This is a genomic window from Sorangium sp. So ce836, from assembly GCF_028553905.1.
Classification (GTDB): Bacteria; Myxococcota_A; Polyangia; order Polyangiales; family Polyangiaceae; genus Sorangium; species Sorangium cellulosum_D.
This window is the reverse complement of record NZ_CP102233.1, coordinates 1-57,671: the sequence shown is the minus strand read 5'-3', so window position 1 is coordinate 57,671 and position 57,671 is coordinate 1. Positions and strand designations below refer to the sequence as shown.

Annotated in this window: 40 protein-coding genes and 1 tRNA gene (1 of these 41 running past the window's edge); 23 read left to right on the top strand and 18 right to left on the bottom strand. The window is 72.7% G+C overall.

What is annotated here, in order from left to right; translation table 11 throughout:
- Positions 1–930, top strand: partial view of an alkaline phosphatase PhoX gene (locus tag NQZ70_RS00205; protein ID WP_129572402.1) — the 3' portion only. The gene continues 393 nt to the left of window position 1, outside the view; the window shows 930 of its 1,323 coding nt (coding positions 394–1,323); its start codon lies off the left edge, out of view; it ends in the stop codon at positions 928–930.
- A 25-nt stretch (positions 931–955) separates the two neighbouring features.
- Here the strand turns inward: NQZ70_RS00205 and NQZ70_RS00200 are convergent, their stop codons facing one another.
- Complete coding sequence (locus NQZ70_RS00200) at positions 956–3,592, bottom strand: penicillin-binding protein 1A (RefSeq protein ID WP_237244888.1); 2,637 nt, start codon at positions 3,590–3,592, stop codon at positions 956–958.
- A 357-nt stretch (positions 3,593–3,949) separates the two neighbouring features.
- Complete coding sequence (locus NQZ70_RS00195; RefSeq protein WP_129572400.1) at positions 3,950–5,143, bottom strand: serine/threonine-protein kinase; 1,194 nt, start codon at positions 5,141–5,143, stop codon at positions 3,950–3,952.
- Positions 5,144–5,217: 74 nt separating this feature from the next.
- Here NQZ70_RS00195 and pgeF point away from each other — a divergent pair, with 74 nt between their 5' ends.
- Both pgeF and NQZ70_RS00185 read left to right on the top strand, forming a co-directional pair.
- The gene (pgeF, locus tag NQZ70_RS00190; RefSeq protein WP_237244887.1) at positions 5,218–6,042 is read left to right on the top strand and encodes a peptidoglycan editing factor PgeF; all 825 of its coding nucleotides are present in this window, start codon (positions 5,218–5,220) and stop codon (positions 6,040–6,042) included.
- 9 nt (positions 6,043–6,051) lie between these two features.
- A complete protein-coding gene (locus NQZ70_RS00185) occupies positions 6,052–7,314 on the top strand; it encodes a 6-phosphofructo-2-kinase/fructose-2,6-bisphosphatase (protein ID WP_129572399.1) in 1,263 nt (420 codons plus the stop codon).
- Between the two features lie 38 nt (positions 7,315–7,352).
- Here NQZ70_RS00185 and NQZ70_RS00180 read toward each other — a convergent pair whose 3' ends face one another.
- From NQZ70_RS00180 to rpoN, 3 genes are all read right to left on the bottom strand, one after another.
- Positions 7,353–8,351 (bottom strand): hypothetical protein, encoded by a 999-nt coding sequence (locus NQZ70_RS00180; protein ID WP_129572398.1) that lies wholly within the window; start codon positions 8,349–8,351, stop codon positions 7,353–7,355.
- Between the two features lie 134 nt (positions 8,352–8,485).
- Complete coding sequence (locus tag NQZ70_RS00175) at positions 8,486–9,469, bottom strand: hypothetical protein (RefSeq protein ID WP_129572397.1); 984 nt, start codon at positions 9,467–9,469, stop codon at positions 8,486–8,488.
- Positions 9,470–9,527: 58 nt separating this feature from the next.
- Positions 9,528–11,048, bottom strand: a complete 1,521-nt coding sequence (gene rpoN / locus NQZ70_RS00170; protein WP_129572396.1) for an RNA polymerase factor sigma-54 — start codon at positions 11,046–11,048, stop codon at positions 9,528–9,530.
- A 345-nt stretch (positions 11,049–11,393) separates the two neighbouring features.
- On the opposite strand from rpoN, the gene NQZ70_RS00165 reads away from it, so the two are divergent.
- Positions 11,394–12,143 (top strand): Crp/Fnr family transcriptional regulator, encoded by a 750-nt coding sequence (locus NQZ70_RS00165; RefSeq protein ID WP_129572395.1) that lies wholly within the window; start codon positions 11,394–11,396, stop codon positions 12,141–12,143.
- Here the strand turns inward: NQZ70_RS00165 and NQZ70_RS00160 are convergent.
- A complete protein-coding gene (locus NQZ70_RS00160; protein ID WP_237244886.1) occupies positions 12,097–12,735 on the bottom strand; it encodes a response regulator in 639 nt (212 codons plus the stop codon). The genes NQZ70_RS00165 and NQZ70_RS00160 overlap by 47 nt on opposite strands.
- A gap of 547 nt (positions 12,736–13,282) precedes the next feature.
- On the opposite strand from NQZ70_RS00160, the gene NQZ70_RS00155 reads away from it, so the two are divergent.
- The 5 genes from NQZ70_RS00155 (at position 13,283) to NQZ70_RS00135 (ending at position 18,524) form a co-directional block, all read left to right on the top strand.
- Positions 13,283–13,367 (top strand) — tRNA-Leu (locus tag NQZ70_RS00155).
- Between the two features lie 328 nt (positions 13,368–13,695).
- Positions 13,696–16,731, top strand: coding sequence for a preprotein translocase subunit SecA (gene secA / locus NQZ70_RS00150; protein WP_129572393.1), 3,036 nt, complete (start codon positions 13,696–13,698; stop codon positions 16,729–16,731).
- Positions 16,732–16,883: 152 nt separating this feature from the next.
- Positions 16,884–17,534: a fructose-6-phosphate aldolase gene (fsa, locus tag NQZ70_RS00145; RefSeq protein ID WP_129572392.1), complete on the top strand. Its 651-nt coding sequence runs from the start codon at positions 16,884–16,886 to the stop codon at positions 17,532–17,534.
- 77 nt (positions 17,535–17,611) lie between these two features.
- Entirely contained in the window at positions 17,612–18,151 is a 540-nt protein-coding gene (gene ybeY, locus NQZ70_RS00140) for an rRNA maturation RNase YbeY (protein ID WP_237244885.1), read from the top strand.
- A 64-nt stretch (positions 18,152–18,215) separates the two neighbouring features.
- Entirely contained in the window at positions 18,216–18,524 is a 309-nt protein-coding gene (locus NQZ70_RS00135) for an HU family DNA-binding protein (RefSeq protein WP_020464737.1), read from the top strand.
- On the opposite strand, the gene lnt is transcribed toward NQZ70_RS00135, so the two are convergent.
- Positions 18,511–20,280, bottom strand: coding sequence for an apolipoprotein N-acyltransferase (lnt, locus tag NQZ70_RS00130; protein WP_129572390.1), 1,770 nt, complete (start codon positions 20,278–20,280; stop codon positions 18,511–18,513). The two genes, NQZ70_RS00135 and lnt, sit on opposite strands and share 14 nt — an antisense overlap.
- Before the next feature lie 238 nt (positions 20,281–20,518).
- Entirely contained in the window at positions 20,519–21,106 is a 588-nt protein-coding gene (locus NQZ70_RS00125; RefSeq protein WP_129572389.1) for an outer membrane beta-barrel protein, read from the bottom strand.
- A gap of 578 nt (positions 21,107–21,684) precedes the next feature.
- On the opposite strand from NQZ70_RS00125, the gene NQZ70_RS00120 reads away from it, so the two are divergent.
- The 3 genes from NQZ70_RS00120 (at position 21,685) to NQZ70_RS00110 (ending at position 25,814) form a co-directional block, all read left to right on the top strand.
- The gene (locus NQZ70_RS00120) at positions 21,685–22,884 is read left to right on the top strand and encodes a class I SAM-dependent rRNA methyltransferase (RefSeq protein ID WP_165373718.1); all 1,200 of its coding nucleotides are present in this window, start codon (positions 21,685–21,687) and stop codon (positions 22,882–22,884) included.
- A 10-nt stretch (positions 22,885–22,894) separates the two neighbouring features.
- The gene (locus NQZ70_RS00115; RefSeq protein ID WP_129572388.1) at positions 22,895–23,737 is read left to right on the top strand and encodes an HAD hydrolase family protein; all 843 of its coding nucleotides are present in this window, start codon (positions 22,895–22,897) and stop codon (positions 23,735–23,737) included.
- 181 nt (positions 23,738–23,918) lie between these two features.
- On the top strand, positions 23,919–25,814 hold the full coding sequence (locus tag NQZ70_RS00110; RefSeq protein WP_129572387.1) for a serine/threonine-protein kinase: 1,896 nt from the start codon (positions 23,919–23,921) through the stop codon (positions 25,812–25,814).
- Between the two features lie 70 nt (positions 25,815–25,884).
- Here the strand turns inward: NQZ70_RS00110 and NQZ70_RS00105 are convergent, their stop codons facing one another.
- Positions 25,885–26,496 (bottom strand): zinc-ribbon domain containing protein, encoded by a 612-nt coding sequence (locus NQZ70_RS00105; protein WP_129572386.1) that lies wholly within the window; start codon positions 26,494–26,496, stop codon positions 25,885–25,887.
- 369 nt (positions 26,497–26,865) lie between these two features.
- On the opposite strand from NQZ70_RS00105, the gene NQZ70_RS00100 reads away from it, so the two are divergent.
- Genes NQZ70_RS00100 through NQZ70_RS00090 form a run of 3 tightly spaced genes read left to right on the top strand, consistent with a single transcriptional unit; the run spans position 26,866 to position 32,053 of the window.
- Positions 26,866–28,281 carry a hypothetical protein gene (locus tag NQZ70_RS00100; protein WP_129572385.1) on the top strand — a complete coding sequence of 472 codons (1,416 nt, stop codon included), beginning with the start codon at positions 26,866–26,868 and terminating at the stop codon, positions 28,279–28,281.
- A gap of 26 nt (positions 28,282–28,307) precedes the next feature.
- The gene (locus NQZ70_RS00095; RefSeq protein WP_129572384.1) at positions 28,308–30,104 is read left to right on the top strand and encodes an ABC transporter ATP-binding protein; all 1,797 of its coding nucleotides are present in this window, start codon (positions 28,308–28,310) and stop codon (positions 30,102–30,104) included.
- 29 nt (positions 30,105–30,133) lie between these two features.
- A complete protein-coding gene (locus tag NQZ70_RS00090) occupies positions 30,134–32,053 on the top strand; it encodes an ABC transporter ATP-binding protein (RefSeq protein WP_129572383.1) in 1,920 nt (639 codons plus the stop codon).
- On the opposite strand, the gene NQZ70_RS00085 is transcribed toward NQZ70_RS00090, so the two are convergent.
- From NQZ70_RS00085 to NQZ70_RS00075, 3 genes are all read right to left on the bottom strand, one after another.
- A complete protein-coding gene (locus NQZ70_RS00085) occupies positions 32,050–32,556 on the bottom strand; it encodes a hypothetical protein (RefSeq protein ID WP_237244884.1) in 507 nt (168 codons plus the stop codon). The two genes, NQZ70_RS00090 and NQZ70_RS00085, sit on opposite strands and share 4 nt — an antisense overlap.
- A gap of 3 nt (positions 32,557–32,559) precedes the next feature.
- Positions 32,560–33,543 (bottom strand): porphobilinogen synthase, encoded by a 984-nt coding sequence (gene hemB / locus NQZ70_RS00080; protein ID WP_129572382.1) that lies wholly within the window; start codon positions 33,541–33,543, stop codon positions 32,560–32,562.
- A 207-nt stretch (positions 33,544–33,750) separates the two neighbouring features.
- Positions 33,751–34,134 carry a DUF4339 domain-containing protein gene (locus tag NQZ70_RS00075; protein WP_129572381.1) on the bottom strand — a complete coding sequence of 128 codons (384 nt, stop codon included), beginning with the start codon at positions 34,132–34,134 and terminating at the stop codon, positions 33,751–33,753.
- Positions 34,135–34,244: 110 nt separating this feature from the next.
- Between NQZ70_RS00075 and cobA the strand changes: the two genes are divergently transcribed.
- The gene (gene cobA, locus NQZ70_RS00070; protein WP_237244883.1) at positions 34,245–35,936 is read left to right on the top strand and encodes a uroporphyrinogen-III C-methyltransferase; all 1,692 of its coding nucleotides are present in this window, start codon (positions 34,245–34,247) and stop codon (positions 35,934–35,936) included.
- A gap of 335 nt (positions 35,937–36,271) precedes the next feature.
- Here the strand turns inward: cobA and NQZ70_RS00065 are convergent, their stop codons facing one another.
- Positions 36,272–39,175 (bottom strand): glycosyltransferase family 39 protein, encoded by a 2,904-nt coding sequence (locus NQZ70_RS00065; protein WP_129572380.1) that lies wholly within the window; start codon positions 39,173–39,175, stop codon positions 36,272–36,274.
- 251 nt (positions 39,176–39,426) lie between these two features.
- Positions 39,427–40,296 carry a response regulator transcription factor gene (locus NQZ70_RS00060; RefSeq protein ID WP_129572379.1) on the bottom strand — a complete coding sequence of 290 codons (870 nt, stop codon included), beginning with the start codon at positions 40,294–40,296 and terminating at the stop codon, positions 39,427–39,429.
- 188 nt (positions 40,297–40,484) lie between these two features.
- On the opposite strand from NQZ70_RS00060, the gene NQZ70_RS00055 reads away from it, so the two are divergent.
- Positions 40,485–41,558, top strand: a complete 1,074-nt coding sequence (locus NQZ70_RS00055; protein ID WP_272827438.1) for an RluA family pseudouridine synthase — start codon at positions 40,485–40,487, stop codon at positions 41,556–41,558.
- Here the strand turns inward: NQZ70_RS00055 and hrcA are convergent.
- Positions 41,551–42,594 (bottom strand): heat-inducible transcriptional repressor HrcA, encoded by a 1,044-nt coding sequence (gene hrcA / locus NQZ70_RS00050; protein WP_129572378.1) that lies wholly within the window; start codon positions 42,592–42,594, stop codon positions 41,551–41,553. The two genes, NQZ70_RS00055 and hrcA, sit on opposite strands and share 8 nt — an antisense overlap.
- Before the next feature lie 305 nt (positions 42,595–42,899).
- On the opposite strand from hrcA, the gene NQZ70_RS00045 reads away from it, so the two are divergent.
- The 3 genes from NQZ70_RS00045 to NQZ70_RS00035 all read left to right on the top strand — a co-directional run bounded on the left by NQZ70_RS00045 (position 42,900) and on the right by NQZ70_RS00035 (position 45,486).
- On the top strand, positions 42,900–43,694 hold the full coding sequence (locus NQZ70_RS00045; protein ID WP_129572377.1) for an extensin family protein: 795 nt from the start codon (positions 42,900–42,902) through the stop codon (positions 43,692–43,694).
- Positions 43,695–43,764: 70 nt separating this feature from the next.
- A complete protein-coding gene (locus NQZ70_RS00040) occupies positions 43,765–44,835 on the top strand; it encodes a hypothetical protein (RefSeq protein ID WP_237244881.1) in 1,071 nt (356 codons plus the stop codon).
- A gap of 138 nt (positions 44,836–44,973) precedes the next feature.
- Entirely contained in the window at positions 44,974–45,486 is a 513-nt protein-coding gene (locus NQZ70_RS00035; protein ID WP_020464720.1) for a Fur family transcriptional regulator, read from the top strand.
- Between the two features lie 32 nt (positions 45,487–45,518).
- Here the strand turns inward: NQZ70_RS00035 and NQZ70_RS00030 are convergent, their stop codons facing one another.
- A complete protein-coding gene (locus NQZ70_RS00030; RefSeq protein WP_129572375.1) occupies positions 45,519–47,945 on the bottom strand; it encodes an HAD-IC family P-type ATPase in 2,427 nt (808 codons plus the stop codon).
- 1 nt (position 47,946) lies between these two features.
- Positions 47,947–49,209: an aspartate aminotransferase family protein gene (locus NQZ70_RS00025; RefSeq protein ID WP_129572374.1), complete on the bottom strand. Its 1,263-nt coding sequence runs from the start codon at positions 49,207–49,209 to the stop codon at positions 47,947–47,949.
- 298 nt (positions 49,210–49,507) lie between these two features.
- Here NQZ70_RS00025 and grpE point away from each other — a divergent pair, with 298 nt between their 5' ends.
- The 3 genes from grpE (at position 49,508) to NQZ70_RS00010 (ending at position 56,188) form a co-directional block, all read left to right on the top strand.
- Positions 49,508–50,092 carry a nucleotide exchange factor GrpE gene (gene grpE / locus NQZ70_RS00020; RefSeq protein ID WP_129572373.1) on the top strand — a complete coding sequence of 195 codons (585 nt, stop codon included), beginning with the start codon at positions 49,508–49,510 and terminating at the stop codon, positions 50,090–50,092.
- 189 nt (positions 50,093–50,281) lie between these two features.
- Complete coding sequence (dnaK, locus tag NQZ70_RS00015; RefSeq protein ID WP_129572372.1) at positions 50,282–52,144, top strand: molecular chaperone DnaK; 1,863 nt, start codon at positions 50,282–50,284, stop codon at positions 52,142–52,144.
- 120 nt (positions 52,145–52,264) lie between these two features.
- Positions 52,265–56,188 (top strand): serine/threonine-protein kinase PknK, encoded by a 3,924-nt coding sequence (locus tag NQZ70_RS00010; RefSeq protein WP_129572371.1) that lies wholly within the window; start codon positions 52,265–52,267, stop codon positions 56,186–56,188.
- A 67-nt stretch (positions 56,189–56,255) separates the two neighbouring features.
- Here the strand turns inward: NQZ70_RS00010 and dnaA are convergent, their stop codons facing one another.
- The gene (dnaA, locus tag NQZ70_RS00005) at positions 56,256–57,671 is read right to left on the bottom strand and encodes a chromosomal replication initiator protein DnaA (protein WP_020464715.1); all 1,416 of its coding nucleotides are present in this window, start codon (positions 57,669–57,671) and stop codon (positions 56,256–56,258) included.

Sequence of the window (57,671 nt, the reverse complement as noted above, 5' to 3'; positions counted from 1 at the left end):
ACGAGGCTCGTGATCGACGCGGCGACGCTCGAGCGCCGGTCGAGCAACCTCGTGCTCGCCGGAACGAACCGGAACTGCGCCGGCGGCGTGAGCCCCTGGGGCTGGCTCACCTGCGAGGAGAACGTCGACCCGCGCCACGGCTATGTCTTCGTGTGCGCGGCGGACGCCTCCAGGGTGGCGCCGCCGCAGCGCCTCACCGGCTACGGCCGCTTCTTCCACGAAGCGGCGGTCGTCGACCCCGCGACGAACATCGCTTACCTGACCGAGGATCGGGCGGATGGCTGCTTCTACCGCTTCAAGCCCGCGGATCGTGCTGCGCCGTTCGAGGGCAGGCTGCAGGCGCTCGCCGTCGTCGGGGCCCGCAAGGCCGACACGTCGGGCTGGGCGCTGCAGGAGCCGCGCGAGATCGCGTGGGTGGACATCGACGATCCCGATCCGCGGGACGACACGGTCCGGAAGCAGGCCCAGGCCAAGGGGGCCGCGCTGTTCCGGCGCGGGGAGGGCGTCTGCCTCGCGCAGGGCGTGGTGTACGTCTGCGCGACGATCGGCGGCCCGGCCGGCGCCGGGCAGATCTTCCGGCTGGCCCCTGCCGGAGACGGCGGCGCGCTCGAGGTCCTCGCCCACGCGACGAGCACGGACGAGCTGGACGCGCCCGACAACATCACCGTCGCTCCCTGGGGAGAGCTCTTCATGGCGGAGGACGGCAGCCGGGGGAACTACCTGCGAGGCGTGACGAAGGACGGGCAGATCTTCGACTTCGCGCGCAACGCGCGGAGCCCGAGCGAGCTCGCCGGCGTGTGCTTCTCGCCCGACGGCAAGGCGCTCTTCGTGAACATGCAGGAAGACGGCCTCACGCTGGCCGTCACGGGCCCGTTCCCCGAGATCGCCGCGGGCGCCGGGAGCCCGAGCCGGGCGGGGGCGCCGGGGTAGAGCGCCGACCGGCCCGAGCGGCCGCTCAGAACGGCGGCGGCGCCGTCTCGCCGATCGGCAGCGGACCCGGCTCCGGCGCGTGCTCCGACTCGCCCGGCGCCGGCCCTGGCTCCGCCGTCCCCGGCTCCGCCGGCCGCGGCCCCTCGCCCGGCGCCGGCACGACCCCCTGCAGCTCCTCCGGCGCTCCGACGTCGGCCGCCTCCGCGCCCGCGTCCGCCTCGGGGACCGGCGCCTCCTCGGCCGGCTCCGTTCCGGCGACGAACACCTCCTCGACGGCGTCCTCCTGCCCCTCGCGCGCGAGGAGGCCCGTCTGCGGATCGATCTTCACGCGCACCACGCCGCTCGGCACCGGGAAATCGGCCACCGGGCGCTTCGCGTGCGCCTGCTTCATGAAATCGACGAACGCCGGCAGCGCCGCCGTGGCGCCCGCCTCGCCCTTGCCGAGCGGCGCCGCGTCGTCGTAGCCGGTCCACACCGCGCACGCGATGTCGGTCGAGTAGCCGACGAACCAGGCGTCCTTCGACTGGTTCGTCGTCCCCGTCTTGCCGGCGATCGGCCGCCCCAGCGAGCGCGCCTGCTTGGCGGTCCCGGTCTGCACGACGGACGTCAGCAGGCTCGTGAGCACGTACGCCTCCGGCTCCTCCATCACGCGGCGCGCCGGGGGGCGCGGCGGCAGCGGGATCTCCGCCCCGCCCGGCCCGACGATCTTCGTGATCAAGACCGGCTGCTCGTAGACGCCGCCCGCGGCGATGCTCGCGTACGCGGCCGCCATCTCGCGCGGCGTGACCTCGTAGGCGCCGAGCGCGAGCGACAGGTCCGCGCCGAGCTTCGACTGGATGCCGAGCGCGCCGGCGAAGGCGACCACGTTCGAGGGGCCGACGCGCGACATCGCCGACACCGCGGCCACGTTCACGCTGTGCGCCAGCGCCTCGCGCAGCCGCGCGGGCGACTGCCCCTCGCTCTCGTCGTGGTTCTGCGGCTTGTACCCCGCGACGGCCTGCGGGTTCGTCTCGAGGATCGTCGACGGCGTCAGCGTGCGCGCGTGGAGCCCGTAGCCGTAGACGAACGCCTTGAACGTCGACCCCGGCTGCCGCCGCGCGAACGTCGCGCGGTCGAGCCCGCCGCGCACCGCCTCGTAGCCGCCGACCAGGGCGACGACCTCGCGCGTCCGCACGTCGATCGCGACGAGCGCGCCCTCGGGTCCGAGCTCGAGCCGCAGCGGCACCGGGGCCGCGGGCTTCGCCGGGCTCCCTGCGGGCGCGGCGCGCCTCGCCTCTCCGGCGGCGGCGTCCTCGTCCTCGTCCTGCCCCGTCGCGGCCGCCTCGACGACCGGCTCCGGCGCGGGGCCGATCAGGCTGACGCGCACCACCTTGTCGACGTCGGCGAACTTGCTCGGCGCGAGCCCGTTCGGGTTGTACCGCTGCGCGCCGCGGAGCGCGACCGTGCCTTCCAGCGTGCCCACGCGCACCGCGAGCGTGCCTCGGGCGTCGTCGGCGCCGGTCACGACCCCCCGGAAGACCTTGTGGCCGGCCGGCGTCCCCTCGAAGGGCGGCGGCTCCTTCTTGGCCCGTGCGAGCGGGCCGAACAGCTTGTGCCGCTTCGCGTACGCGTCGAGGTTCTTGCGGACGGCCGCGCGCGCCGCCGCCTGCAGCGCCGGATCGATCGTGGTCGTGATCGTGTACCCGCCCTGCTGCGCGGCGGGCCCGACGACCTCGCGCAGCACGCGCTGCGCCTCGCTGACGACCTCGGGCGCGAGCTCGGCGAGCGACTCGGTCTCGATGGCGAGCACCACCGGCTCCCGCTTCGCCAGCTCGACCTGGCCCTCGTCCGCGAAGCCCTTCCTGTGCATCTGGTCGAGCACGAAGTCGCGCCGCGCCACGGCGCGCTCGAGGTTCGCGCGGGGCGAGTACACCGACGGCCCCTTCACGACGGCGACGAGCAGCGCCGCCTCGGCGAGCGTCACGTCGCGCACGCTCTTGCCGAAGTAGTAGCGGCTCGCCTCCTCGACCCCGTAGCGGCCGTGGCCGAAGTAGATCTTGTTGAGGTAGAGCTCCAGGATCTCGTCCTTCGTGAGCTCCTGCTCGATCCTGCGGGCCAGGATGATCTCGCGCGCCTTGCGCTTGTAGGTCCGGTCCGGCGTGAGCAGGACGTTCTTCACGACCTGCTGCGTGATCGTGCTCGCCCCCTGCCTGGTCTGGGTCGAGCGGAGGTTCACCGCGAGGGCGCGGAGCATGCCGAGGTAGTTCAGCCCCGCGTGCTCGTAGAAGCCCGCGTCCTCGGCGGCGAGCGTGGCCAGCTTCACCTGGTTCGGGATCTCGCCGATGCGCACGACGGTGCGCCGCTCGGTGAAGAGCTCGCCGAGGCGCGTCCCGTCGCGCGCGAGGATGCGCGTCACCTGCGGGGGCCGGTAATCCTTGAGCTCGCGGGTCGAGGGGAGATCCGCCTCGTAGTGCCGGACGACGAGCACGACGCTCGCGGCGGCGAGGACGAGCAGCGCCGCGAGCGCGATCCCGATGCGCTTCGCCCAGGTGGCGATCCTGGCGCCCCGGTCCTGTCCGGCCGCCGCGTCGTCGGGAAGCGCCAGCGGCGGGCCCTCGAGGCGCGGCGCGCTCGCCGTCCGCGCCGCCGTGCTGATCCGTTGCGGCGGCTCGCTCCCTCGCACCGGCGGGCTGGATCTCCGCGCGGGGGGCTCCGACGCCCGCCACTGCGGCTCCGACGCACGCAACTGCGGCTCCGACGCACGCCGCGGCGGCTCCGACGCACGCAACTGCGGCTCCGACGCACGCCGCGGCGGCTCCGACGCACGCCGCGGCGGCTCCGACGCATGCCGCGGCGGATCGGCGCTCCTGGCCGGATCGTTGTCGTTTCCCCCTGGGTTCCCTGATTGCTCCGAGGCCATGACGTCGTCCCCGTGAACGCTGGCGCCTGCGATGCGCATCCAGAGCGCCCGGCGCGCCGGAGCGGCGACGCTAGCACGCCCGCGGTGGCTCGCCTCGTTTCAGGCCTCGGCCGCGGGAGCTCAGCCCTGGAACAGCCGCATCGCCACGATGGTGATCAGGACGCCGGCGATCAGGCACCCCGCAGCGATGCCGACGAGGAGCAGCGGCTTGGTCTCCGCCTTGGCCGGCGCCTTGGCGAGCGGAGCAGGCGCGGGCGCGGGCCTGATGGCGGGCGCCGGCGGCTGCTGGACCATCTTCACCGTCTTCGCCGGCGACTTGAACGGCGACGACGCGGGCGCCTTGCTCGCCTGGAGCGCAGCGGCGTGCTGTTTCGCCGCCTGCTCGAGCACCGCGTTCGCGTTCTTCGGCATCATCGCCGTGTAGCCCTTGCCCGCGCCGCCCGCGAACGGCTTGAGCGCGTCGGCGAACTCCGCGGCCGAGTCGAACCGATCCTCGGGGCGCTTCTCGAGCGCCTTGGCGAGCACCACCCCGAGCCCCGGCGGGAACTGCTTCCCGGGCACGCGCTCGTCGAGCGGGATCGGGTTCCGGGTCACGTGGTGCTGGATGTACTCCATCGGCGTCCGCGCCTCGAACGGCAGCTTGCCCGTGAGCACCTCGTACAGGATGGTCGCGAGCGAGTAGATGTCGCTGCGCGCGTCGAGCACCTTGCCCTGCGCCTGCTCGGGCGACATGAACTCCGGCGTCCCGAAGACCATGCCCTCCTGCGTGAGCATCACCGACCCCGGCCGGAGCTCGCGCTCCGTCACCTTCGCGAGGCCGAAGTCGAGCACCTTCGGGTAGTCCTTCAGCCCGCCGTTGGTCGACAGGAAGATGTTCTCGGGCTTGAGATCGCGGTGCACGATCCCCTGCATGTGCGCCTCCTGCAGGGCGCCGCAGACCTGGATCAGGATCGGGATCGCGCGCTCGACCGGCAGCGGCCCTTCCTTGCGGACCACCTGGTTCAGGTTCTTGCCCTCCAGGTACTCCATCACGATGTACAGCGAGCCGTCCTCGAGCTCGCCGTAGAGCAGCACCTTCACCGTGTTCGGGTGGGTGAGGTGGCTCATCGCCCGCGCCTCGCGGCGGAAGCGAGAGACGAGATCCTTTCGGTTCGCGAGCTTGGGGTGGAGGATCTTCACCGCCACCATCCGGTTCATCGCCGGCTGGGCGGCCTTGTAGACCGACCCCATGCCGCCGGAGCCGATCTTCTGAAGGATCTGGAACTGCCCCCCGAGCAGATCTCGACCGATGTTCGGGTCCGGACCGGCGGCCATGCGTGGAGCCGGAAAATACCACGCAACCCACCCGTATCGTCTATGACCGAAGCAGCGGACCCATCGGATCCGTCGTGGCACTGAAAATGACCGTAAAAATTGAAGCCCCCGGGGCGGCCGAGGCGCTCGAGAGCCCGCTCCTCGCCGCCGCCGGCTTCTCGCACGCCTTCTTCACCCGGCGCGGCGGCGTCAGCGCCCCCCCGTGGGACACGCTGAGCTTCGCCATCGCGCTCGGCGACGACCCCGCCGCCGTCCGCGAGAACCTGGAGCGCGCCGCGCGGCGCCTCGGCATCCCGGCGGCGCGGCTCTATTACCTGAGCCAGGTCCACGGCGTGACGGCGCGCATCCTCACCGGCGACGAGGATCGCGACGAGGTCGTCCGCCAGGTCGGCGACGTGACCCTCTCGCGCGTGCCCGGGGTCGGCTGCGGCGTCCGCAGCGCCGACTGCGCCCCGATCCTCCTCGCCGATCGCCGGAGCGGCGCCGTCGCCGCGGTCCACAGCGGCTGGCGCGGCACCGCGCGCCGGGTCGTGGTCGAGGCGGCCCGCGCGCTCAGGTCGCTCGCCGGCCCCGGCGCCGATCTCGTCGCGGCGATCGGCCCGCACATCGAGGCCTGCTGCTTCGAGATCGGCGACGACGTCGCCGCCGAACTCGCCGCCTGCTCCAGCGCCGGCGACGCCGCCATCGTCCGCGGCGCCCCCGGCGCGCGCCCGCACGCCGACGTCCGCCGCATCCTCAAGGCCCAGCTCGCCGAGTCCGGCCTCGACGCAACGTCGGTCGATGACGTCCGGGGGTGCACCGCGTGTGACCCCGCCCGCTTCTTCTCGTACCGGCGCGACGGACAGCGGAGCGGCCGGCTGCTCTCCGTCATCGTCGCCGGCGGTACCGTCATCGGCTAAAACGCTCCCATGGTCTCGCTCGCGCGCGACTCGTCGCCGATCGTCCTCGCCATGGTGGGCCTGCCCGCGCGGGGGAAGACATCCATCGCCCGCAAGATCGCGCGGTACCTCTCGTGGCTCGGCCACCCCACGCGGCTCTTCAACGTCGGCAACTACCGCCGCGCGCACCTCGGCACCGCGCAGCCGCACCAGTTCTTCGACCCCGACAACACCCAGGGCCGCCAGGCGCTGCTCGGCATGGCGATGACGGCGCTCGACGACCTCATCGGCTGGCTCAGCTCCGGCGGCGAGGTGGCGATCTACGACGCCACGAACAGCACCCGCGCCCGCCGGAACCTCGTCACCGAGCGCTGCCAGGCGCACGGCTTCCCGGTCGTCTTCATCGAGTCGATCTGCAACGACGAGTCGATCATCGAGACGAACGTCCGCGAGACAAAGCTCCGCTCGCCCGACTACCAGGGCGTCGATCCCGAGGAGGCGCTGCGCGATTTCCGCGCGCGCATCGCGCACTACGCCCGCGCGTACGAGCCGCTCGGCGAGCCCGAGAAGAGCTACATCAAGATCATCGACGTCGGCCGCCAGGTCGTGCTGAACCGCATCCACGGCTACCTGCCGGCGCGCCTCGTCCCGCTCTTGATGAACATGCACCTCACGCCGCACCCGATCTGGCTGACCCGCCACGGCGAGAGCGTGTTCAACGAGAAGGGGCTGCTCGGCGGCGACTCGGACCTCAGCGCGCGCGGCGACGACTACGCGAAGAACCTCGCCGTCTTCATCCGCGAGCGGGCCGGCGACGAGCACGTCAACGTCTGGACGAGCACCCTGCGCCGCACCATCCAGACCGCGCGCCCGATCACGCAGAACCACGTCGCGTGGCGCGCCCTCGACGAGATCGACGCGGGCGTCTGCGAGGGCATGACGTACGAGGAGATCCGCCAGCAGATGCCCGAGGTCTTCAACGCGCGCGCGGCCGACAAGTTCCGCTACCGCTACCCGCGCGGCGAGTCGTACGAGGACGTCATCCAGCGCCTCGACCCGCTGATCATCCAGCTCGAGCGCCAGCGCTCGCCCGTGCTCGTGATCGGCCACCAGGCGGTGCTGCGCGCGCTCTACGCCTACCTCGTGGATCGCCCCGCGCCCTCGTGCCCGACGCTGCCGATCCCGCTGCACACCGTCATCGAGCTGACCCCCACCGCGTACGCGTGCGAGGAGCGCCGCTTCCAGCTCGCGCCCGCGGTCCAGGGCGGCGACTCGAGCACCGCGCACCCCTGATCCTCCCGGCGCGACGGCGCCGCGCGCGCCGCGCCGGGTCAGCGATCCCGGCTGATGAGCTTGCGGAGCAGCTCCAGCGGGTGGAACGGCAGCATCGCGGCCATCTCGCTGTCGGTGCCGGCCCGCTCGAGCACCGCCCGCATCGCGGGCGCCACGATCCCCATCGGATCGATCCGCTCCGCGATCGCGCGGAGGGCGCTGAGCGCCGCGCGCCCCGCGTCGATGCCGAGCGGGATGGCGAGCGCCGCCGGCACCGGCGCGAGGATCACGTCGCGCACCGCGACCGCCCGCGCCCAGGCGCCCGGGCTCGGGTCGACCTCGAGCTTCCGGATCGTCTCCGCCTCGGCGAAGCAGCCGAGCGACAGCTCCCCTGCCCGCTCCTCGATGGCGCGCGAGAGGTGCCGGTAGTCGCGCCGCCAGTCGCCGGCGAGCAGCCCCATGTCCTCCCGCACCTCGTCCGGCCCGAGGATCAGGTTGATGCCGCGCGCGTCGCGGCGGAGCGCGACGCTCGTCCAGAGCTCCCCGCCCTCGAACAGGCCGATCACCATCGTCTTGCCGACCCCGGCGAGCGACTCCAGCGTGCCCCGCACGACGCCCGGCGACGGCATCGGCACGCCGCGCAGCCGCGCCGGCCAGAGGTCGATCCTCCCGGCGAGGAGCTCCTCGCGCGCGAGCTGCAGCAGCAGGAGCGTCTGCGCGACGAGGTCGTCGCCGCGCCGCACCCGCGCCCCGAACCGCTCCACGATGGCCTCGAGGGCGCCGGCCTCGATCACCGCGGCCCAGCTCGCGTGGTGGCCCGCGGCGAGCTCCTCGGCGGAGAGCCGGGCGGCGCGCTGCGCGTCGTCGAGCCGGAGCCGGCCGGCGTCCGTGTGCATGAGCTTCCTGAGCCTGCCGCCCGCGCGGACCGCGACGACGCCGCCGCGCGGCCGGTCGACCTCGCGCTCGTCGATGCCCGCGCGTCTGGGCCGGAACAACGACAGCACGCGGACCCAGTCGGTCGCGGTGAACCCCTCGAAGCGGACGTCGGGCGAGAGCACGGGGCGAGCCTACTCCTGGCGCGCTCGGTGCGCGAGCGCCGGGCCGGAGCGCGCCTGTCAGCCCGGCGCGCCCGCCGGTCGGCGCGCCGTCAGCCCCGGCGCGCCCGCCGGCCGCTCGGCGCGGGCAAGGCCGGCTACGCCCCCCACCAGAGCATCTCGTGTGCCTGCGTCTCGCCGCGGATCGGCACGATCACCCGGATCTTCTGGCCCTCGATCTGGACCACGTGGGCGGGGAAGCCGTCGGCCGGGTAGTACACGGATTTCACGAAGCCGTTCGCGTCGAGCCAGAACAGGTGCACCCCCTCCGCGGTCGCCCCGTGCATGAGGAGCATCCGCCCGCCCCCGAGCAGCGCGAACTCCATGCTCTTGAAGGCCATCTCCTCGAAGCGCTCCGGGGACGGGAAATCCTCCCCCACCGACCTGAGCTCCGGCAGGTGCGCGCGCAGGTGCTTGTAGAGCGTGTCGTAACGCACCTTCGCGAGCCTCGGGATCCGCCGGTCGCCCGCCGCGATCACGGGCAGCCGCTCCGCGTCGAAGGTCGGCACCTCCACGTGGGTGCGGTAGCGGTCCGCGAGCCTGCCGCGGCCGATCTCCTCGTCGCTGAGCGCCTTGAGCCACCACTGGAAGATCGCGAGATCGCCGGTCCCCGCGCTCGACTCGAGCCGGACCAGCGACTCCCACAGCGGCCTCCGGACCTGCCATTTTCCCCCGTGGTTCCTGGCGACGCACGCGCCGACGTAGAGCGCCCCGTGCGTCACGAGGGTGACCAGCATGGGCGGCGCCCCGGCCCCGCTCTCGGCCGACGTACCTCGCGTACCGGCGGCGCCCTCGGCCGGCGAGAGCCAGGCGTCGCGCCGCTCGCGCGTCAGCGCCGCGCCCAGCCGGTGGACCGACGCGTCGGAGAAATCGAGCCCGAGGTCGGGCGCGCCGAACGCCCCGGGCGCGAGCCGGGCGAACACCTCCGCCGCGTGGTCGATCTGGGCCAGGATCGACGGGTTTCCGGCCGGGTTCGCGTCCGTGGAGCGCGCGGCCGCGAGGTCGGCGAGCGCGTCGGGCGGGTAGTGCGGCGCGAAGATGCGCTCGAAGAGCTGGGCGGCCGTGATCGGTTCGGCGGGCATGGCGTTGGGCCGGGAAAGAGGCCGGGGACGGGGATCGGGCGGGCGCGTCCGGCGCCGCTCAGAACATCTTCTTGCGCTTCGACGAGCTCAGGATGCCGAGCATCTCGCGGTACTTGGCCACGGTGCGGCGGGCGATCTTGATGCCGTCCGTCTCCTCGAGGATCTTGACGATCGCCTGGTCGCTGTAGGGGTTCGACTTGTCCTCGGCCAGGATGATCTTCTTGATCGCCTGCTTGACGCTCTCCGAGGCGATGTCCTCGTCAGCCACCCTGTGGATCGACGAGTTGAAGAAGTACTTGAGCTCGAAGAGCCCCTGGGGCGTGTGCACGTACTTGTTCGACGTCACGCGCGAGATGGTCGACTCGTGCATGCCCACCGACTCGGCGACGTCCCGCAGGATCATGGGCTTCAGGTAGCCCACGCCGCGCTCCAGGAACTCGCGCTGCTTCTCGACGATGCACTCGGTCACCTTGATGATCGTGCGCCGCCGCTGCTCGATGGCCCGGATCAGCCACTGCGCGCTCCGGAGCTTCTCGCTGATGAACTCCTTCGCCTTCGGATCCTTGAGCATCCGCTGGGCGAGGTTCTCGTTGATGTACAGCCGCTGGAGCCCCTTGTCGTTGTCGGTCACGACGAACTGGCTGCCGTCCTTGATGACGTACACGTCCGGGGTGATGGCGATGGTCTTCTCGTCGACCTCGGCGAAATTGCGCGCCGGCACGCTCTCCAGCTTCTGGATCTCCTGGACCGCGTCGTAGACGTCCTCCAGCGAGATCTTCAGCGCCTTCGCGATCGCGGGGAAGTTGCGCCGCTCCACGTTGTGGAGGTGGTCCTTGATGATCGCCATCTCGATCTCGTCGAAGCCGAGCACCTCGGCCTGGACCCGCAGGCACTCCGACAGGTCGCGCGCCGCGACGCCGACCGGGTCGAAGCGCTGGATCATCGCCAGCACCTCCTCGGCGTCCTCGGGGTGCAGCTCCGCCTCCCGCGCCAGGTCGGCGAGGCTCAGATCCGGCCCCTTCGTGCCGTCCGGACGTTCTCCCCCCTTGAGGTCGAGGTACCCCTTCTCGTCGAGGTTGCCGATGACGAGCAGGGCGAACTGCCGCTCGTTCTCGACGAAATCGCTCATCTGGAGCTGCCAGAGCAGGTGGTCGCGCAGGTTCGACGGCTTCGTCAGGTTCTGGTCGATCGGCGGCAGCTCCTCGAAGCCGCCCCGGTGCGCGGGCATCGCCTGCTGCAGCTGGCGGTTTTCCAGGAATTGCTCCCAGTCCACCTCCTTGACCCGCTTTTCCGTCTCGCGCGCCGCGATGTCGGTGTCTCGGTCGAACCGCTCGCCGTTCTCCAGCCGCTGCTCCGTCGGCAGATCGGCGTTCCTCCCCCTCTGATCCCCCTTCTCCCCGTCCCGCGCCTTCGGGTCGGTCATGTCGTCCGCGAGGACCGGGTTGCCGTCCAGCTCCTTCCTGATCTCGTCGACCAGCTCGAGCCGCGAGAGCTGCAGCAGCCGGATGGCCTGCACCAGCTGCGGGGTCATCACAAGCTGCTGGGACAGCTTGAACTGGAGCTTCATCTCCATGCCCATGAGGAGCTCCTTCTCTCAGTTCGCCGCCTGCGCCACCCGCCGAACGGGGGCCGGGGCATTGCGCGAGGTTCGTGCCATCGAGTGTTTCATTGGTGGCCTCACCCCCAACGTAGCATCGAACGGGGCAGCGGCCCGGGTCTTGCTTTCACGTCTGTACCAAAAAATCGCGCATGACCTGCGTCCTGCACCGCTGAACGCGTTATCAGGCTCCACCATGGCAGAATTTCTCCGCCCTGTGCGGAGCGCTGTCCTCGGCCTGTTCGGCGTGGCCCCCGTCGACGGATCGTTGCACCATCGGCGCCCGATCGGGAGGCTTGAAATCCCGAAAGATTGGGCGATGCCGCGATGGGACAGCCGAAGGTGCGCGGACCTGCGCTGGGGAACGAGGGCGTGCGCGACGACGCCTCGCAGGATCTCGAGAAGGAGCGGATCCTGTCTTGCTCGCCCCTGGCCCAGCTGACCTCACCGAGCCGGCGCGCGCTGCTCGATCTCGGCACGCTCGAGCGGCTTCCGCGCCGGCAGTGCCTCTGCCAGCAGGGCGCGCCGCCGAGGCACCTGATCCTGCTCGGGGCCGGCCGCGTGAAGGTCGAGCGCGTGGCCGAGGGGCGGGTCGTTCCGCTGGGTCACCGCGGGCCCGGCGACCTCGTGGGCGAGAGCGCGCTCGCGGGCGCGCCGGTCGCGTCCGAGAGCGCGATCGTGCTCGACGAGGGGAGCGGGCTCGTGGTGCCGCTCGCCGGGCTCACGCGGCAGCTCGCCGCCGACGCCGCGCTCCGCGAGGCGCTCGCCGCGGCGCTCGTCTCGCGCAAGCTCGAGACCGAGGCGCGCCTCGGCTCCCTGCTCCTCTGCACGGTGGAGGTGCGCCTGCTCGATTTCCTCCGCGCCGCTGCCCGGCGGTGGGGCCGGCCGCACGCGTCGGGTCAGCTGGTATCGGCCCCGTTCACGCACGCCGACATCGCGCTGCTGATCGGGTCCACCCGCGAGACGGTCACGCTGCTGCTCGGCAAGCTGAAGCGCGCCGGCCTGATCGCGTTCGACCGGCGGCGGATCGTCATCCGGGATGGCGCGCACCTCGCGGCACGCGCCGCGTCGACCTGATCGTCCGCCCGGAGGGGCCGCTGCGGGCCCTGCGCTGCAGCCGGACGACGGCGGCGCCGCTCGCCCCCGCGACGGCGTCCTCGCGCGGCTCCGCCGGCCGGGCCGCCGTATCGAGCTGCGCGGCTCCGCCGGGGACGCGCGCGCCTCGATCGCCCGGCGCGCCGCGCTCCGGGCTGGCGAGGCCGCCGCGGACCAGCCGGAGGCGAGGGAAGACCCCGGACCTCGTCGACGGCCGGGGGCTCTGCTCGACGAAGATCGTGCTGAGCAGCCGGCCGAAGGCGTACGGCTTGAGCAGGACCTCGCTCACGTCGTCCGCGCCGCCGCACGAGACCGGCTCCTCGGCGCAGAAGACGATCCGCCGCGGCATCGCGCCCTCGCGCCGCAGGCGGCCCAGGATCTCGCGGGCGCCTTTCGTCCCGGGGGCGAGATCGATCAGCGCGACGTCGTAGACGCGCTCGCGCGAGAGGGAGATCGCTTCCTCCAGCGTCGCGGCCGGGCTGACGAGGGCGCCGCGGTTGCCGAGGAGGAGCGCCGTGGCCCTCCGGAGGACAGGGTCCTGATCGAAGAGGAGAACGTTCGGTTGGTACGTCATCGGGGTTCCCTGCGGCTTGCAGTCGAATTGCGCCGCATCGACGGGGACGGCGACGCGCGCGCGTCCCACCGCTCGGCGGCAGCATCCGCGTCCGCGGACGGCCCCCCTCTTCGCAACGCACGTGCCGACGGCGCGGCGGCGGCGCCGCCCGGCCCCCGCCGGCCGCGGTTCTCGGCGTCAACGCGGCCCTTTCGCGCATCGCCGCCGGTGAGGTCGCCTCGCCGAAGCCCCGGCCGCCGCTGTGCCCATTTCGCGCTCCCTCCGCGGCGCCCCTCCGCCCCGACGACGAGCGCGCCCCCATGCTGTCGGCTCGCCTACCCCGCCCACGCCCGCCGGTGCGCGGTTCGTGCGCACGGGCCAGCCCAGGTTTGCGACCCCTCCAGGGCGGCGCGGTCCGCCGATCCGCCGGCTGCTCCAGGCTCCGCGTCCAGTGCGGGTGCCAACGTCCGGGCCGCTCGCGCACCCCGCGCTGACGCGATCGGCGCACCGCGGCAAACTGAATTTCCCGCTTGATGAGGCTGGCGTAGGGTGCCACAAGCGTCCGCGCGCACGAGTGGCGGAATTGGTATACGCACCGGTTTTAGGTTCCGGCGCCGCGAGGCTTGGGGGTTCGAGTCCCCCCTCGTGCACCATGGCTTAAATCCTGGAGGACTCGACCGCCCAGCGGCGCGATGCGCCCCGTCGTTTCGGGGGGACGGCTCTCCGGGGCGGCTCGGTCCGGGCGTGGTCGCCGGTGCGCGGGCGTGGTCCGCGGGGCGCGCGGGGGCGAGCGCGCGCCGGCGCGCGTCGACGGAGGAGGAGGCCGGCGCCATCCGGGCCGCGGGGGGGATCGCCTCGGCGGCGTCGTCGACGGAGCGCGCGGTCCCGGAATTGCGCGACGCCCGCGGCGCGACTACGTTCGCGTTCCTCGGCCGGACCCTTTCCTCCCACCTGACCGCCGCGGAGCCAAGGCACGTAAAGATGTTCACTTGGGCGATGAAGAAGATTTTCGGCACCTCGCACGAGCGTGCCATCCGCCGCATGCGACCGCGGGTCGAGGCGATCGGCAGGATGGAGCCGGAGCTGCAGAAGCTCTCGGACGCCGAGCTTCGGGCGAAGACCGCGGAGTTCAAGGAGAAGCTCTCCAACGGGGCGACGCTGGACGACATCCTGATCCCGGCGTTCGCGGTCTGCCGCGAGGCCTCGAAGCGCGCGCTCAAGATGCGCCATTACGACGTGCAGCTCATCGGCGGCATGGTGCTGCACAACGGCTGCATCGCCGAGATGCGCACCGGCGAGGGCAAGACCCTGGTCGCGACGCTCCCCTGCTATCTGAACGCCCTCGAGGGCAAGGGCGTCCACGTCGTCACGGTGAACGACTACCTGGCGCGGCGCGACGCCGAGTGGATGGGCAAGCTCTATGGCTTCCTCGGCCTGTCGACCGGCGTGGTCGTCAACCAGCAGGGCGACGCGGAGAAGCGCGAGGCGTACCGCTGCGACATCACGTACGGCCAGAACAACGAGTTCGGCTTCGATTACCTGCGCGACAACATGAAGTTCTCGGCGCTCGAGTACGCGCAGCGCCCGCTGCATTACGCGATCGTCGACGAGGTCGACTCCATCCTCATCGACGAGGCGCGGACTCCGCTCATCATCAGCGGCCAGGGCGAGCGATCGAGCGACAAGTACCGCACGATCAACGAGGTCATCCCCCAGCTCCGGAACGAGGAGCACTTCGCCGTCGACGAGAAGGGTCACTCGGTGACGCTGACCGACGAGGGCGTGGAGACGGCGGAGCGGCTGCTCGCGGCGCTCAAGGTGCTCAAGGGCACGAACCTCTATGACCCGGTGAACCTCGAGACGCTGCACATCCTGAACCAGTGTCTGCGCGCGCACACGCTCTACAAGCGCGACGTCAACTACATGGTGCGCGACGGCAAGGTGCTCATCATCGATGAGTTCACCGGCCGCGTCCTCGCGGGCCGGAGGTGGTCGGACGGCCTGCACCAGGCCGTCGAGGCGAAGGAGAACGTCCGGATCCAGGAGGAGAGCCGGACGATGGCGACGATCACCTTCCAGAACCTCTTCCGGCTGTACAAGAAGCTCTCCGGGATGACCGGCACCGCGGACACCGAAGCGGCGGAGTTCCACAGCACGTACAAGCTCGACGTCGTCATCATCCCCACGAACAAGCCGGTGATCCGCGTCGACTACGAGGATCTCGTCTACAAGACCGAGAAGGAGAAATTCACGGCGGTCATCAACGAGATCCTCGAGAAGCACGAGCTCGGCCAGCCGATCCTGGTGGGCACGACGAGCGTCGAGAAGAGCACCGCGATCAGCCGGATCCTGACCAAGCGCGGCGTGAAGCACAACGTGCTGAACGCGAAGCACCACGAGAACGAGGCGTACGTGGTCGCGCAGGCGGGCCGCAAGGGGGCCATCACGGTGTCGACCAACATGGCCGGGCGCGGGACGGACATCATCCTGGGCGGCAACGCGGAGATGCTCGCGAAGCTCAAGTTCAAGGAGCAGAACCGCCAGCCCGAGGCGGAGCCCGAGGCGTTCGAGGCCCTCGTCGAGGAGCTCAAGAAGGAGTGCACCGCGGAGGGCAACGAGATCCGCGAGCTCGGCGGGCTGTACATCCTGGGCACCGAGCGGCACGAGTCGCGCCGCATCGACAACCAGCTGCGCGGCCGCGCCGGCCGCCAGGGCGACCCCGGGACGTCGAAGTTCTACCTGTCCCTCGAGGACGACCTCATGCGCATCTTCGCCGGCGATCGGGTGAAGAACCTGATGGAGCGGATGGGCATGCCCGACGACGAGCCCATCGAGCACCCGTGGGTGACGAAGAGCGTCGAGAACGCGCAGAAGAAGGTCGAGGAGCGCAACTTCGACATCCGCAAGAACCTGCTCGAGTACGACGACGTGATGAGCGCGCAGCGCAAGACGATCTACGACATGCGCCAGTCGCTGCTCCTCGGCCGCTACTCCCCCGAGATCCTCGACGAGGAGGGGAAGCCGACGGGCGAGAAGCGGACTATCAAGCCGCTCGCGTCGATCGTGGAGCTCGTCCGGCCGGACGTCGGCTACCTGCTCGGGATGTTCGCGAACGATCCGGTGATGCCGCTCGACGAGGACGGCAACCGCCGCGAGATCGTGCGGAAGGACTTCGAGAAGACGGATCGGTTCGTCGAGCTCGAGAACCTGCAGCGCGAGCTCTACACGCGCTGGGGCGTGAAGGTCGAGCTCGAGTCGCGCGCCGACAAGGTCCTCGAGATCTACGACGAGTGCGCCGAGCTCGTGCCCCAGGCGCTCACGGAGCAGCGGGAGCGGCTGCTCGATCTGATGGACCGGCTCATCGGCGCGATGGTCGAGGAGTCGTGCCCGGCGCGCAAGCCGCCCGAGGACTGGGACTGGGGCGGCATCTTCCAGGGCTTCCGCGAGCACTTCGGCGTCGAGCTGCCGGACGACGTCGCGCATATCGGCGACCAGGAGGCGCTGGCGCACGAGCTCTACGACCGCGCCGAAAAGGCGTACGAGAAGCGCGAGGAGGAGATCGGGGTCGAGCTGTCGCTGCGCATCTTCCGGCACCTCTACCTGGAGGAGCTCGACAAGGCCTGGGTCGACCACCTGACCGACATGGACCACCTCCGCGACGGCATCGGCCTTCGCGGCTACGGGCAGAAGGACCCGAAGCAGGAGTACAAGAAGGAGGGCTACAACATGTTCGTCAACATGGTGGCCCGCGTCTCCTCGAACGTGGTCACGAAGCTCTTCAGCGTGAACGTCAGGCGCGCCGAGCAGGAAGAGGCGCAGATCGAGGCGGCGGATCGCCAGCGCCACGCGGCGGCGCTGCTCGACGCGGTCGCGCAGCACGACGAGTCGCTCCCGATCGGCGCGAACCCGGCGGCGGCGCTGCCGCAGCCCGCCGTCACGCAGGAGCAGGAGTGCCCCTGCGGCAGCGGCAAGCCGTTCAACAAGTGCCACGGCGCCGAGGACGAGGCGACGGTCTGAGCCGGCGCGCCTTGCCCGCTCGCCCCGCTCGCCCCGCTCGCAAGGCGCCTGCGACGCGCCGGAAAGGGCCCGCGCCGGGCCCTTGCTCCGGCGCCTGATCCCCGCATGGACACCGCCTGAGGGCCGACGCGTCGGCTCGGGGAGGCAGGACCATGAAGGTGTTCATCGACTCAGGGGATATCGCGGAAATCAGGGAGGCGCAGTCGATGGGGGTCATCGACGGCGTGACCACGAACCCGTCGCTCCTCGCCAAGGGCGGCAGGCCGACCAGGCAGGTGATCGCCGAGATCTGCGAGGTGGTCGACGGCCCCGTCTCGGCCGAGGTGGTGGCGGTCGAGCGGGACGCGATCCTCCGGGAGGGCCGCGAGCTCGCCAGGATCCACCCGAACGTGGTGGTCAAGGTCCCGCTCATCGACGATGGGCTCAAGGCGGTCCGGATCTTCGCCGCCGAGGGCGTCCGGACGAACGTCACCCTCTGCTTCTCGGCTGCCCAGGCACTGCTCGCGGCCAAGGCCGGGGCCACGTACATCTCGCCGTTCGTCGGCCGGGTCGACGACGCCGCGGGGGACGGGATGGACCTGGTCCTGCAGATCGTGACGATCTACAGGAACTACGGCTTCGCGACGCAGGTGCTCACCGCGAGCGTGCGGCACCCCGTCCACGTCGTGCAGGCCGCCATGATCGGCTCGCACGCCGCCACGATGCCGCTCAAGGTCATCAAGCAGCTGACCAAGCACCCGCTGACCGACGTCGGCCTCGCGCAGTTCTTGGCGGATGCGAAGAAGATCCCGGAGCTGGTATAGCGAACCTCGTGGCCGAGAAGGACAAGGGAAGCCCGGGAACGAAGCGACGCGGGAGCCGCCCGGCGGCCCCCGCGGTCGTGTCCATCACGACGCAGGGCGGGCCCTTCAAGGGGGTGTCGACGGCGGTCGTGCGCCGGCGCGCGAGCAAGATGCTCGCCCACCTCGCCCTGCAGGGCGTGGAGCTCTCCGTGGCCCTGGTGAACGACGAGGCCATCCACGAGCTGAACCGCACGTACCGGCGCAAGGACAAGCCGACCGACGTCCTCGCCTTCCCCATGCTGGAGCAGAACGGCGCCATGTCGCGCAAGCGCGGCCGGCGAGGTCCCGTGGATCCGTCGGCGTGGCACGGCCTGCTCGGCGACGTGATCGTCTCGATCGACACGGCCGCCCGGCAAGCAGCCGAGCGCGGACGTCCTCTGCTCGACGAGATCACGATGCTGCTCGGGCACGGCTTGCTCCACCTGCTCGGTTACGACCACAAAACCGACGCGGAGGAGCGAGAGATGACGGCGTTGACCCAGGAGCTCGAGGCCGCCGCGGCGTCACGGGGCAGCAGTCTCACTGGAATCCGGCCTCGCAGCGGCGTCGCGAGACCGAATAAGACGGGGGCGCAATGACTTATCCCTTGCGATGCGAAACCTCGCTTGTTAAACGGACGCCCCCTTTCGACTTGGAGGAAACATGCCCGGTTCGAACAAGCTGACCAAGGCGCAGATGATCGTCGGTCTTGCCGAGGCCACCAACCTCGACAAGAAGTCCGTGGCCAGCGTGCTCGATGCGCTCAGCGAGCTGGTGAAGAAGGAGCTCGGTCCGGAGGGGCCTGGCGAGGTCACGGTCCCGGGCCTCGTGAAGATCAAGGCGAAGGAGATCCCGGCGACGCAGGACCGGGAAGGCATCAATCCGTTCACGAAGCAGCCGATGACCATCAAGGGCAAGCCCGCGAGCCGCAAGCTCCGCGCGGCGCCCGTCAAGGCGCTCAAGGACGGCTGAGCGGCGCGTCGGTGGCCGCGGCTTGCGCGGCCGCATCCGGCGACGCGAGCTCCGGAGGTCCAGGGACTGGGCCCGCCCCCGCGGCGGCGCCCCGAGCTTCGGGCGATGCTTTCGCCGTGGAGCGCCGTGCCCTGAGCGCGCACGCGACGATCGCGAGGGCGAGCAGCGCCGCCAGCGGGGCGTCGCCCAGGCGGGTGTAGAGCGTCAGCGGAGTATCCCTGACGGCCGGGGTCGCGAAGGTCACCCCCGGCGCAGCGCTCTCGTCCCGGCCGCGCACCACGCCGCGGGCGTCGATCCACGACACGACACCGAGGTTCACGGCGCGCACGAGATCGCGGCGCAGCTCGACGGCGCGCATGACCGCGAGCCGCGCGTGCAGCTCGGGCTCGGCGCTTCCGGTGAACCATGCGTCGTTCGTGATGTTGACGAGGAGGTTCGGGGCGAGCGCTCCGGTGATCCGCCGCCCCACCCCGGTGAGCGTGTCCTCGTAGCAGTTGAGCACCCCGATACGGAGCGCGGGCCCCTGCTCCCGGGGAAGCGTGAGCGCGCGCGGCTCCGCCCCCGGGACGAGCCCGCCGCTCTTCTGGAAGATGCGCCGCAGCCAGGGCAGGTAGGCGCCGCCCGGGACCGTCTCGCCGAACCAGAGCAGCTGCAGCTTGTCCTGGGTCGGCTGCATGCTCCCGTCGGGGAGCACGAGGGTCGCGGAGTTGTAGCTGTTCCGTTCCTCCACGCCGTCGTCGGCCTTCACGGGCGTCGCCTGGGTGATGAGCCCGGCGAGGACCGGACCGCGGACGCCGGGCCCGAGGATCGCTCGGCCGCCGCGCGGCGCCTGCCGGGCGCTGTGCGGGAGGGGGTACGGATACGCCGCCTCGGGCCAGAGCGTGAGCTCGGCGCCGCCGGCCTCGGCCTTCCGGGTGAGCTCGTGCAACGTGCGCAGGATCCGCGGGTGGTTCTTCGTCTGCCAGCGCTCGTGAGGCCCCACGGCCTGGTTGACGAGCGCCACGCGCGCCGTCGGCAGGCCCGCGCTGGCGCGCTCCACCGCGGCCATCCGGAGCGCGCCGTGGGCTGCGAGCCCGCCGAACAGCGCGGCGCTCGCGAGCGCCGGGTAGAGGATCGCGCGGCGCTGTCGACGGCGGGCGGACCGCGGCTCCGGCGCGGGCGCCAGCGGATGCCCGCCGGGCGCAACCCCGACGGCCGCCAGCCCCGCGCGGGCGAGCAGGGCGGCCCCCACGGCGAACAGGGCCGACACGCCGCGCTCGCCGATGAGGTCGGCGAGCTGCACGAGCGCCGGCCACGGGCTCATGAGGCCCGCCGGCGTCCAGCCGAAGACCGTCGGGAGGGCCACGGCGGCGAACACGCCCGTCGCGAAGGCGAGCTCGATCGGGGCGCGCAGGCGCCGGAGGAGCACGCTCGTGATGCCGCCGCAGACCGCCCAGACCAGCGACTGGGCGGCCGCGAGCAGGACGAGCGCGAGATAGGAGGCCGGCGCGCCGAGCGACGTGAAGCGCTGGATCACCTCCGGCACGAAGCGCAGGCCCACGATGCCCGCCGCGGTCCCCCAGGCAGCGCCGCGCCCGAACGCGCGCCAGAACGTCGGGGCGTCGTGCACGGCGGCCGCCAGCAGGGCGAGGCCGGCGATGACGGCGGGATAGAGATCCGTGGGCGGGGCCGTGAGGGCGAACGTCGCGCCGCCGATGACGGAGAGGAGCAGCGGGGCGCGGCCGCGAAGCGCGCGTCGGGTCGAGGCCTGGGGCACGATGCGGCGTTATACCGCGTAGGAGCCGCCGGGATCCCGGCGGCCGCCCGAGGAGATCGAAGCCGGCGCGAGCCCCGCACGGTCAGGGCGGACAGGAGGCGAGGCCTTGTCTGACGAGCTGCTGCACGGCGCGAGCCGTCCGTAGAGCTCGCTCGCGAGCCCGCAGCAGTCGTCGTTCGCTCTGCCCAGGCTCCGGCCCGTTCGCGACGTTCGCCGGTGAGGGCCTAGAGCGATACGCTCACCAGTAGACGGTGAGCCCACCGCGGAAGAGTCCCCCGCCCGACGTGTCGGTCGTGCGTCCGGTGTCGGGATCCCTGAACTCGGGGACGACGCCGTCGTCCGTGCGGCTGCGCACGAACCCGAGCGCATCGATGTTCAGGGCGAGGCGGGGGGAGAGCCGGAACTCGAGGCCGATGCCGCCGTGCACGCCGAAGTAGTCGTACTCGGTGTTCGGAACGAACTCCTCGCCGCTGGCCGCGGCCTCGCCCCAGGGTCGCTCGACCTCGGCGTGCGACATGTTCAGGCCGCCCGTGAAGTAGAACTGCGTGCGGCTGCGCGGGTTGACGAACAGCATCCCGCTCAGCGAGAGCGGCACTTCCGTCCGCTCGTGACCGTTGTAGTCGGTGCCCGCGAGGAGGTCGGCGCCGAGGTCGAGCGCGAACGCGGGGACGGGCCGGTAACGCAGGCTGATCCCGACGCCGCCCATGCCGGCCTCCTCCGCGCCGCCGTGCTCGCGGCCCATCATGAGGCCCTGGAGGCGGAAGTTGACGCCCCACTGGCGGCGCCAGCGCAGCTTCGGCGGCGGCGGCGGAGCGGGCGGGGTCATGCGGCGCACGACCACGCGCGGCGGGGGAGCGGACCCGGGCGTCACGACGATGACCTGCGGCGGCGGGCCGGAAGGCGAGGTCTGGTAGACGACGACCGGGGGCGGGGCCGGACGGGTCCCGCGCCTGCCCCGCGGCGGGGGTGGGGCCGGCGGTGGGGGGGCAGCGCCTCGTCCGGGGGGGGCTCGGCAGCGGCGGCGGGCGGCGGCTCAGCGGGATCGCTGGGCGGCTCCACTTCCTCACAGAACCACGCGCCGGGAGGACAGTTGTTGTTCTCCTGCGCAAGCGCGCTCATCGGCGCGGTCATCGCCACGGCAACAAGGGCATGGGTCAAGCAACGGCGCATCGGGCGACTCCTCTTCGGTGCAGGGAAGTTAGCAACCGGGATGCCATCGACCATCTCGCGGGATTGGCGTCACCATGGCCATGAAGCACGCCGGCGTGCATCGGCCGCCACGGCGCGCTGTGGCGGAAGGTTCACACGCGCGCCGTCCCGCAGGGTACTAGCTCCCACGGCAAACGTCACGGCGCGGCCGCCCCGTCGGCAGCCCCGCCACCATCGAGAGCAATCGGGTTCATCATGCCTACGGTTACGTTGAAGCAGGGTCATGTTCGGCCGGTGTGGTCGGGGCATCCCTGGGTGTTCGCTCAGGCGATCGCGCGCATCGAGGGCGGCGCCGTGGCCGGCGATGAGGTCGTGGTCACCGACCCGTACGGCAGCGTGCTCGGCCGCGGGCTCTACACCCCCCGCTCGGCCATCCCGGTGCGCATGTACACGCGCGAGGACAGGCCGATCGACGCGGCCCTGTTCCGGCACCGGATCGAGCGCGCCATCGCGCACCGCCGCGAGCTCGGCCTGCCCGCCCGGGCGCCCGGCCACGAGACCGACGCCTTCCGGCTGATCCACGCGGAGGGGGACGGGCTGCCCGGGCTCATCGTCGACCTGTTCGGCGACACGGCGGTCGTGCAGCTCGGGACGATCGGGATCAAGCGCCGCGAGGGCGTGATCTTCGACGCCCTCCAGGCCGCGCTCTCGCCGCGCGCGATCGTGGACAGGACGCCGGAGTCGCTCGCGAAGCTCGAGGGGTTCACCGCCGACGCCGGCGTGGTGCGCGGCGACTTCGGGCTCGATCAGCTGCGGTTCGTCGAGCGAGGGCTGCGGTACACGATCCCGCTCGCGCTCGGCCACAAGACCGGGTTCTACCTGGACCAGCGTACGCTGCGGACCCGCGTGGAGCAGCTCGCCCACAACCGGCGCGTGCTCGACGCGTTCTGCTTCGTCGGCACCTTCGCCATGGCGGCGGCCCGCGGCGGGGCGAGCGAGGTCCTCGCGATCGACGAGAGCGCGACGGCGCTCGAGGTCGGGGCGGAGTGCGCGCGGGAGAACGGGCTGCTCGACCGGATCAAGTTCACGCGCGACGACGCCCGCAAGGCGCTGCAGAACGCGTCGAGGCAGGGGGGCTTCGACCTCGTCATCTGCGACCCGCCGAAGCTCGCGGGCACGCGCGCCTCCAAGGACGCCGCGCTCACCGCCTACCGGCGCCTCGCGTCCGGGGCGTGCCGCGCCACGCGGCCGGGCGGCATCCTCGTGCTCTGCTCCTGCTCCAGCGCCGTGAGCCTCGACGACCTGACCCGGGTGCTCGCCCTCGGCGCGCGCGACGCCCGCATGCAGGCGGCGGTGTTCGACCGGCACTTCCAGGGGGGCGACCACCCCGTCCCCGCGGCCTTCCCCGAAGGGCTCTACCTGAAGAGCCTCATCGCGCGCGTCGACGCGCTCTGACGATCGACCGATGGACCCGCTCTCCCTCTTGACCCCCGACGCCGCGCGCGGCCTCGCCGGGGTGATCTTCGACCTCGACGACACCGTGCTGGATCACGGCGCCCTGACCGAATCCGCCTACGGAGCGATCTTCCGTCTGCGCGAGACGGGCCTCGCGTTGATCGCCTGCACCGGCAGGCCCGCCGGATGGGGCGAGGTGATCCAGCGGCAATGGCCGATCGACGCGACGATCGTCGAGAACGGCGCCGTCGCGCTGGTCCGCGAGCGGGCCGGCCCCGGAGAAGCGCTCGCCCCGACCGCCGGCGCGAGCCGCGTCGTCACGCTCGACGCGCTCGACCGCGGCGCGCGGCGGGCCCGTCGGGCCGAGCTCGTCGCGCTCGCCGATGACATGGTGCGTCGTTTTCCCGCGGCGGCGCTCGCAGACGACAACGACCAGAGGGTGACCGATGTCACCATCGACATCGGCGAGCACCGGCGCGTCCCGCCGGAGGACGTGCAGAGGATGCGCGCCGAGCTGCGCGAGCGGGGGGTGAGGACGCTCGTCTCGAGCGTCCACCTCCACCTCACCCGCGACCCGTCCGACAAGGCGACGGGCGCCGTGCGCCTGCTCTCGAGCCGGTTCGGCGAGGATCCGACCCGCGCGCGGCACCGCTACGCCTTCGTGGGCGACAGCGGCAACGACGGCGTCGCCTTCGCTGCATTTGCGTTGACCTTCGGCGTAGCCAACGTGCGCGCCCACCTCGGCAAGCTGTCGGTGCCGCCGCGGTTCGTGGCCTCCCAGCCCATGGGCCGCGGGTTCGCGGAGATCGCCGGCCGGATCGCCGAACTGCGGAAGAATGCACCTGAACCGTGATCTGCCCGCGCGCAAGGGCCTCGCGTGCGATCCGCCCCACACCTGGAGCAGGTAGCCTAGCCGCGACGCAACCCAAAGGAATAGGATCGAGCTTTCGGGAGGGGCGTGCCTCCCAACCCTTTACAGGGGCGCGTGTTCTCGGGGACCATGACCTTGGTCCCTCGCCCGCCAGCGGCAGCAGATGGCGTTTCGACCCCCGACCCCCGGCCTCCTCGTCGACAACAAGTACCGCCTCGCGGAGCGCATCGGCGGGGGCGGCATGGGCGACGTGTTCCGGGCGGAGCACGTGCTCGCAGGTCGCGCCGTTGCGATCAAATTCCTCCACCCCGAGCTGGCGGACAACTCGGAGCTCTCCCACCGGTTCTTCCAGGAAGCGCAGGCGGTCAACCGGATCCGCCACCCGAACATCGTCGACGTGATCGACGCGGGCGTCGGCGAGCTCGGTCCGTACATCGTGATGGAGCACCTCGACGGCGAGTCGCTGGGCATGGCGCTCGCGCGCTTCGGCCGCCTCGACATGGAGGCCGCCGTCGGGGTCGCGATCCCGGTGCTGGAGGCGCTCGACGCCGCGCACCGCGCCGGGATCATCCACCGCGATCTCAAGCCCGAGAACATCTTCATCGCCTTCGATCCGAGCCGCGGATCGGCCGTCGTCCGGCTGCTCGATTTCGGCATCGCCAAGGTGCTCGACTCCGACGGCCCCTCGCCGCGGACGCGCACGGGCGTCGTCTTCGGGACGCCGGACTACCTGTCGCCGGAGCAGGCCACGGGGGAGTCGCCGCTCGACGGGCGCAGCGATCTCTTCTCGGTGGGCGTCCTGCTGTACGAGGTGCTCACGGGCACGCGGCCGTTCCGCGCGCCGACCGCCGTGGCGACGGCGTTCCGCGTCGTGCACGCGGAGGTGCCGACGCTCGCCTCGGCGGGCGTGACCGTCGACCCGCGGCTCGAGGCGATCGTGCAGCGGCTCTTGCAGAAGGATCCCGCGAAGCGCTTCCAGACAGCCGGCGACGTCGTCCGCGAGCTCGAGCGCGTCGCGCCCGAGCCGCCGCGGCGGACGGCGGCGCTCGGCCGGCTCATCAACGTGCAGCGGCGGATGGCCCTGAGCCTCGGGAACGCGTCGGACAACGAGCGCGATCGGCTCTCGTCCTCGCGCGACCGCTCGCGCGCGGGCACGTCGTTCGACGTGAGCCCCGCGCCGCCGATGCGCATCTCGCCGCCGCTCGTGTCGGGCAGCCGCGTCACCGAGCCGCCGCCCGTCATGCGGCCGTCGTCCGAGCCGGCGAAGCCCGCGCCCGGCGCGACGCTCTCGAACGCGCTGCGGAGCCGCGGCTCGGAGCCCACCCTGCTCTCGCAGCGCGGCGAGTCGCTCCCCACGGTGCGCAGCGCCGACCTCGGCCTCCGGGCCGAGCCGACCGTGCGCAGCGCCGACTTCGGCGCCCTCATCAACCGGCAGCGCGACACGCGGCGGCCCAACGTCACCCCGGTCCGGCCGCTGCCGGCGCGCTTCGCGGGGGGGCAGTACCAGGTGCGCGGCCCCGTCCTGCGGAGCGTCGACCGCACCATCGTCGACGAGTACGGGAGGAGCGCGCGCGACGAGGTCGTCGCGCAGATGCCGCTCCGCTACGCCGACGACTTCAAGCACGACTCGATCAACGCGCTCGTCGGATACGACCTCGAGGCGCTCGACGCGTACATGGAGCTCGCGACGTCGCTGGTCCTGCGCGATCTCGAGCGCTGGCGCGACATCGGGAGGCTCGGCGTCGGCGGCGAGCTGCACAGCCTCGTGCGCACGTTGTTCGCCCGCCCGCTGACCGACATCGCGTCGCTCATGCGCCGCGGGACCTCGATCTGGTCGCGGCTCTTCACGTTCGGCTCGTGGCGCGTGGCCACCGGGCCGACCGGGCGGGTGACGCTCCACATCGGCGACTTCGACCCCGCCTCGCTGCCGCTCCGGCTGTGGGTCGTGGGGATGGTCGAGGAGACGGCGCGGCGCGCGTCCGGCGGGGGCGTGAAGGTCACGATCACGCTCGGCGAGCTCGGCTTCACCTCCGAGCTCGCCTGCGAGATCAGCCTCTAGCTCCGTCCGCCAGAGGTCCGGCCTACGATGGCCGGACCTCTGCGCGCTCGCAGCTGCGCTGGCGGGGTCTTCAGGAAGGCTTGCGCGCGCGGTAGCACGCCTGACAGAACACGTCGCGGCCCTCGACCGGCTTGAACGGGACCTCGCCCTCGGAGCCGCACGACTTGCAGGTGATCGAGAACGTCGGACGGTTGCGCGGCGCGCGCGGCGGCTGCGCCGCGCCGCTGCCCTGCGCGGGAGCACGGCGCTCGCCGGCGAACGACGGCGCGCGGTAGTTGCCGTCGTCGCGGACGGGCGCGCCGCCGCGCGGACGGCGCGGATAGTTGCTCGGCACCGTCCACGCGGGCGAGAGCCCCGAGTACGCGTCCTGCATCGGGCTGCGGTACTCGTTCACGTCGCCCGTGTAGCGGGGCTTTCGAGGCCGACCGTCGCCGCGCGCCGCGCCGCGGTACCCGCCGCCGGCGCTCCGGGCCGGCCCAGGGCGCTGGTGCTGCGCCGCGCGGGCCGTCGACGCGCTCTCGTGCTCCCCTCGGTTGTCCTTGCGCGCGCGGCGGCAGGTCCGGCACCGCTTCGGCGGGGCCGCGAGCCTCCGCTCGGCGTAGACGGCGGCTTCCGCAGCCGAGAATAGGAACGACGTGCCGCAGCTCGCGCAGACAATGTGCTCGTCTCGATGCTGTTCCATGATTCCTCTTTCGTCAGGCCGACGGGCCTCGCAGGCTCACGGGCTCGGGTGCTCGGGTGACTGGGGTAAACGAGAGCGCCCGGGAGCGGCCCCGCTGCGCCGGAGATGCGCAATTTACGCGGGGATCTCGATGAACTGGGTGGGATCGCCCTCTTGAGGGGGCACGGGAGTGCCTACGGTGACATGCTTGTCATGGCGGTCAAGCGTGCCGCCTCCACGCGTCGCCGGGATCGATCGCGCGGCGTGGAGGCTTTGATTTCGTAGCTCCTCACGATACCATCCGCGCGACTTTCACGAGGAGCGCAGCTCCTCTCGTGACCGACCGCGGGCTGCGCCCGCCCACGCCGCGCCCCGCACCCAGTCGAAGCAATGAGCCATCCCTCCCTGCACCTCACCGCTCGTGACTTCGACGCGTACGCCGCCGAAAAGGCGACCTCGAAGGCTTACTCGCGCCCCCGCCTCGAGGTGAAGCAGCGCGCGCTCGCCTGGGCGCGCGGCGTCGTCGCCCGGCTGAGCGAGCTCGGCATCTCGGTCGACGTCCATGGCTCGGACGAGCACCCGTCGATCCGCAACAAGCACCGGGCCGACTGCCAGTGGGTCTTCTTCTGGCGCGACCAGGCCGCGCGCGACGAGCTGGATCGCCTGCTCGACCGCGGCCGCTCGATCTCCGATGCGATCGACGATCCGAGCCCCTACACGCGGCACGCGTTCCTCGCGCTGCGCATCTCGGAGGGCGAGGTGCAGGTGTGCTTCGCCGTCCACCCGGACGCGAAGGTCGACGTCGACAACCTCCGCGCCCGCCTCTCGGCGAGCGAGGAGGCGACCGGCGAGCCGGCCTCGCCGCTCGCCGCCGAGCTCACGAGCGCGCTCCACGCGCTCCCGGAGCAGTTCTCCTTCGGCGCCGGCGGTGGCGATCGCGTGGCCTGCAGCGCGGCCACGCCCGACGCGATCGCGGAGATGCTCCGCCGCGCCGCCGACGGTCAGGTGCCGCTCTGGATCGGCTGGTCGGTCCCGCGCGAGACCGCGGTCGAGCACGCCGACATCCTCGACGAGCAGCTCGAGGACGCGCTCGTCGCGCTGGCCCCCATCTACCGGCTCGTCGCGTGGTCGCGCGAGAACGATCGCATCGCGCTCGACCGCAAGCTCGAGGGCATCGAGCAGGAGCGGGCGCGCGCCCACGCCGAGCTCGAGGCCGAGAACGAGCGGTGGCGCTCCGAGCAGGCCCGGGCGCGCGAGCGATCGATGGAGCAGGCCCGTGCCCGCGGCGACGAGCGCGTCGAGGCCGCCCTCCCCGCCCGCCGGCCGACCCTGGCGACGCTGTTCAAGTCGACGAGCGGCGCCGGCGCCGCCCGCGGAGGAGAGCCGCGGCCCGCGCCGAGGCACGGCGCAGAGGGCGGCGCCCCGGCCCGGCGAGCGCCGCACGGCGAGGCGGAGCCGCAGGCGAGGGCCGAAGCCCCGCAGAGGCCGCCGGCCGAGCCCGCGCCGCGGGCGCAGCGCGCCCCGTCCGGCGAGCCGGACGCCGCGGCGAAGGCCGCGCCCGAGCCCGCGAAGGGCGGCGCGATCGAGAAGGGGAGCCGCGTCCGCGTGCGGCGAGGGCCGTTCGGCGACAAGATCGGCGTGGTGAGCGAGCTCGATGGCCGCGGAGGGGCGCGCGTCCTGCTCGGCCTGCTCGCGACCAGGCTCGAGCTCGACGATCTCGAGCTCGTGGTCGAAGGGCGGGATCGGCCCGCGCTCTCGACATCGCACCGCAAGCCGCTCGCGCCGACGCCGCGCAAGGCGCGCTGAGCGTCGCCGCGCGGCACTCCCCCGCAATGGTCAAGCGCGATCCTTCAACCTACCCCGTGGGCCTCGGCGCCCAGTTCCGCAGCAAGCTCCCGCTCTACCTGGCCGGCTCGGCGCTGCTCGCGACGCAGCAGCTGCTCATGGCCAAGCGCGACTTCCTCGTCAAGGACGCCGTCGACGCCGCCGTGCAGCTCCAGTCGGGCGAGGCCTCGCGGGCGGCGCTCGTCATGCTCGCGGTGAGCGTGGGCGCCGCGATCATGCGCGTGTTCTCGCGCGTCACCATCTTCACGGCGGGCCGCAACGTCGAGTACGAGCTCCGGGCGGTCCTGCTCGCGCGCCTGCACAAGCTCGGGCCGGCCTTCTTCCGCAAGATGCCGACCGGCGACATCATGAGCCGGGCGACGAACGACCTGACGCAGGTCCGCCTCCTCCTCGGCTTCGGCCTGCTGAACGTCGTCGGCTCGCTCTTCGCGTTCGCGAGCGCCCTGTACGTGATGCTCAACATCTCGAAGCGGCTCACGCTCGCGGCGCTCCTGACGATGCCGGCGCTGATGCTCGTCACCCGGTCGTTCTCGACCAAGCTCTTCCTCCGCACCCGCGACAACCAGGAGGCGATCGGCGCCATGAGCGACCGCGTCCTCGCGAGCCTCGCGGGCGTCCGGGTCGTCCGTTCGTTCGCGCTCGAGGCGTCGGAGATGGCCGCGTTCTCGAGCACGAACCAGGCGTACCTCGAGAAGAGCCTCTCGCTCGCCAAGCTGCGCGGATCCATGGGGCCGCTCATGGGGGCGATCAGCTCGGTCGGCGTGCTCATCGTCTTCTGGTACGGCGGGCAGCTCGTGCTGGAGCAGCAGATGACGAGGGGGGACTTCGTCTCCTTCTGGCTCGCGCTGCTGCGGCTCACGTGGCCGGTGCTCGCCCTCGGCTTCGTCGCCGCCATCGTCCAGCGCGGCCGCGCCGGCTACGTGCGGCTCAAGGCCATCTTCGACGCCATCCCCGAGGTCGTGAGCGGCCCGGTGCCCGCCCCCGAGGTCGTCCGCGGCGCCATCTCCGTCAAGGAGCTGAGCTTCTCCCACGGCGCGAGGAAGGTGGTCGACGGGGTGAGCTTCGACGTCGAGGCGGGCGGCTCGCTCGCGATCGTGGGGCGCACGGGCTCGGGCAAGAGCACCATCGCCACGCTGCTCGCCCGGCTCATGCCCACGCCGCGCGGCGCGGTGTTCCTGGACGGCGTCGACATCTGCGACCTGCCGTTGGAGACCGTGCGCGCGAGCATCGGCTATGCGCAGCAGGACGCGTTCCTCTTCTCGACCACGGTGGCGCGCAACATCGGCTACTCGCTGGACGATCCGGACTCGCCCGCCGCGCTCGAGACCATCCGCGCCGCCGCGGCCGAGGCCGAGGTGCTGAACGAGGTCCTCTCGCTGCCGGACGGCTTCGACACGGTGGTCGGCGAGCGGGGCGTGCAGCTGTCCGGCGGGCAGCGCCAGCGCGTCGCGCTCGCGCGCGCGCTCGTGCGCGAGCCGAGCGTCCTCGTCCTCGACGATCCGCTCTCCGCCGTCGACGCGAAGACCGAGCAGGCGATCCTCGCGGCGATCGAGCGGCAGGCCGCGCGGCGGACCGTCATCCTGATCACGCACCGGGTGGCGGCCGCGCGGCGGTGCGACGCGATCATCGTGCTGGAGCAGGGCCGGGTCATCGAGCGCGGCACGCACGACGAGCTCGTCCGCGCGGGCGGGCTGTACGCGTCGTTCGCCGAGGAGCAGCAGCTCGAAGAGGATCTCGCGACGCTCGAGGCGACGCCGTCCTCGCGGCCGGTGGAGCTCTCGTGACGCAGCCGAGCTCAGGAGAAAGCGCGACGATGCAGGCGAAACCGAGCGGCGCCACGGCCGCTGGAGAGGCGGGCGCGAGCCCGCGGCGGCCGGCGCCGCCCTCGGCGAGCAGGGGCCGCGCGGCGAAGAAGGCGAGCCGCACCGAGGACGTGCTGAGCCGCTTCCACGAGGAGGCGCAGCTCGGCGAGGCGTACGACGCGCGCATGCTGCTGCGGCTGTGGCCGTTCGTGCGCCCGCAGGGCAAGCAGCTCGCGATCTCGCTCTCGCTGCTCGTCGTCACCGCCCTCCTGGCGCTCTTGCGCCCGCTCATCATGCGCGACGCGCTCGACGCCTTCGACGCGCCCGGCGGGCTCGATCGCCTCACGCGCAACGGCTTCTTGCTCACGGGCGTCATGCTCGCGGAGCAGTCGCTCGCGTTCCCGCAGCTCTACCTGATGCAGCTCGCCGGCGCGCGCGCCATGGCCGACCTGCGCATGCGCGTCTTCGGGTTCTTGCACACCCGGCGCCTCGGGTTCTTCGATCGCACGCCGGTCGGCCGGCTCGTCACGCGGGTGACGAACGACGTGGACGCCATCGGCGAGATGTTCGCGTCGGGCGCGCTCAACGCGTTCGGCGACCTGCTCCGCCTCGCCGTCATCGTCGTCGTGATGGTGTCGCTCGACTGGCGCATGTCGCTGCTCGCCTTCGCGGCGGTGCCGCCGGTCGCGCTCGGCGTCAACTGGACGCGGCGCCGGATCCGCGACGCCTTCCGGGAGGTGCGGGCGAAGACGGCGCGGATGAACGCGTACCTCAACGAGCAGGTCTCCGGCATGGCCGTCGTGCAGGCCTACGCCAGGGAGGAGCGCTCGGCCGAGGAGTTCGACGAGATCAACGCCGCCTACCGCAACGCGAACAACCGCTCCATCGTGCTCGACGCGACGCTCGACGCCGCCATCGAGATGGTCTCGAGCGTCTGCATCGCCGCGGTGCTCTGGTACTCGGGCGTGAAGAGCTTCAAGGAGGAGATCTCGTTCGGGACGCTGTTCGCCTTCGTCGCCTACATCGACATGTTCTTCGTCCCGATCCGCGATCTCTCGGCCCGGTACACGCTGCTGCAGTCCGCGATGGCCGGCGCGGAGCGCATCTTCGAGCTGCTCGACAACAAGGACGAGGACGCGACGGCCACGGCGAGCTGTACCGACGCGGCGAAGGCCGCGGACGAGAGCGTCGCGTTCGAGCTCGACGACGTCGTGTTCGGCTACAAGCCGGGCGCGCCCGTGCTGCGGCAGGTCTCGATCGCGGCGAGGAGCGGCGAGAAGGTCGCGCTGGTCGGCGCGACCGGCGCCGGCAAGAGCACCGTGGCGTCGCTGCTGCTCCGCCTCTACGACGTGGAGGAGGGCACCGTGCGGGTCTTCGGCCGCGACGTCCGCGCCTACGCGCGCGACGAGCTGCGCCGCAAGTTCGCCGTCGTCCCGCAGGACGTGTTCCTGTTCCCCGGCACGGTGCTCACGAACATCGCGGCCGGCGACGCGATCCCGGATCGCGCGAAGGTCGTGAACGCGCTGAACCGCATCGGCGCGCTCGATCTCTTCGAGCGCCGCGAGGGCGGCCTCGACGCCCCGGTGCTCGAGCGCGGCAGCAATTTCAGCGCCGGCGAGCGCCAGCTGATCGCCTTCGCCCGCGCCCTCTACCGCGACCCGCCGCTGCTCATCCTGGACGAGGCCACGGCCAACGTCGACAGCGACACCGAGGCGCGCCTGCAGCGCGCGCTCGAGGGCGCCATGGAGGGGCGCACCGCGCTGATCATCGCGCACCGCCTCTCGACGATCCGCGCCGTCGATCGCATCGTCGTCTTCCACAAGGGCTGCGTCGTCGAGCAGGGCACGCACGAGGCTCTGCTCGCCGCCGGCGGCGTCTACAGCAAGCTGTACCGGCTCCAGTTCGCCCGGCAGGCGGCGGCGCACGCCTAGGGGTCAGCGGGCGTCGGGTCGTCGTCGCCGTAGCACTTGCCGGCGCTCGCCGCGCCCTCGTCGGCGCCGTCCGCGCCGCCGGCGACCACCCGCAGCCAGTACTCGGAGCAGCTGTCGTTCATCACGATCAGGTGCTCGTCGTCCGCGCACGTCACCTCGGCCTGGTTGCCCGCCGCGTGCGCCAACGTGCCGCCGCGCCTCGTGCCGTCGCTCTCGAACGACAGGTACACCTGCCACCATCGCGGCCGCGCGCCGAGGCCGTGCTTGAGCGCGTACCGCATGCCCCCCGGGAAATAGAGGAGCTCGCCGTCCGGCGCCGACGTCTCGTAGATGCCCCCCGCCGGCGTGGCCTCGGTGAACTCGACGGGCGGGTTCGCGCCCTCGGACCGGTCGCACCGGCTCGGCGCGCAGCCCGCAGCGAGGGCGGCCGCCGCGCCCACCGCGCAGGCGGCGGCCCACCCCGAGCGTCGCGCAGCACCCCCGCCCGCTCCCTGGCTCCGCATGGCTCAGCCGAGCCAGCGCGCGGCGTCGAGCGCGTGGTAGGTGAGGATGAAATCGGCCCCGGCGCGCCGGATCGACGTGAGCAGCTCGAGCACGGCCCGCTTCTCGTCGATCATGCCGCGCTCGGCGGCCGCCTTGATCATCGCGTACTCGCCGCTGACGTTGTAGGCGCCGAGCGGCAGCGTCGTCGCCTCGCGCACGCGCGCGATGACGTCGAGGTACGCGAGCGCGGGCTTCACCATGAGCATGTCGGCCCCCTCCTCCTCGTCGAGCGCCGCCTCGCGCAGGCCCTCGCGCGCGTTCCCGGGATCCATCTGGTAGCCCGCTCGGTCGCCGAACTTGGGCGCGCAGTCCGCCGCCTCGCGGAACGGCCCGTAGAAGCCGGACGCGTACTTCACGGCGTAGGAGAGGAGCGCCGTCCCCGTCAGCGACTCGGCGTCGAGCGCGCGCCGGATGGCGGCGACGCGGCCGTCCATCATGTCGCTCGGCGCGACCACGTCGGCCCCCGCCTTGGCGTGGACCACCGCCGCCCGCGCGAGCACCTCCAGCGTCGCGTCGTTGTCGACGTCCACCGCGCCGGACGCGTCCTGCCGGAGCAGGCCGCAGTGGCCGTGATCGGTGTACTCGTCGACGCACACGTCGGTCATCACGAGCAGCTCCGGCACCGCGTCCTTCATCGCCTTCACGGCGCGCGGGACCGGGCCGTCGGGGTCGTAGGCGCTCGAGCCCGACGCGTCCTTGGTGCGCGGCAGCCCGAACAGGATCGTCCCGCCGATGCCGTGCTCCTTGCAGAGCCGCGCCTGCGCCGCCGCGGCGCTCACGGGCAGCTGCGAGACGCCCGGCATCGTCCCGACCGGGCGCGGCGCGTCGAGCGCCTCGTTGAAGAAGAGGGGGAGGATGAAATCCCCCGGGTTCAGGGACGTCTCCCGCACCAGGGCGCGGAGGGCGGGCGTGCGGCGGAGCCGGCGCGGTCGCTTCGTGGGGAACACGGCGGCGGAGCATAGCAGCCCTTCGCCCGCGGGGACCGCTCCGGTCTCGCCGCGCGCGATCCGTGGATCGCCAGAGCGCTGGAATCGGCTAGTGTTCGCCCGAAAGCGCCCGCATGAGACTGGCCCTCCACTTTCCTTCTGCCGGCCGCGCCTGCCCCGCCGCGCGCGGCGCCCGCCTCCGGCGCGGGCCGCGCGCGCGGACATCGCTCAACGCTGGGCCGCGCCAGGGCGCACGGTCTGGCGCACCGTCGGCCCCGGGCGCGGCGGGGTCACCGGTGGGGGCGTCTGCTGGGACGACAGCGGGACCGTATCGTCGTCGTCCGCTTCGACGGCCAAGACCTCGTCCGGCTGTTCCGCAGGCGTGTCCGTGGCGGCGACCGTGACCATTGCAATGTCGGACAGCGGGCACCACACGGTCCATGCTTCATTGCGGACGAAGCTATCGAGCGGGATGTTTCCATTCTCGATGCCGCGCGCGAGCTGGTCGAGCCTGACCGGACCGACCGATCGCTCGCCGTTGGTGACGTACCATCGGTCCGTAAAGCCGCGCTCCGAGCTCCGCAGCTCCTGGGACAGTTTCACAGATCTCATTGAATGGACTCCAGAAACCGCCGGACGTTGAATCGAACCGGTGCGATTCTATCCCCTTAACGCACCGAGTCAACATCACTGCAGATTCGCTATGACAATCAACGTCTGCCATGAGTGAACGACAGAACGACGAGAGTTTGACGGTGCTTCCAAGGCGCGACGACCCCTCCGACGAGGGCCACGGCGCGGCGGCGCAGCGGGCCGCGGGCGGGGGGCCCGGCGCTGCCAGGCCGGGCGTCGTGTACCTCGTCGGTGCGGGCCCGGGCGACCCGGGGCTCTTCACGCTGCGCGGCGCCGAGCTCCTCGCCACGGCCGACGTCGTGCTGCACGACGAGCTGGTCCACCTGGCGCTGCTGGACGGCGTGCGGGAGGGCGCCGAGGTGCGCTCGGTCGGCAAGCGCGGCGGCGACCGGGTCGTGAAGGACGCGAAGCAGGCGGAGATCGACGCGGAGCTCGTCGCGCTCGGGCTCGCGGGCCGCAGCGTCGTCCGCCTGAAGGGCGGCGATCCGTTCCTCTTCGGGCGCGGCTCGGAGGAAGCGGAGGCGCTCGCGCGGGCCGGGGTGCCGTTCGAGGTGGTGCCGGGCGTCTGCTCTCCGCTCGGCGCGACGGCCTACGCCGGCATCTCGCTGACGCACCGGCACATCGCCTCCAGCGTGATGATCGTCAGCGGCGTCACCCGGGCGGGCAAGGGGTTCGACTGGAGCGAGCTCGCCTCGGTCCGCGGGACCATCTGCGTCCTGATGGGCATGCAGGCCCTCGACGCGGTGGTCGCGGGGCTGATGGGGCCGGGTCGCCGCGATCCCGCGACGCCGGCGGCGGCGATCCAGTGGGGCACGCGGGCCGACCAGCGCGTCGTCTCGAGCCGCCTCGACGAGCTGCCCCGCCGCGCCCGGGAGGCGGGGCTCCAGAGCCCCGCGGTCATCGTCGTCGGCGCCGTCACCGGCCTCAGGGACGCGCTGCGCTGGTTCGACCGGAAGCCGCTGTTCGGCAAGCGCGTGCTCGTGACCCGGCCGCGGCACCAGGCGCGCTCGACCTCGCGGCTCATCCGCCTCCGCGGCGGCGAGGCGGTGGAGCTCGCGACCATCGAGATCCACCCGCCGCCCGACCCGGCGCGCGTCACCGCGGCGGTCCGCGGGCTCTCCGGGTACCACGCCGTCGTGTTCACGAGCGAGAACGGGGTCTCGCGCTTCTTCGAGGAGCTGGATCGGCTCGGCCTGGACGCGCGCGCCTTCGGCTCGGCCCGCCTCGCCGCGATCGGGGTCGGGACGGCCGCTGCGCTCGCCGCGCGCGGCGTCCGCGCCGACATCATCCCGAAGGAGTTCCGCGGCGAGGAGCTCGCGGAGGCCATCCTCGCCGACCCCGCGCTGGCCGAGCGCAGGGCGGCGCGCTCCCCGGTCCGCGTCCTGCTCGCGCGCGCGCTCGTCGCCCGCGAGGTGCTCCCCGAACGGCTCCGCGCCGCCGGCTGCGAGGTGGACGTCGTGCCCGTCTACGAGACCCGCCCCGCCTCGAGCGATCGCCGCGAGCAGCTGCTCCGGGCGCTCTCGGCGGGCGAGATCGACGTCGTGCTGCTCACGTCGAGCAGCACCGTCGACAGCCTGTGCGATCTCCTCGGAGAGGGCGCCGCGGCGCGCCTCGACCGCGTGCTCCTGGCGAGCATCGGCCCGATCACGACCGCCACCGCCGAGAAGCGGGGGCTCCGGGTCGGCGTGACCGCCGAGGTGAGCACCACAGCAGGTCTCCTGGACGCGCTGGATCGATATTTCGCTGCGTTGCAAGCTGCACCGACGAGCGCCGCCGACTGAGGAGCTGCTCGCACGGCGTGCGGCGAGCTCCTCGGTCGGCGGCGCAAAGAAAGAGCGTCGCAGCGGACCTGGGGGGGGAAGGTCTCCGCCGCGACGCTCGGGCCCGGAGAGAGCAGGAGGCGTGCCTGCGCCTTCCCGCAGTGAATTCGAGCACTTAGGGCGTCCGCGCAGGACCTCCCTTGCGCTCTTGCGCTACCGCACGGACATAGCTGCAAGGGATTTCCCGACGTCCAGGCGCTGTCGTGATCCACGACCGCACGCCTCGGATCCGAGCAGGCGTACACCCTCACATCCGGACAGCGGTGGTGCGATAAAGGCCTTCCGTCGCCGTCCGGTCACTCGAAGGTCGCTCGGACGACGAGGAACTTGTTGTTGAGCTCGATGGACGTGAGCCGCTCGAAGATGCGGGGGTTGCCGAGCTCGTTCGACAGGGAGTTGATGCGCCCGTGCTCGGTGACGAAGTAGAAGGTCTTCACGCCCTTCTTCTTCTGCTCGTTGATGTAGTCCTGAAACTTCTTCCCGCTCGAGACGAAGGCGGCCAGCTTGTTGCCGGCGTAGAAGTTCTCGCCCTTCCAGTTCATCTGGTAGGCGACGAGCGGCCCTGGGATCTCGTGGCTCGCGCGCGCGTAGGCGAGCAAGGTCTCGCGCTGCCCCCAGTGGGGCGACGTCCGCACGAAGTACACGTCGAGCCCCCAAGCCGTGAACGCGATCGCGAGCGAGGCGAGCGCATAGAGGGCGAGGCGGCGAAAGCGCGCGACCACCAGCAGCAAGCACAGGAGGGCCGCCCCGGCGGTGAAGGCCCACAGGGTCGCGGAGAAGTCGAGCGACTGCGGCCAGGGTCGTTTGTAGTTGTACGTGAACAGGTGCAGCAGCCTCGCCTGGCTCGGCTGCCCCTCGCGCGCCATCGCGAGATCGCGCCCGACGAGGAAGACGAGGAGCGCGGCGCCGATCGCGACGGCGCCGAGCATCGCGCGCTCGTAGGCGACCGTCGCGAGCGCGCGCGAAGGCGGCGCCGGCGCGGAGGCCGCGCCCGAGCCGAGCGCGCCCGCGCGGGCCTCCAGGCGCAGCATGTCGTCGAGCAGGATCCCCGTGAGCATCGCCGCCGGCGGGACGGCCGGCAGGATGTAGTGGTGGAACTTCGTCAGCATCAGCGAGAAGAGCGCGAAGCCGAAGAGGAACCACATCGCCAGGAACACCGAGGCGTCGCTCCTTCGGACCTCGGCCGAGCCGGGCTCGTCCGGGGCTCCCCCCTCGCGCCGCCGGAGCCACCACACGAGCGAGGCGGGCACGAGCCCCGTCCACGGGAACATCGCGTAGCCGAGCTGCCACACGTAGTAGCGGAAGCTCACGTCGTCGCCCTCGTTCGTGTCGTGCACGTGGGTGAAGGCGCGCTTGAACATGTCGTGGAACAGGAGCCTGTCGGTGAACGGCTGGCCGTGCCGCGCGTACATGGCGACGAACCAGGGGAGCGCGACGCACGCGAGCACGAGCAGCCCGACGGGGATCTCCATCTTGAGCAGGTCGCGGTAGCGGCGCGAGACGACGACGTAACCGAGGGCGCAGAGCACCGGGAGCCCGAAGCCGGCGGGCCCCTTGGCCATCGTGGAGAGGGCGGCGAAGAACCACGCGGCGAGGAAGAGGAGCCGCTGGACGCGCCGCTCGCCCCAGCAGGCGTACAGGACGATCCCGAGCGTCTGCGCCCAGATGATCGCCTGGAGCGCCGGCTGCAGCCCGGGGAGCACGGGCAGCACCGACCGGCAGGCCTCGTTGCCGGGGAGCCCGCAGTTGCCCGGGGAGCCGGAGCTGAAGACGTCGCCGTGGAGGCGCAGGCCGAAGGGCGCCGCGTGGATCTCGACGTGGCGTGACAGCAGGTAGAGGACCTGCGGCAGCGCGCAGGCGACGATCGCCCCGAGCACGAGGTGGTAGAGCGAGAGGCCCACCTTGAGCGCGCCGAGATCGACCTCGTAGACGCGCGCCTCCTCCGCGTCGTCGGTGTGGATGCCGAGCAGGAGGAGCGCCATCGCTGCGGCCATGGTCGCGACGAAGGGCATGTCGGTCATGGTCTGGTGGGAGACCATGAACCACTGCGGCATGGTGGTGAGGACGACGCCCGCGAGCAGCCCCGCGCGGCGGCTGAAGATCCGCGAGACGGCCTTGTAGAGGAGGTAAACGGCGACGAGCGTCAGCGCGAAGATGGGCAGCCGGACCGCCCACTCGGGCCACGGCGTGCGTCCCTCGGCCACGGCCGAGAGCATCTCTCCCGACCGGTAGCGGACGCCGAAGGCCGCCATGGCGAGCGCCTGCATCCAGAAGTCGAGCACCGGCTTCGACCAGAACCAGCCGTCCTGCGCCCACCAGAGGGAGATCCAGTCGTTCCTGGCCAGGATCTCGCGCGCGACCTCGCCGTAGTGCGTCTCCCACGGGTCGGTGAGCGCGTGGCTCCCGAGCATGGGGAGGTAGAGCAGCGTGACGAGGGCGACGAGCCAGAAGCCGTGCCGCCGGAGGAGGGGGCGCGGCGCGCCGGTCTCGTCGAGGCGGCAGGGGCCGAGGCGCTCGCCGACCCGGAACGCGCCGACCACGGCCGTGAGGAACGCGGCGGGGACGGCGACGGCGGGCACCGCCAGCGAGAGCAGCGTGGGCGCGCCGCCCCCCGAGAGGGAGCTCGGCGAGAGGTAGCCCGCCACGGCGAGCGTGACGAGGACGAAGAACGCGGCGAGCCCGGACCCGAGCAGGGCGAGCGGGCCGAGCAGGTCCCGCATCCCGACGCGCGCGGCGACGTGCTCCGGCGGGTCGTCGAACGTGCCGAGCAGGTCGAGCAGGCCGAGCGTCGCGACGGCGACCCCGAGCGCGCCGAGCGGGACGCCCCAGCGAAGCTGAGGCGCGAGCGCCATCACGACGAACGCGAGCAGGGCGCCCGCGGCGGACACGGCGGCGCCGCGCCAGCGGAGCGGGTTGCCCTGCGGCACGAGGCGCACCTCGTCGGTGTCGGGCGCGGCGTCGTCCGCACCGGCCGCGCCGTCGCGCGCCGCCGCCTCGTCCGCACCGGCCGCGCCGTCGCGCGCTGCCGCCTCGTCCGCGCCGGCCGCGCCGTCGCGCGCTGCCGCCTCGTCCTCCGCGGGGGTGCGTGGCTCCGCGGCGCCGGAGCCGTCCACGCCGCCCTCGGTCGTCTCGTCCGCCGCGGTCGTCCCGTCGCGGGCGTCCGCGGGCGCGCCGCTGCTCTTGTCGTGCGTGTCGTTCATGGCTGCGCCGAACGCGGAACGCGGCGCGGCCCTGACGTAGCAACTCTGCGTCGCCGGGCAAAGCAGCGGTCGCGCTCGCTCGCGCAGCGCACGCCGCTCGATCGACGCATGCGCGCGCCGGCGTTGCTCGAGGTCTGCACGGGCTCAACCCGAGAGCGGCCGCTCATGAGGATACGCCGCCCCGGATCGCACACCGCGCCGGGACAGCCGGCACGGCGCGATGACCGCGGCCGCGCGACGGCCGCGGCGCGCTACTTCGTCAGGCGCGCGATCTCTTCCTTGATGATCGTCTCGGCCAGGACCGGCACGACCTCCCAGACGACGCGCTCCACGACGTCGCGGGACAGCGCCATCACGGCCTCGACCTGCTCGGAGGTGAGCCCGAGGCCCTCGAGCTTGCTCGCCATCTGGCCGTTCACCTGCGCGGAGGCGGTCGCCGCGACCGCCGCAGGACCGGACGCCGTCTTCGGCACGCCGGACACCGGCGTCGGCGAGAAGGCCATCGTCGTCGTGACCGGCACGTTCGCCGCGCCGCCGGGCGCCGTCTTGACCGAGGCCTGGGCCGGCGCAGCGGTGGTGGCGGCGGGCGCGTTCGGCGTGTAGATGAGCGTCTTCGCGCGCTGGAGCGGGCTCGCGCCCGCGGCGGCAGGTTGCGCCGCGGCGGGCTGCGCTGCGGCGGCGGGCTGCGCTGCGGCGGGAGCCCGCGCGGGCGCGGGCGTCGCAGCAGCGGGAGCCGCGGCGGCGGGCTTCGCCTCGCCGCGCGACGCCAGCAGCTTCTTGACCTTGTCGATCATCTGCTGCGTGTCGAACGGCTTGTCCATGTGGTCGTCGGCTTGCGCGCTCGATCCCTTCGCGGGATCGAACGGGTTCTGCTTGGACGACAGGATCAGGACGGGCGTCGCCGGTGAGGCCTGCTTGATCGCCTTGCACAGCTCGTAGCCGTTCTTCGGCTCGAGCGTGACGTCGGCGATCACCAGGTCGGGTTTATCGCTCTTGAGCTTCTGCAGCGCAGCGTCGGCGCTGCTCGCCGTCACGACGCGGAAATCCTGACCCGCAAAGGTGATTTCGAGCACTTTGCGCATGGTCACGCTGTCGTCTACGGCGAGAAGGGTGCTGGCCACGAACGGGTCTCCTCTCAGATGGCGAGAAAGCGATGACGGCTCTGGATATCTTCGGCTCCGGTCGCGCGATGTGTCAACATTCGCGGTGTATTTCGCCCCCGCGGGCCCCGCGGATGTGCGTTTTCCGCGCCGGTAGAGCCCGGTCCCACGCCGGTGGGCGGAGCCGAGGCGCCCCCCCACGAGCCCTCATGCGCCCGCGCCGCCCCGCCGCCCCGCCCCCTCACCCCCCCCAACACGCCGCCGACCCGATCGACGAAGGCCCGACCGCCTCGGTGCGCCCCCCGCAGGACGGCCGCTGGACCGTGCCGGCCGCGCTCGACCGGCGGCCGCTCGACGGGGCCGTCCGGGCGCTTTCGTCGGTCTCGTGGTCCGACGCGCGCCGGCTGATCGAGACCGGCAAGGTGCTCGTCGGGAGCGCGGTGGCGACGAGCGCCCGGCGGCGGGTGCTCAGCGGGGAGCTGATCGAGGTCCGCCTGCACGCGCCGCGGCCCGAGACGGTGCGGCGGCGCAAGCTCGAGGGCGAGCTCGTGGTCTACGCGGACGCGAGCGTCGTGGTGGTGAACAAGCCCGCCGGGGTGAGCACCATCCCCTACGGCGACGAGGACCCCGCGGAGCAGGCTGCGACGCTCGACGCGCTGGTGCGGGAGGTGCTGGCCCGGCGCGACCGCCTGCGCGGGCGGGCGCCGCTCGGCGTGGTGCAGCGCCTCGACAAGGGGACGAGCGGGCTGCTCGTCTTCGCGCGGACGCTCGCCGCGAAGAAGCACCTCGCCCAGCAGCTCCGCGTCCGCGCGATGCACCGGCAGTACCTGGCGCTCGCGCACGGCGCCGTCGCGCGCGGCACCTACCGCAGCTACCTCGTCGAGGATCGGGGCGACGGGCTGCGCGGCTCGGCCAGAGGAGGCCGGCGCGAGGGGCAGCTCGCGGTGACGCACGTCGAGCCGATCGAGGCGCTCCGCGGGCCCGAGGAGGCCGCCGGCGCCGCGGGCGCGACGCTGGTCGCCTGCCGCCTCGAGACGGGGCGCACGCACCAGATCCGCATCCACCTCGCCGAGGCCGGGCACCCGCTCGTCGGCGAGGCGGTCTACGTGCGGGACTACCGCGGGCCGAAGATCCCCGCCCCGCGGCTGATGCTCCACGCCGTCGAGCTCGGCTTCGACCACCCTGCCGACGGCCGGCCGATGCGCTTCCAGGCGCCGCCGCCCGCCGACTTCGACGAGGTGCTCGAGCGGCTCCGCGAGCCGCGCCGGAAGGACGCTACCTGACCTTGCCGCGCGCCTCGCTCATCGCCGCGGCGGTCGCGTCGACGAGCGGCATCACCTTCGCGTAGTCCATCCGCGTCGGGCCGAGCACGCCCACGGTGCCGGCGACGCGCCCGTTCTCCATGTACGGCGCGGCGACGAGGCTGAGCTGGCCGCCGCCGAGGTCGCCCGCCTCGCTGCCCACGAAGACGGTGACCTCGCCCGCGCCGGCGGCGAGGGTGCGATCGAGCAGATCGACGAGCTCCTCGCGCTCCTCGAGCGCCTTCATCAGCTTCCTGAGCCGGTCGACGTCGGCGTACTCGGGCAGATCGATCAGGCGGTTCTGCCCCTCGATGACCACCTCGCTCCGCCGCGTCACGTCGGCCGTCGCCTTGCTGCCGAGCTCGAAGGCGCGGCGCCTCAGCGCGTCGATCTGGAGGCGCTCGTCGGCGAGGCGGCGGGCGAAGAGGTCCCGGATCTCGCCCAGCGTGCGCCCCTCGATGACGTCGGCGAGCAGGTTGTGGATCCGGGTGAGCTCCCCTTCGCTGATCGCCTCGTCGATCGAGATGAAGCGGTTCTCGACCGAGCCGTCGGCGAAGACGAGCACCGCGAGCAGCTGCCCGGGCTTCGTCGGGATGAAGCGCAGCTGCCCGAGGGCGCGGATCTCCGCCCGCGGCGCCGCGACGACCGCCGCGGCGCCCGACAGCTCCGACAGGTAGCGCCCCGTCTCGCGGAGCGGGTCGCTCGCCACGGCGTAGATCTCGGCGAACCTGGCGCTGAGCTCGGCCTGCTGCGCGGGGGAGAGCGACCGGAGCTCGACGAGCGCGTCGATGAACAGCCGGAGCGCGCGGTCGGTCGGGATCCTGCCCGCGGAGGTGTGCGGCTGGTGGAGGTAGCCGGCCTCCTCGAGGTCCGCGAGCACGTTGCGGATCGAGGCAGCCGAGAGATCCAGCCCGTACTTGCGCGCGAGCGTCCTGCTGCCTACGGGGTCGCCCGTCGCGATGAACTCGGTGACCGCGGCGAAAAGGATCTTTCGAGCGCGATTGGAAACATCTCCCATGTCAACTGCAGGCGGCGCGTGCGCGCCGCTGTGGCCACCTGGACCAGGGACCGCCCGGACCGGGAAGCCATGCGGGCCGGACCTTCGCTCCCATACGTCAAGACGCGCATGCGGGCGCTGGGCCCACGGATGCGCATGAGAGCTATTTTGAGGCGATCGCGCGGCCCGGTCAAATGGCGCGGTAGGATGGGCGCCGCCGCCGCGCCCGAGGGTTCGGCATAGCCGCTGGTCCCTGGCCTTCCTCCTTCTTCACTTCTTCAGCTCCAGCGGGCACCTCGCCGCGCCGGAGGCCGTCCCCGCCAACGATGCCGTCCGTACGCCACGCCGCCACCGCCGCCGCCCTCGCCCTCGCCCTCGGCCCGCTCGCCGCCGCGCCGAGCGCCGAGGGCAAGCCGAAGGTGCGGTTCCACCAGGACTGGGCCAAGCAGCCGTCGGCGCGCTACGCGGCCATGAGCGCGGAGCAATGCCGCGCGGCGCTCGCGCGGCGGAAGATCGCGTTCGAGCCGGTGGCGCGCGCGCCGGGCGTGCTCGCGCCGGTGCGGCTGACGCAGGGGGTCGGCGGGGTCCTCTACCGGACGGCGCTGCCGGCTCACCGGCGCGCGGACAACCCGAACGACGTCTTCGACTGCCGCCTCGCGCTCGCGCTCTCGGACTTCAGCCGGATCCTGCGCGTGCACGACGTCGTCGAGGTGCTGATGTACTCGGCCTGGCGGCCTCCGTCGAGGATGTGGCCCGAGGGCAAGCTGGGCACGAGGCACCCGGGCGGGCTCGCCATCGATGCTTACAGGTTCGTCAAGGAGCGCGCCGGCGACGGGTTCGCGGAGGAGTGGCTCGACGTCGAGCGCGACTTCGTCGGCAAGCGCGGCGCGCCGGTGTGCGGCGAGGGCGCCAAGGCGACCGGGCGGCCCAGGGCGGCCGGCGGGGGCGCGAGCGGCGGCCCGCCCGCGGACGCGGCGGCGCGCGAGCTGCGCTCGATCGTGTGCGAGGCCGCGGATCAGCACATCTTCACGTCGATCCTCACGCCCAACTACGACCGGGCGCACAAAAACCACCTGCATCTGGAGGTGACCCCCGGCGTCCAATGGCATCTCGTGCGCTGATCCGGGAGGGGCGGCCCTCCCGGGCGCAAACCCGCTCTCGCCCCGAGGTCGACCCGCTATGTTACCCCGCGTGCCCGCACGAAGCTCCCCGCGCCCCCGCGCGTCCGCCGCCTCGGCGGCGCTGACGCTCGCCGCCCTCGCGCTGTCGTTCACGTTCGTCGGCTGCCCCTGCGTCAGCGGCCCCGTGAACGCGAGCCCCGGCCTCCGCTGGTTTCTGTTCTCGAACTTCGGCGCCAGCAAGATCTGCCCCGAGATGCTGAAGAGCGGGGTCTCGCTGCGCCTCCAGGACCGATCGTCGAGCATCGGGCGGTTCTTCCCGATGCAGTGCTCGTACGACGTCAACGACTCCGCCCAGACGGTCACCGTGCACATCGCCGGCACGGGGTACGGCTACATGCAGCCGGCCAAGCGGGTGGGCTTCTCCCTCACCACCTCCGTCGAGTACCGGCCCGACTTCCAGATCGCGGGCGACGACGTCTACGTGTGGGGGCGGCTGAACCGGATCGTGCAAGGCCCGAGCTTCCAGCTCGGCTACGTCGAGAACCCCGTCATCGACGTGATGGCGAACGTCGCGCCGTTCGGCGGGATCGCCAACCTGATCGGCAATCAGCTCGTCGCGGGCGAGATGACCCGCGGGTTCACCGTCCTCTACAACGAGGAGACGGGGAAGGACTTCACGCTGGGGATCCTCATGCCGCCGCAGCGGCCGCACCACCCGTTCGAGGTGGAGGACGACGAGCGGTACACGTTCGCGAACGAGGTCGTCGAGGTGCAGGCGCACCAGCGCGACTACCTCGGGCCGTTCGAGGTCGCCGACGCGGACCAGGCGCTCTACCTCAAGGTGAGCGTGCAGGGCGCGCCGGTGGACATCATGATCGTCGACAAGCTGACGGGCGACGCGTGGCGCGAGGCCTACCAGACCGGCAAGCCGCTCGGCCCCCCGCCCGGCCCGGTGCAGGCGGGCGGCCCGCTCCAGCCCGGGATCGTCGAGACGCGCCGCTACAAGCTGCGCCCGGGCCTCTACTACGTCGTCATCGACAACACGGCCGCGGCCGGGCTCGTCGCGCCGCCCGTCACGCTGCTGAGCCCCCTGGGAGGCTCGGCCGCGCAGGTCAGCTACATGGCGCAGGTCGGCGAGTAACGCGGCAAGGAACGCGGCAAGGAACGCGGCAAGGAACGCGCGCGTAGCGACGGGGACACGGCCGCAACGGGCGGGTCGCGTCGAGCGGGCGCGGTCGCCGGCCTTGACGCGGTTCGCCGCGAACGGGATAAACTCGTCATGGCCGTCGTTGCGAGAGAGGGGGACAACGTGACCCACGTCGACAAAGTTGCCCTCGACCGGCTGCGGGCTCGCCTCCAGGCGTACATGGCCAAGAAGGGGCTGAGGTCGACGGCGCAGCGCCGGCTGATCGTCGACACGTTCTTCTCGGGCGCGCCGCACATGACCATCGAGGACCTGCTCACGGAAGTGCGCGCGCACGACCGCGGCATCGGGTACGCGACCGTGTACCGGACGCTCAAGCTGCTCGCGGAGTGCGGCGTGGCCTCCGAGCGCCGCTTCGGCGACGGCCTCAGCCGTTACGAGCTGGCCGACGACGCCAGCGCGCACCACGACCACCTCATCTGCGTGAGCTGCGGCAAGATCATCGAGTTCGAGGAGCCGCGCATCGAGGCGCTCCAGGAAGAGATCGCCGCGAAGTACGGCTTCGAGGTGACCTGGCACAAGCACGAGATGTACGGCGTCTGCCTGGACTGCCGCGATTCCAAGGACGCGGCGTCCGGCATCTCGTAGCCCGCGGCGCGGCGCCGCCGGCCGCGCCGCGCTCAGCTCTTCGCGTCGAGCGCGCGGGCGTGGACGACGGCCATGACGCCGCCGAGCAGCGAGGCGATGGGGGCGTAGGCCGGCGGGAGCACGAACGCGGAGATCACCGCGGCGCCGACGAGCGCCGGGGCAACGCTCAGCGCGAGCCCGACGCGCGCCTCGAGGCGCGTGCGGTGCGCGAGCGCGAGGGAGAGCGCGGCGTCGCGGACGTCGTCCGAGGCGAGGACGACGGAGAAGTCGGCGGGCGCAGCGCCGGCCGCGCCGAGCGCCACGGAGACGTCCGCGGCGCCGAGCGCGGCGTCGTCGACGCCCGCGTGGCCGAGGACGGCGACGCTCGTGCCCGCGTCGATCAGGCGCCGCACCTCGGCGCCGCGATCCGCGGGGAGCACCTCGGGGCGGATGTGGTCGATGTCGAGCGAGCGGCCGATCGCCTCGCACGTCTCGCGCGCGTCGCCCGACATCAGCACGGGCTCGACCTGCGCGTCGAGCAGGTGCTGGATGGCGGCCCGCGCCCCGGGGCGCAGCCCGTCCTGCAGGCCGATGAGGCCGACGAGTCGCGCGCCCACCGCGACGAGGACCACGGTGCGCCCCAGCGCCTCGAGCTCGGCGACGCGGCTCTCGGCCGCGGCGATCGAGATCCGCTGCTCGAGCATGAGCGCGCGGTTGCCGACGCAGAGATCCTCGCCGGACGAGGTGACGGCCGTCACGCCGAGGCCCGGGTGGAAGTTGGGGTTGCGCACCCCGTCGGGCCGCAGGCCGCGGACGCGGGCGGCGCGCACGATCGCCGTGGCGACCGGGTGCTCCTCGGTGCGCTCGGCCCCGGCGGCGAGCGCGAGCACGTCGCTCGGCGTGAGCTTCTGGCCGGTCGCCTCCAGCTCCGCGAGCTCGGGCTCGCCGAGCAGCAGCGTGCCGCGGGCGCAGAACACGGCGACCGAGACCTTGCCCGCGCGATCCCAGGCGTCGGCGCTCTTGTAGACGATGCCCCGGCGGAGCCCGAGCAGGATGCCCCGAGCGACGTGCACCGAGGCGATGGAGGCCGTGATCGCCGTGGCCAGCGCGGCGAGCACGGCGGCCGCGGTCATCGCGATCTCGACGGGCGTCCTGCCGGCGACGAAGGCGGAGAGCGCGCCGATCACCGCGGCGCCGATCGCCCAGCGCTCGGTCAAGGCGCGGGAGGCCTGCGCGATGGGCGCGAGGGCGTCCGCGCGCCGGCGGACGTCGAGCAGCACCCGCGCGACCGCGCGATCGCCGCCGGAGAAGGTGCACGCGCCGACGAGGCGGCCCCGGACCACGGTGGCCCCGGCGACGACGGGGTCGCCGTCGCGGCGGCGGGCCGGCGTGGTCGCGCCGATCCAGGGGAGCACCTCGACGTCGCCGCCCGTGACCACGAGATCGACGGGGACGACGTCCCCCGCGTCGACCTGGGCGCTCTCGCCCGGCCGCAGCTCGTAGAGCTCGCCCTCGGCCGCGCCGTCATCGCCGCGCGGCACGGCTCGGTCGGCGGGCGCCGGGCTCGGCGCCCACGCGACGTGCGGCCGGCGCGCCGGCGTGGAGAGCACGGACGCGATCCAGGCCCGCTCCGCGAACACGCGGTGGCGGGCGCTCTCGATGAGCCACGCGCTGATCGCGCTGGCGGTGGCGATGACGCCCGCGAGCGAGGCGGCCTCGGCCGCCAGCGCGCGATCCTCGCCGAAGAGGGCCCAGACCGCGGCCACGAGCCCGCCGAGGACGGGGGCGAGCATCGGCGCCGGGTGCGGGTCCGTGGCGTCGCGCGCGGTCGTGGCGGCGCGGCCGAGGAGCATCCCCGCGCTCACCGTGGCGAGCACGATGCGCGCGCCGATGACGAGCTTCGCGTCGCCGGCGAGGGTGAGCGCGACCGCGAGCGTCCCCGCGATGATCGCGAGCACGAGCAGGAGCGCGCCGATGTCCCGCGCCTCGACCGCCTCGTAGCGCTGCGGCTCCTCGCTCAGGATGGTGTTCCCGATGGGCTCGAGCAGCGCGCGGTCGTCGTCGAGGACGGGCAGATCCGGGAGCCTCTCGTCGAGCGACACGGGCGGGAACGCGTCGACGATCGGCGCGTCGAGATCGGCGAGGCGCGCGGCGCCGTCGTCCGCGCCCGCCCGCGCGGGCTCGGCGCGCGGCGCCGAGGCGTGCGGCCCTGCGGCCACCGGCGGCGCGGCCGGCGAGATCCCGCGGGCCGGGGCGCCGAGCAGCGGCGCGCCGTGCGCGGCGGGGCCAGACGGCCGGGCGTCGCCCGGCGCCGGCGAGGCCTCGCCGAGGAAGACGTGGCGGCACCGGGCGTTGCAGAAGTAATGGAAGCGCTGATCGAAGATCGCGACGTGCCCTGCGCGGAGCGGATCGATCAGCTTGCTGCAGCCCGAGCACGGGAGGGGCGCGACGGCGGGCCCGGCTGCGCGCGAGGCGGCCACCTCAACCCGCAGCCGGCGTCTCGGCGAGCGCGGCCTCGACCTCGGCCAGGGCCTCGTCGATCTGAGCCTCGCTCACGATGAGGGGCGGCGTGAACCGGAGCACGTTGCTGCCCGCGATCGTGAGCAGCACGCCCCGGTCGCGCGCGCGGCCGAGCGCGGCGCGCGCGTCGACGCCCGGCGCGAGGATGAGCCCGCGGAGCAGGCCGCGCCCGCGCTCGCCGGCGCACACGCCCGGCAGCCGCGCGGCGATCGCGGCGAGGCCGCGGCCGAGCTGCTCGCCGCGCTTCAGGGCGGCCTCGCAGAGCTTCTCTTCCTCGATGACCGCGAGCACCGTGCGCGCCGTGGCGGAGGCGAGCGCGTTGCCGCCGTAGGTCGAGCCGTGCGAGCCCGGGGGCAGCGCGCCGTTGAGCCGCTCCCGCAGCACCAGCGCGCCGATCGGAAAGCCGCCGCCGAGCCCCTTCGCGAGCGCCGCCGCGTCGCCCTGGACGCCGTCGACCGTCGCCCCGAGCCAGTGCCCCGTGCGCCCGATGCCGGTCTGCACCTCGTCGAGGAGCAGCAGGGCGCCGTGCTCGTCCGCGATGCGCCGCAGCTCGGCGAGGAACCCGGCAGGGGCCGGCAGGACGCCGCCCTCCCCCTGCACCGGCTCCACGAGGATCCCCGCGACGTCCGGGCCCATGGCGGCGCGCACCGCGGCCGCGTCCCCGTAGGGCACGTGGGTGACGCCCGCGAGCGAGGGGCCGAAGCCCTCGCGGTACTTCGGCGTCCCGGTCAGGGCGACCGCGCCCAGGGTGCGGCCGTGGAACGCGTTTTCGAACGCGATGATCCGGTAGCGCTCGGTCTCGCCGCGGTTGAAGAAGTGGCGGCGCGCGAGCTTGAGCATCGCCTCGTTCGCCTCTGTGCCCGAGTTGCAGAAGAAGGCGCGGTCGAAGCCGGTCTTCGCGCAGAGCTCCTCGGCGAGGCGGAGGTTCTCCGCGTTGAAGAAATAGTTGGAGACGTGCATGAGGCGGCCCGCCTGCTCGGCGATGGTCGCCACGAGCCGCGGGTGAGCATGCCCGAGCGAGGCCACCGCCACCCCCGCGCACATGTCGAGATACCTGCGCCCATCCGTGTCGAAGAGCTCGCAGCCCCGGCCGCGGTCGAGGACGAACGCGGGCTGGCGGTAGTTGCCGAGGAGGTGCTTCTGCGCCGCGAGGAGCGGCGAGCTGGCGGGCGTCGAGGCGTTCGCCGGGGCTGGTGCGCCGGCGGGGCTGGGGGCGATGCTCATGGGGGGCGATCTAACGCCGGGCAGGGGGTCGGAGCAAACGGTGGATGCACGGCCGACCGCGGATCGCTGAGAGCCGGGCAAAACGCGCGTCCGGAGCGACCGCCCGCGAGCGTCCGAGGCAGGTCTGCGCCCGCGGCCGTTCCCGGAGCGCCCCGGGCCGGTCCCGAAGCGCCTGCGGCCGGTCTCGGCGAGGCGCGGCGCGCTGCTGACGAGGCGCGCCGGCGCTCGCCCGCCGCGGACCGACCTTCGGCCTGGCGATTGCCAGCGGATCGCGGCTGGTTATAGTGCCGGCCGTCCTATGAGCGATTCGGAACAAAATGGGTCGAGCCAGAACACCGGGGAGACGGCGGAGGCGCAGGCGGAACGCGCAGCGCCCGCGGAGCAGCGAGCCCCCACCCCCGAAGAAAAGCTCGGCGAGGCGCAGGCCGAGGCCGCGCGGGTGCGCGAGCAGCTGCTGCGCACCGCCGCCGATTTCGACAACTTCCGGAAGCGCTCCCGGCGCGAGGCCGAAGAGGCGCAGCGCCGCGGGCGCGAGTCGATCCTGAAGGACCTGCTCCCGGTCTTCGACAACCTCGAGCGCGCCGCCACCCACGCGGAGAGCGCGCCCGACGTGAAGTCGGTCGCCGAGGGCGTGCGCATCGTGGCCAAGCAGTTCGTCGACACGCTCGATCGCATGGGCATCAAGCGCATCGCCGCCGTCGGCAAGCCCTTCGATCCCAGCGTGCACGAGGCCATCCAGCAGATCGAGTCGACCGAGCACCCGGCCGGCGTCGTCATCGCGGAGGTCCAGCCGGGATACATGCTGGGCGATTACCTGATCCGCGCGGCGATGGTCGTCGTCTCGAAGGGCTCGCCCGGCGAGGCCGCCCCCGCGGCGAGCTGAGCTTCCCGCTGCGCAGCGCGCCGGCTCCCTCCGGCGCACACCGCCTGCCTCGTGCGCATCATGGCGGTGGCCCGCTCCGTGATCTGCTGTGCCCCGCCACCTCGCCGCACGATCTCCCCAAATATCGCGGGCGCCACGGTCGTCTCCCCACCCAGCGAGCATCCAGGCCTGTAGTATCTTTCGCCGCATATGGGGAAGGTGATCGGCATCGATCTCGGGACGACGAACTCGTGCGTGGCGGTCGTCGAAGGGGCAGGGGTCGCCTCGGCCAACGACGTGCGGGTGATCCCGAACGCCGAAGGCGCGCGCACGACCCCCTCCGTGGTCGGCTTTCCCGCGAGCGGTGAGCGCCTGGTCGGGCAGGTGGCGCGGCGCCAGGCGGTCACGAACCCGCAGAACACCATCTACGCGGTGAAGCGGCTGATGGGCCGCAAGTTCAGCGCGCCCGAGGTCAGCAAGCAGATCCTGCTCGCCCCCTACAAGATCGCCGAGGCGCCGAACAGCGACGCCTGGGTCGAGGTCAAGGGGCGCAGCTACTCGCCCCCCGAGATCTCGGCGATGATCCTCGGCCAGATGAAGCAGGTCGCCGAGCGGTTCCTCGGCGAGCCGGTGACCGAAGCGGTGGTGACCGTCCCGGCCTACTTCGACGACGCGCAGCGGCAGGCGACCAAGGACGCGGGGCGGATCGCCGGGCTCGAGGTGCGCCGGATCATCAACGAGCCGACCGCCGCCGCGCTCGCCTACGGCCTCGACAAGGTGAAGGCCGAGACGATCGCGGTCTACGACCTCGGCGGCGGGACGTTCGACATCTCGATCCTCGAGATCGCGAGCGGGGTCTTCAGCGTCAAGTCGACCGGCGGCGACACGCACCTCGGCGGCGAGGATTTCGACCAGCGGATCATCGACCTGCTCGCCGACGAGTTCGAGGCCAAGCACGGGATCGATCTGCGCCGCGACCGCATGGCGCTGCAGCGGCTCAAGGAGGCGGCGGAGAAGGCGAAGCACGAGCTCTCGTCGTCGCTCGAGACCGAGATCAACATCCCCTTCATCGCCGTCGGCCCGGGCGGCGGGCCGCTCCACCTCGAGCGGTCGATGCGGCGCAACGAGCTCGAGATGCTCTGCGAGAGCCTCATCCGGCGGACCATCGACGTCTGCCGGGCGACGCTCGGGGACGCCAAGCTCCCCGTCTCCGCCGTCAACACGGTGGTCCTCGTCGGCGGCATGACGCGGATGCCCGCCGTGCAGGCGGCGGTGCGCGAGTTCTTCGGCCGGGAGCCGAACAAGGGCGTGAACCCCGACGAGGTCGTCGCGGTCGGGGCGGCGCTGCAGGGCGCCGCGCTCTCGGGGCACGTCGACGAGGTGCTGCTCCTCGACGTGACGCCGCTGTCGCTCGGCGTCGAGACCGGCGGCGGCGTGATGTTCAAGCTCATCCCGCGGAACACCACGATCCCGACCGAGCGGAGCGAGATCTTCACGACGAGCGTCGACAACCAGAGCTTCGTCCCCGTGCACGTGCTCCAGGGCGAGCGCGAGATGGCCGCCGACTGCCGGAGCCTCGCCCGCTTCGAGCTCACCGGCATCCCGCCCGCGCCCCGCGGGCTGCCCAAGATCCAGGTCACCTTCCGCATCGACGAGAACGGGATCGTCCGCGTCGAGGCGCGCGATCTCGGGACGGGGAGGGTGCAGGAGATCCGGGTGACCCCGACGAGCGGCCTCACGCCGGACGAGGTCGACCGGCTCGTCTCGGAGGGCGAGCGGTTCAAGCAGACCGACTCGCTCCGGCGCGAGCTCGCCGAGCTCCGCAACCAGGCCGAGACCCTCGTCTACACGACCGAGCAGGCCCTCGACGGCTACAGCGATCTGCTCGACGCCGAGCTCCTCGGCGAGGTCCAGGCCGAGTGCTCCGCGCTGCGCAAGCTGCTCGACGGCGGCGGCGATCTCGACGCGCTCCGGGCGGCGTACGCGCGCCTCGAGGGGGCGGCGTTCCGGATCGCGGAGTCGATGTATGGAGGGGACGATGACGCCGGCGCGAACAAGGCGGTCGAGACGTGACGCGCGGCCGGGCGGCGGGGCCGGTGAGGCGCTGCCGGCGCGCGCGCCGAGCCGAGGCCGTCCCCTCCGGAGCGCCGCGCGCGCTCTAGACGCAAGGCTGCGCGGGGCTTCGACGCGACGATGCTGAACGAGACCTTCGGACGCTATCGCTTGCTCGAGCGCCTCGGCGAAGGCGGCATGGCCGAGGTCTTCAAGGCCAAGAGCTTCGGCGTCGAGGGGTTCGAGAAGGTCCTCGTCATCAAGCGCATCCTCCCCAAGCTTGCCGAGCAGGGGCGCTTCGTCGACATGTTCGTGCACGAGGCGAAGCTCGCCGTCCGCCTCTCGCACGCGAACATCGTGCAGGTGTTCGACCTCGGCCGCGTCGACCACCCGAACGGCGATCCGACCAGCTACTTCATCGCGATGGAGTACGTCCCCGGGCTCGACCTGGCGACGCTGCTCGCCCGCTGCCGGAGGTCGAAGCGGCCGATCCCCCTCGCCATGGCCGTCTTCATGACCGCCGAGATCGCGAAGGCGCTCGACCACGCCCACAGGCGCCGCGACGAGCAGTCGCGCCCCCTCGGCATCGTCCACCGCGACATCTCGCCCCAGAACATCCTGCTCTCCTGGGAGGGAGAGGTGAAGGTCACCGACTTCGGCATCGCCAAGGCGACGCAGTCGATGACCGAGGAGGAGGTCGGCGAGAAGCGCGCCGGCAGGATCCGCGGGAAGCTCGCGTACATGAGCCCCGAGCAGTCGCGCGCCGGCGCCATCGACGGCAGGAGCGACCTCTTCTCGCTCGGGACGGTGCTCTACGAGATGATCGCCGGCTCGAACCCGTTCGCGGCGCCGACGGCGTTCGAGGTCATGCGGCGGCTGCAGGCGAGCGAGTACCCGCCGCTCGCGCTCGTGCGCCCCGACGTGCCGAGGCCGCTCGTCGACATCGTGAGCACGATGCTCGCGAAGAACGTCGAGGATCGGTTCCCCGACGCCGGGCGGCTGCACGAGGCCCTCCTCGGCTTCTTCTACGCGACCGGCGAGCGGTTCGGGGCGAACGACCTCGCCGAGTTCCTCGAGCCGTTCCACGAGGAGAAGGCGGGCGCCGAGCTCGAGGCGAGCGCCGCGCTCGAGGAGGAGCCGCTCGGGGCCAACGACCGCACGCCGGTCGAGGTGCCGCACACGACGAGCACGCGCAGCCGCATCACGGCGTCGGGGCTCCTCCAGCTGCTCGAGAAGGCCGACAGCAGCCCGGCCGCGCGCGGGCTCGGCGAGCGGCGCGAGGTCACGGCGCTCGTGCTCATCTTCACCGGGTCCGAGGACGACGCGGCGAAGCGCATCGCGCGGGCCCGCGAGGTGCTGGCGCGCTACGGCGCGCTGCTGCTCGAGCAGGAGGCGCCGCAGCTCGTCGCCGTCTTCGGGCTCGGCGACGCCGACGGCCGCGACACCGAGGCCGCGGTGCGCGCCGCCCTCGTGATCCTGCGCTCGCGCGGCGGGGGCGCGGCGGTCTCGGCCGGCATCCACCTCGCCCGCATCCTCGTCGACGGCGCCGGCGCCCCGATCCGCGACGAGCGCCTCACCTCGCTCATCGCCTCGGCCCAGGCGCTCGCCCGCGCGACCGAGTCCCAGGTCGCCGTGTCACACCTCACCTGGCGCGTCCTCCGCAACGCCTTCACGACCGAGGAGCTGCCCGGCGCGGGCCGGACCGCGCCCGAGGGGGGGCGCGTGGTCACCTCGGCGGAGCCCCCGGACGGCGCGTACGGCCGCTTCGTCGGCCGCCGCGACGAGCTCAAGCAGCTCGGCGACATCCTCGCCGCCGCCACGAGGAAGCGCGCGCAGATCGCGGTCATCCAGGGCGAGCGCGGCATCGGCAAGACGCGGCTGCTCGCCGAGATGGAGCGGCGGCTCTCGAAGGGCGACTACAACGTCGGCGTCTACGTCGCGTCGTGCCCGCACAACGGCGCCGACGTGCCGTGGAGCGGCCTCACCGCGATGCTGCAGGTGCTCTGCGGCATCCAGGAGGGCGACGACGAGGAGCGCATCCGCGCCGTGCTGCCGCGGCTGCGGGCGCTCGGCCTGCGCGAGGACGAGTCCGCGGCCGTGCTCGGCCAGCTCGGCGCGGCGCTCGTCGACCCGCGGGCGCCGCAGGGGACGACCGCGATCCTGCGCGCGGCCTTCCCGCGGATGGTCCAGAGCCTCTGCGAGGATCGGCTCCACTGCTTCGCCTGGGACGACGCGCAGGCGATGGACCAGCTCACCGCCGAGACCCTCCTCGCCACGGCCGGCCGCGCCGGCGGGCTCCGCGCCGTGCTGATCCTGGCGACGCGCAGCGACCCGCCGCCGCTGCTCGAGGCGCACCCCCACTTCTACCGGATCCGGGTCGGGGAGCTCTCGGACAGCGACAGCGCGCGCCTCATGTCGGCGCGCATCGGCGCGACGTTCCTGCCGCCCGACGTGGTCGCCTTCTGCCGCGAGCGCGCCGGCGGCCACCCGCTCTTCCTCGAGGAGCTCATCAAGGAGCTCGGCGACTCCGGCGCGCTCACCGTCGTGAGCGGCGCGGTGAAGGCCCGGCTCGACGGCGCGTCGGCGGTGCCGCGCTCGCTGCGCACGCTCATCGCCACGCGGGTGCGGCGGCTCGACCCGAGCGACCGCGCCGTGCTCCAGGCCGCGGCGATCCTCGGCGATCCGGTGCCGACCGAGGTCCTCGCGGCGCTGCTCCAGCAGAAGCTCTCGCTCGTGAACCGCGCGATCTCCGGGCTCGCGACCCGCGATCTCCTGCGGCTCAAGGGCCCCGCGCAGGCGGGCTTCGCGTCGCCCATGCACGGCGAGATCGTCCTCGACGCCATCCCGCCGGAGCTCCGCCGGGAGCTGCACGCCGCGGCCGCGGCGGCGTACCTCGCGGTCGTCGGCGAGGACAGCGCCGAGCACGCCGAGCGCATCGGGCAGCACTTCTACCAGGCCGGCGACCGCGACCGGGCCGCGACGTTCTACGCGCGGGCGGCGCTCCACAAGATCCGCGCGAGCCAGCTCGACCCCGCGCTCCGGCTCATCTTCCAGGCGCTCGACCTCGGCGATCACGCCCACCGCTCGCCGGCGGAGCTCTGCGCGTGGCTCCGCGCGCTCGCCGACGTCGTGGTGCGCGTGCGCTCCGCGCCCGATCTCGGCGACGTCGCGGCCCGCGCGCTCCGGCGCATCGACGACGCCGGCGCCCCGGAGCAGAAGCTCTCGGCGCGCGTCGACGTGGCGCGCGCGCTCGGCGCGGTGGACCTCTTCGCCGACGCGTACGCGCGGCTGGAGGAGGCGTACGCCCTCGCCGGCGACCGCGAGGACCTCCGCCGGAAGGCGCTCGCGTGCGAGACGGAGATCGGCGTGAGGACGGGCGATTTCACCCGCGCGGTCCGCGCGGTCGAGCAGCTCGAGGCGATGGGCGACATCGACGACGAGCGGCTCTTGCTCGCGATCTCTCAGACGCGCGCGGCGACGGGCGACATCGAGGCGGCGCTCCGCGCGCTCGACCGGGCGGAGGCGCTCGGCCACACGGGCGATCTCGCGGCGGCGAGCGAGCGCGAGAAGCAGCGCGTCCTCGTGCACGTCTTCCTCCGCGACTTCGCCGCCGCGGCGGAGACCTCGGCGCGCGCCGTCGATCTCGCCCGGTCGGCGGGCCTGCGCTTCGAGACCGCCGCCGCGCTGCACAACCTCGGCGACGCGAGCCGGCGGCTCGGCGATCTGCCGCGCGCGTACGCGTCGCTCACCGAGTCGAGGGAGCTCGCCGAGGAGAGCGGCCACGAGCGCCTCGTCGCGATCAACCGCGCGCACCTCGCCTACCTCGACGGCCTGAACGGCGCGGCCACCGCCGGCGATCTCTTGCGCGAGCTCGCGGGCTACGCCGAAGCGCGCTCGTACCGGACGGACGCCCTGGAGAGCCGGTACCTGCTCGGCGCGCTCCTGAAGCAGCGGGGCCAGGTCGAGGAGGCGCGGCGCGAGCTCGCGGAGGTGCTCGAGCTCGCCTCCGCCTACGGCAACAAGCTCGTCGCCGACGACGCGCGCGCCGCGCTGTCCGAGCTCTGATCGCCCCGCGGCGCGGCCTCCGCCGCGGCGATGGCGCGCGCCGCGGCGATGGCGCGCGCCGCGCGGCTCACTCGTCGGCGAGCTTCTTCTCGAGCGCCTCGAGGTGGGCGCGGACCTGCGGATCGGAGTCCCGCTGCGCCTCGATCTTGCGGACGGCGCTCATCACGGTCGTGTGATCGCGGTTGCCGAAGGCCCGCCCGATCTCCGGGAAGCTGCACTTCAGCCGCTGCTTGCAGAGGTACATCGCGACGTGGCGCGCGAAGGCGACGCTCTTGTGGCGGTCCTTCGACGTGAGGTCGATCGAGCGCAGGTGGAAGTGGTGGCACACCGCGCGCTGGATGTCCTCGACGCTCATCATCTGCGCCCGCGGCGGCGACGTGGCCGTGATCTCGGCGCGCGCGAACGGCAGGTCCACGGGGCGGCCCGTGAGCGAGCTCTTGGCCGCCAGCCGGATCAGCGTCCCCTCGAGCTCGCGGACGTTGGAGCGGACCATCTGCGCGAGGTAGAGCGCCACGTCGTCGGTGAGCGCGATGCCCTCGAGCGCCGCCTTGTTCCGGACGATCGCGACGCGCGTCTCCAGCTCCGGCACCTGGATGTCGGCGACGAGCCCCCAGGAGAACCGCGAGACGAGACGCTCTTCCATGCGCTCGAGGTTCTGGGGGTACTTGTCGCTCGTCACCACGATCTGCCGGTCGAGCGTGTGGAGCGCGTTGAACGTGTGGAAGAACTCCTCCTGCGTCTGCTCGCGCCCGGCCAGGAACTGGATGTCGTCGACCAGCAGCACGTCGCAGCTCGACCGGTACCGCGCGCGGAACTCGTCCATCCTGTGGTGCTGGATGGCCGTGATGAAGTCGTTCGTGAACTTCTCGGCCGAGACGTAGATGATGCGCGCCTCCGGCCTGCCCTCGAAGACGCGGTGCGCGATCGCGTGCATGAGGTGCGTCTTGCCGAGCCCCGTGCCGCCGCAGATGAAGAGCGGGTTGTACCGGCGGCCCCCGCCACCCGCCGCCGCGATCGCGGCCGCGTGCGCCAGCTGGTTCGACGGGCCCACGACGAAGCTCGCGAAGGTGTGCTTCGGGTTGAGGTCGTCGGGCATCGACGGGACGCGCCGGAGCGACGGCTCGGGGCGGGGCGCCGGCGCCGGCGCCGCGCTCGTCGGGCGCACCACGAGCGCCCGCGGACGCACCGGGGTGAGCTCCACGCGCTGGGCGATCGGCGAGTCGAGGTTCTGATCGATCGTCCACGCCACCTGGACCGACCAGCCGGTGAGCTCTCGGATCTTGTCCGTCAGCGCCGGCAGGAAGTTGTCCCTGACCCACTCGAGGACGAACTCGTTCTGGACACGCAGCGTGAGGACGCCGTCGGTCAGATCATCGAACTGAACTCCCCCAAACCACTGGTCGAAGGTCGCGGGGGAAAGCGTCCGCGTATGCTCGATCGCCCGATCGAAGACTTCGCGCGGCTCGTGTTTCGGAATCGTCAT

Bases quoted from the DNA above. Each gene is read 5' to 3' on its own strand.
- NQZ70_RS00195 (WP_129572400.1), bottom strand. From the start codon at position 5,143: ATGGCCGCCGGTCCGGACCCGAACATCGGTCGAGATCTGCTCGGGGGG.
- NQZ70_RS00185 (WP_129572399.1), top strand. From the start codon at position 6,052: ATGGTCTCGCTCGCGCGCGACTCGTCGCCGATCGTCCTCGCCATGGTG.
- NQZ70_RS00175 (WP_129572397.1), bottom strand. From the start codon at position 9,469: ATGCCCGCCGAACCGATCACGGCCGCCCAGCTCTTCGAGCGCATCTTC.
- rpoN (WP_129572396.1), bottom strand. From the start codon at position 11,048: ATGGGCATGGAGATGAAGCTCCAGTTCAAGCTGTCCCAGCAGCTTGTG.
- NQZ70_RS00165 (WP_129572395.1), top strand. From the start codon at position 11,394: ATGGGACAGCCGAAGGTGCGCGGACCTGCGCTGGGGAACGAGGGCGTG.
- NQZ70_RS00160 (WP_237244886.1), bottom strand. From the start codon at position 12,735: ATGACGTACCAACCGAACGTTCTCCTCTTCGATCAGGACCCTGTCCTC.
- secA (WP_129572393.1), top strand. From the start codon at position 13,696: ATGTTCACTTGGGCGATGAAGAAGATTTTCGGCACCTCGCACGAGCGT.
- fsa (WP_129572392.1), top strand. From the start codon at position 16,884: ATGAAGGTGTTCATCGACTCAGGGGATATCGCGGAAATCAGGGAGGCG.
- NQZ70_RS00135 (WP_020464737.1), top strand. From the start codon at position 18,216: ATGCCCGGTTCGAACAAGCTGACCAAGGCGCAGATGATCGTCGGTCTT.
- NQZ70_RS00125 (WP_129572389.1), bottom strand. From the start codon at position 21,106: ATGACCCCGCCCGCTCCGCCGCCGCCGCCGAAGCTGCGCTGGCGCCGC.
- NQZ70_RS00120 (WP_165373718.1), top strand. From the start codon at position 21,685: ATGCCTACGGTTACGTTGAAGCAGGGTCATGTTCGGCCGGTGTGGTCG.
- NQZ70_RS00115 (WP_129572388.1), top strand. From the start codon at position 22,895: ATGGACCCGCTCTCCCTCTTGACCCCCGACGCCGCGCGCGGCCTCGCC.
- NQZ70_RS00110 (WP_129572387.1), top strand. From the start codon at position 23,919: ATGGCGTTTCGACCCCCGACCCCCGGCCTCCTCGTCGACAACAAGTAC.
- NQZ70_RS00105 (WP_129572386.1), bottom strand. From the start codon at position 26,496: ATGGAACAGCATCGAGACGAGCACATTGTCTGCGCGAGCTGCGGCACG.
- NQZ70_RS00100 (WP_129572385.1), top strand. From the start codon at position 26,866: ATGAGCCATCCCTCCCTGCACCTCACCGCTCGTGACTTCGACGCGTAC.
- NQZ70_RS00095 (WP_129572384.1), top strand. From the start codon at position 28,308: ATGGTCAAGCGCGATCCTTCAACCTACCCCGTGGGCCTCGGCGCCCAG.
- NQZ70_RS00090 (WP_129572383.1), top strand. From the start codon at position 30,134: ATGCAGGCGAAACCGAGCGGCGCCACGGCCGCTGGAGAGGCGGGCGCG.
- NQZ70_RS00085 (WP_237244884.1), bottom strand. From the start codon at position 32,556: ATGCGGAGCCAGGGAGCGGGCGGGGGTGCTGCGCGACGCTCGGGGTGG.
- NQZ70_RS00075 (WP_129572381.1), bottom strand. From the start codon at position 34,134: ATGAGATCTGTGAAACTGTCCCAGGAGCTGCGGAGCTCGGAGCGCGGC.
- cobA (WP_237244883.1), top strand. From the start codon at position 34,245: ATGAGTGAACGACAGAACGACGAGAGTTTGACGGTGCTTCCAAGGCGC.
- NQZ70_RS00065 (WP_129572380.1), bottom strand. From the start codon at position 39,175: ATGAACGACACGCACGACAAGAGCAGCGGCGCGCCCGCGGACGCCCGC.
- NQZ70_RS00055 (WP_272827438.1), top strand. From the start codon at position 40,485: ATGCGCCCGCGCCGCCCCGCCGCCCCGCCCCCTCACCCCCCCCAACAC.
- hrcA (WP_129572378.1), bottom strand. From the start codon at position 42,594: ATGGGAGATGTTTCCAATCGCGCTCGAAAGATCCTTTTCGCCGCGGTC.
- NQZ70_RS00045 (WP_129572377.1), top strand. From the start codon at position 42,900: ATGCCGTCCGTACGCCACGCCGCCACCGCCGCCGCCCTCGCCCTCGCC.
- NQZ70_RS00035 (WP_020464720.1), top strand. From the start codon at position 44,974: ATGGCCGTCGTTGCGAGAGAGGGGGACAACGTGACCCACGTCGACAAA.
- NQZ70_RS00025 (WP_129572374.1), bottom strand. From the start codon at position 49,209: ATGAGCATCGCCCCCAGCCCCGCCGGCGCACCAGCCCCGGCGAACGCC.
- grpE (WP_129572373.1), top strand. From the start codon at position 49,508: ATGAGCGATTCGGAACAAAATGGGTCGAGCCAGAACACCGGGGAGACG.
- dnaK (WP_129572372.1), top strand. From the start codon at position 50,282: ATGGGGAAGGTGATCGGCATCGATCTCGGGACGACGAACTCGTGCGTG.
- NQZ70_RS00010 (WP_129572371.1), top strand. From the start codon at position 52,265: ATGCTGAACGAGACCTTCGGACGCTATCGCTTGCTCGAGCGCCTCGGC.
- dnaA (WP_020464715.1), bottom strand. From the start codon at position 57,671: ATGACGATTCCGAAACACGAGCCGCGCGAAGTCTTCGATCGGGCGATC.